We start from the raw sequence: 45,310 nt of genomic DNA, 5'->3' as shown, positions 1-45,310 counted from the left end.
CAACCAGTTACCGGAGACCTCGCCACATCACCAACTTCTCCACCCGGACAACGGGTTCCGCCCCACAACTCGGGCGCTTATGAAACAGGCTCTAGCTTGTGAATGGATCGTGAACCGGTGAGCGAGCTGAACAACGCACGAGTTCTGGTCTTCGGGGCCAGTGGTGGGCTCGGAGCGCCTATCACCACCAAACTCGCCCGCGCCGGCGCACGCCTGGCTGTCAGCGGCCGCAACACCGACGTCCTCGCAGCCACTGGCGCGCACATCATCGCCGCTGACCTGCGGCACGTCGATTCGGCGCGAACTGTGCTGGCCGAAGCAGCAGACAAACTCGGTGGGCTCGACGGGATCGTCATGGCCGCAGGGGTAGTAGCCTTCGGACCCGCCGCCGAACTCGACGATGATGTGGTCGACGACCTCTTGATCGTCAACTACCTTGCGCCACTGCGCATCATCCGTGAAGCATTGACCGTCCTCGAACCTGCGGGGTTCGTCCTCAACATCAGCGCCGTCGTCGCCGACCAGCCGGTTGCGGGCATGTCGCCTACTCGGCCAGCAAAGCCGCGATCAGCGCGTTCGTCACCAGCGTCCGCATCGAGGCACGCCGGTCGACAATACGTGTCATCGACGTTCGCCCGCCCCATACCGAAACCGGATTGGCCACACATGCGATCGCCGGGAACGCACCGAATCTGCCGACCGGCCTGACACCCGGTCAGGTCGCCGATCGGATCGTGGCGGCCATCGTGAACGACGAGACCGACGTTCCTTCGCCGGCGTTCGCTACGAGCTCGTAGTCGATGGGCTCCGAATGCCGAAATCCAACAGCCCAAACTGCAACGTGTTCTAGAAAACTGGCCGAGTAGCCTGCTGTCGAGCTCCGGCGCGATCAGGGAAGGGCGCAGCGGACGAGGCGGCTGCTGTGTCCCAGTGCGCGCGGGCGGCGGCGAACAGGTCCGCGCAGACCGTGACCAGGTCGGTAGGATCATCGCGGCATTCGTCCATCAACCAGTCGACCAGCAGGTGATTGACACCGCCGACCAGCGCGGTCGCGGTCAACCGCTGCTGCCTTCCCGGCGGTCGGGAGCCCTCGGCGCCCCAGACTGCGAGCACGGTATCGGCGAAATCGCGTAGCACGCGGTGTCGGCGTTGTTCCATGGCCGCTGAGACTCCGACGACTTCGATCAGCACCACCCGTGCGCGCCGTGGGTCGCTGCTCAGGTGCCCGATGAACGCGGCGAGCCCGGCGGCGGTGACGGTGTCGAGGTTCGGGGGTGCGGAGTCGATCGCGGTCAGGGTCGCTGTACGCATCGCCGCGGCCAGGTCGTCGTAGAGCGCGGCCAGGCAGTCTTCGCGCCCTGTGAACGATTCGTAGAAGTAGCGCTCGGTCAGGCTCGCGCCCTGGCAGATCTGTTTGATCGACACCGACGCGTATCCGTAGGTGCCGAATTGCTCGAGTGCGGAGGCGAGCAGGCTCGCGCGCCGGTGACGAGCCCGTTCCTCCGGTGCTATGCCCGAGTACTTGCGGCCGGACGGTTTCGGTCCCGGACTGCTCATGGGCCTTGTCCTTCCTCTCGAGCAGGTGTAATACTAACGCTGGACCAATTCTGACACTTCATCGTGTCAGAAATGATCGGGACCCAAATCCGACAGACAGGCAGCCCGCCAATGACCAGAACACTGACCGGCCGCATCGTGGCGGTCACCGGTGGTGCCCAAGGTATCGGCCGCGAGATCGCGGCCCAGCTCGCCGCAGCCGGGGCCTGGGTCGCCATCGGCGATCGTGATGTGGCCGCCGCCCGTGCGACGTCGCACGCCTTGCGTGGCCGAGTGGAGGCGTTTTCTCTCGATGTCACCGACACCGCCTCGTTCCAGCAGTTCCTCGCCGAGGTCACCGACGTGTTGGGGCCGCTGGATGTGCTGGTCAACAATGCCGGGGTGATGTGGGTCGGTGCCTTCGACACCGAACCCGAGGCCGCGACCGAGCGGATGCTTGCAGTGAACCTGCACGGGGTGATCCGCGGCGTCCGGCTGGTCGCGCCGGGCATGCGCGCCCGCGGCAGTGGCCATATCGTCACTGTGGCCTCGGCCGCCTCGAAGCTCTCACCGCCGGGCGAATCCACCTACGCCGCGACCAAGCACGGTGTGCTGGGTTACCTGACCGGGGTGCGCGAGGAGCTGCGTGGAGCCGGTGTGCACTTGTCGGTGATCATGCCCGGGGTGGTCGATACCGATCTGGCGGCCGGCACCGCCACCGGCGCCGCGGCCCAGCTGCAACCGGGTGACGTCGCCGCCGCCGTGGTGAAAGTGCTGCACCGGCCGCGGTTCGAGGTCACCGTCCCCGGCTATCTCGACCCACTGATCAGGCTCGTCGCATTGTTGCCCCGCCCGCTGCGTGATCGCATCCTGCGGGCCATGGTGCCCGATCAGGTGGAGGCCGTGCGTGGCTCGACTACCCGCGACCGCTACCAGGCCCGCGCGCTCACCTCCACCATCGATTTCACCGACCGAAAGGACACCGACCGATGACCGCGACCGAATCCACCACGTTGCGCCCCATTCCGGAGTTCGAGGGCGTGCACGATATCTGGCCTCGCGGCAAACGCCTCGAAGCGATCCGCGAGGCAGCCCTGAGCTATCGGGAGCGATTCCTGGCCCAAGGCCAGGTTCGGGCGGTCAAGAGCTTCGATATCGCCGCCGCCCCTTATCCGGCGCAGTACGCCTTCCAGAACTACTCGCTCAACATCAATCCGTTCATCTCGATCATCAACCGGATGTTCGTGATCCAGTTCGAAGGATTCGACGGGAACCTGAAGACCCTGGTGTGGGAACCCACCGTCGCGGCGGGTTCGGCGGAGTCGCCGTTTTACCACAAACTACAGCGCTTCTCCCAGCGCCTGGGCCTGGAATCAGTGTTCGTCAAGTACTACAACGACCCCGACCAGGTGCTGCCCCGGCTCGGTTTGACCAACGCCGACGTGGACTACATCAGCTTCGACCACCTCCACGTCCAGGACCCGCGCATGATCATGGGCAGCAGCGAGCCGATCCAGGGCGAGAGCGCGCCGCGCAAGCCGTTGTTTCCCCACGCGAAACTGCTCGTGCACCGCAAAGAGCTGGGCACCTTCGAGTCCATGCATCCGATGCAGTGGGCCTGGTATGTCGAGGGCGGCATGAACGGCGTCCCCGAGGACCGGCTCGAAACCTTCGACGGCGACGTCGAGCTCGGTGTCGGGGTCAGCCTGTTGTGGACTCCCGGCCACACCGACGGCAACCATTCCCTGGTGGTGAACACTCCCGACGGGGTGTGGGTGTCCTCGGAGAACGGCATGGCCGCCGACAGTTGGCAGCCCGAACATTCGAAGATTCCCGGTGTGCGCCGCACCGCGCGGTTCTACGGACGCGAGGTCGTGCTCAACGCCAACACCCTCGAAGACTCCCTCGACCAGTACGACTCCATGGTCAAGGAGAAGACCCTGGCCAGCCCGTCGCCGCGCGATCCGCGGTGGCGCCAGATCATTCCGTCCTCGGAATGCGCGAACTGGAAACGCCAATGGCCGGTCGTGCCCACCTACAGCCACGGCGGACTCGCCTACGGCACCATTACCACTGCCACCCGGTGACCCGATCGACATGAACGCACACACCGACGGTCGAGACACGACCGAAGAGCACATGGTCACTGTGCGGCGCTCATGGGCCGCGTGGGCGACGATATGGGCGTCGCGGGTCTTCGTGCGACCCACACTGTGGCTGCTGCCGCTGAATTCGTTGATCGGTGTTCTCGGCTATCGCCTCACTCAGGTCGTGGCCTGCCGGATGTGGTTCGCGCCGATGCTCCCGCACACGTTGGTCGATGCCGCCGGGCCCAGAGGCCGGACCGTCGGAGAGTGGGTAGGAGGGTGCGCCGAACCCGGTGAGCGCCTGATCTACTACATCCACGGCAGCGGATACATCAGTTGCAGCCCGGCAACCCACCGTGGCCTGGTGTCGGAACTGTCGCGCCGGCTGGCTCGCCCCGCATTCGCCGTGCGCTACCGGCGCGCGCCGCAACACCGATTCCCGGCCGCCCACGACGACATCCTCAACGGCTACCTGTGGCTGATCGAACAAGGACACCGTGGCGGCGACATCGTCGTGATGGGCGACTCGGCCGGCGGCCACCTCGCACTGGGGCTGTGCGTCGGACTCCGTGCACTCGGAGTCGACCAGCCCGCCGCGCTCGTCGGATTCTCCAGTGTCGTCGACCCGACATGGCACCTGGCACAGACCCACGACAAACTCGTCTGGGACCAATTCGTCTCCGCCCGGACCGGCCGGCGGATCACCCACACCTACCTGGTCGGGGCGGACTTCAGCGATCCACGCCTGGATGTACTCAACGGAGTCGGACCCGACCTGCCACCGATGCTGCTGCAAGTGGGCGGCAGCGAAATCCTCGCCTCGGACTCCGCCCACTACGCCGCGGCACTGCGCTCAGCAGGCGGACAGTGCGAGCTCGAGGTGTGGTCCGGCATGTTCCATGTGTTCCAGATGGGATACTCGCGGCTACCGGAGGCGCGAAGCGCCCTCGACAATGTCGAACGGTTCGTTAACGACACCGAAGCCAACAACGACGTGGCCGCCTGACGGTCCCGCCACCCCTACCTGACGGATCGGTCAGGACAGCATGCCGCTGACCCGCACGGCCGGTATCAGGTCGGGCCGAGCCGGGGGGAGTTCGGCGTTGGTGTCGACTTCGATCACGCCGGAGAGTCTGGCGAAGCAGCGTTTCGAGGCTGCGGTCCGGACGTGCCGCGAGATCTTCCAACACAGCGATATCCTCGTCGAATGCCGCACGAGTGGGGCTTTCACGGCTCTAAAAGTTCCGGTGTAGTACACAGACGCCGGCATCGACCGTAGTCGAGGTCAAACATCGGCGCCGCTGGTCCATGCCGGCTGAACACAAGCCGAGTCGCCGCCACGAGCGCGGCTCGTGCGGCCGCCGCAGCGGCTTCACCTGTTGACGCGCGGGGCTGTACTCGCGCGTGCTGGGTCCTAACGGAGGTGAGTACTCCCCGCGCACGTGCCGGTTGCATGATTCGACAAGTCCGTTGCGGAGGGACTTCGGGGCACACGAGGTAAGCCTTGAACTGGTTTTCGGCCGACCCTTCCTGCCGAGCACGCAGACTCGGCCTCGGACCGAGATCAGATCCTCGAACTTCGGACAGGTGCATTCAGGGTCAGAGTCGACGCGAAGTCGCTCTGCCTCGGTCCAGCGTTCACGCGGAGTGAGGGAGTCGGGTACGACAACACTGAAGAAAGCGCGGCGCTTCTCCTGTGCGATGAGATCGACCTTCTGCGCGGTGTGCAGCGAGTTCTCGTAGTCGTCGAAATCGTCGAACCAGTCGATAAACATCCACACCTCCTCGTCCGGGTTGTCGGGTGCGTCCATGAAGTAGAAACGGGTACTCGTGTAATGGAAGGTTTCCGGGTGTGCGTACTCGTAATCCAGGTAATCACGGGATACTTCGATCGCCCGGTCGTGATCGGCCTTCTTGACCCGGTACTTCATGATCGCGATTTCGGTGGCCATGGCCTATTTCCTGTCTTTGTTTCGGATTTCAGTGCGCATTCGTCGCGGCGGCGTTGCCGCGTTTGGCGGCGACGTCCATGGCGGCCATCTGGATGAAGTTGCGGAACTCGAGGGCGTAGTGCTGTGCGTGGTCGTCGCCGAAAATCTGCGGTGCGGCGGTGGGCCACCAGATGTCGAGGATCATCTCGAACCCGTCGTCGGTGTCGCGGAACTGTTGCAGTCCCCAGCCGAACCGGGTGCCGTCCTCGATCGCGGCGGTGCCGATGCGGCGCAGCGGGTAGGACTCATCGATATCGGCTTCGAGGAATGCGGGGATCTTTCGCGGGCGACGGTGCCGAATCGTTACGCGAGGACATCCTTACCCTCATGCGCCGGCTCAACGAGACCCCTTCGCGAGTGATGACGGCGATGAGCATCCTCATCGGCGATTACGACGACGCCACGGGTATCAGTCCCGAGGAGGTCCGGACCATGATCACGGCCGGGCGCTACGACAGCATCGATACCGTGATTCGGCGCGCAGCAGATCGAGGCGAGGTCGACCCTGTGAGGGTCAGCCGCCGCATCCGGTCGCTCCCGTTCACTCTCTTGCGGGACGAACTCATGATCGGGATGCGCGAGGTTGCCGATGACGTACTCGTGGAGATTGTTGACACGATCTTCCTGCCGCTCGTGCAACCGCCTCCGGTGACTGAACCTGGAACCGCATCGGTTAATTCGGGTTTGTCCCTGGCTCAGGCAGATGTCGAAGGACAATTGTCCCCCGGCGGGGAAGCAGGAGGGACCGACCACGGCGATCGGTCTATCGATCGTGAAGTACCGTGGGCAAGAGGATGACCACGGGCAAGCCATAGGCGTGGTGGCGACCTCTCGTCCATTCGTGGTGCCTGTGAACCGGTCCGGTCGCTGGCGTGCATGCTTCGAATCCGGATGACTCGGCACGGTGCCGGTCAAGTGTTCTCACTCCGACGCGACGGAGATCGGATCCGGCTTTCCAGATCGAACTGTGACATCACAAACGGTGTCGGGGTAGGCACCGCATTGACGTGGGTCAAACCCAATCGGTCAGCGACCGAGGTGTGACTCTCTGTCGAAAGAACATTCTTTGCTATGTGAACAGGAGTTTCTGTGTTCGGAAGCCGACGAACCTTTCCCTTCTTCGGTCGATCACGTTCGCGGGATCCGCTGCGGGCCGCGGTGATCGGAGTGACCACGGCGACAGTCGCGGCGGCCTCCCTGCCGCTGGCAGGGTCCACGACCGCCGCCCCCGCGGCCATTACCATTACCGTCGACGCGGACGCGACCGGTGGCCGGGTACTTCCCGAGCACTTCCTCGGATTGTCCTGGGAAGCAGACCAGCTCCACCAGTCGTGGATCGACGACGACACCGGTAGCCTCGCGGCGTTGATGCGCAACCTCGGCCCGGGCACCACCCGGTACTCCGCCAACGCCGTCGACAACACCGCCTGGCATCCGGACGCGCCCGAGGGCACCACCGCCCCTGTGATCACCGCCGCGGATTTGGCCCGAGCCGGTGACTTGGCTCACGCCACCGGATGGTCGGTCGATCTGGGAGTGAATCTGGGTGCCAATGATCCCGCCGCCGCAGCCGACGAGGTTCGCGCCGCGCAACAGGAATTCGGACCCATGCTCCGATCTGTACAGATCGGCAACCAACCCGATTTCTTCGCTCTCTCGCAGCTCGAACCCTACGACCACCAGACTTACTTGCAGCAGGTTCATGCCTACCGGACCGCCATCGATGCGGCTGCCGAGGGAATACGCTTCGCCGGGCCCGATTCGGCGATGACCGCGGGCGCCCTGCCCCTCGGACAGGCCTATGAACCCTACGCCCGCACCTGGCGCGCGGCCTACCTGAACGCCTTCGCCGGCCAAAGCGACTTCCTCAACCAGCACTACTACCCACTGGTGAAAACCCCCGGCGGGAATACCGCGGCGATAGTCGATCAACTCACCAGCCGCGCTATAGCTGACGCCGATCGCGCCTACATCGAGGACCTGGTCAACGAGGCCGCCGCTGCGGGCGTCGAACCGCACCTTTCGGAAACCAACAGCGTCGCCGGTGGCGGTCAGGCGGGGGTGTCCAACACTTTTGGGGCGGCACTGTGGACCGTGGACTACCTGCTCACCGCGGCCAGTTCCGGCATCGCCGGCGTGAACATGCACCAACAGCCGCATGATTGCGGCAGCTACACGTGGGTGTGTTTCCCCGACGGGTCGGCAACGTTGCATGCACAACCGGCCTACTACGCGGGTTTGCTGGTCTCGCAACTGCGTGGCGGAACTTTCCTGCCCACCGAGGTGTCGGACCCGAACGCGAACATCTCCGCCCACGCTCTGCGCATGCCCGACGGTCATATCAAGGTCGTTGTCGAGAACGCCGGCCCTGGCCCGCAGCCGGCCGTCGATGTCCGCGTCGAGGGCTCGACCACCACAACTGCCACCGCGCAGTGGCTCACCGCACCCTCACCGTATGCGACCTCCGATGTTCGCTTCGCCGACTCCCGAGTTGGCGCTGATGGTAGTTTCACCCCCGGACCCGCACGGCAACTATCCACCGAATCGGGCGCAGTCGCTATCGACTTCGTGGCCCCCTCGGCGGTCTTGCTTAACCTGACCGACTGACCGGCCTCACCTTCCGAGGATGTGGCATCTTGAAATGTGGACGCTATCGTAGGGCGCCGGTTCGGTCCGGTCGTGGCAGCACACTGCCGCGCGTTCCATCGTATATTCGGGTCTATCGGCATAGGCCGTGCACTGATCAGCCCAGCTGGATCGTCGGCAGCCCAGTGGCACTGATCGCGCTCACGGCGTCTCCGCAGGTCGTCCATCAGCACCGAAGGGAACCGATCATGAATCGTCTCGCGGACAAGAACGTGGTCATCACCGGTGCGGCCAGCGGTATCGGCCGCGCGGCGGCAGAGCTCATGGTCTCGGAGGGGGCGCGAGTCCTCATCGCAGATCTCGACGAGGATACTGCCGCGGAGGTGGCCGCGGAGATCAACCGTGGTGACGCACCGGGGCATGCAGTCGGTGCCGCGGCCGACGTCATGAGCGAAACTTCGATCGCCGCGATGATCGACCGCGCGGTCGAGGAATTCGGCGGGATCGATGTGTTGTGCAACCACGTCGGTGGCAGCAATCCGCGCAAGGATCTGGACCTGCTGCGGCTCGACCTCGAGGAATGGGATCGGGTGATGGCCCTCAATGCCCGCAGCACGGTCGCCGCCTCCCAGTTCGCGCTCCCGCACATGATCTCTGCCGGCGGCGGATCGATCATCAACACGGTGTCGGTGGGCGGCCTGGTCGGCGACACGCTGCAGTGTGCCTACGGTGCGTCCAAAGCTGCCGTCATACGGCTGACCCAGTACATCGCGACCCAGTACGGCCGCCAAGGAATACGATGCAACGGGGTCGCGCCGGGAGCGATCATGACCCCGGCATTGCGCGATAACCTCCCCGCCGAGGTCATCGCGGATATTCGCCATCACAACGCGCTCGACATGATCGGCGATCCGGAGGACATCGGGTGGGCGATGGTCTATCTGGCCTCCGACGAGTCCCGGTACATGAGCGGCCAGACCCTGGTACTCGACGGCGGTCTCACTGCCCAGAGTCCCATCGCCACAAGCCGCCGCGTCCTGCTGGACACCTGAGGTACCGGCACGCGCCAACCCCGCCCGAACTGCCGAAAAGCAGCCTGGATCGACGAGCAACCGCTCACGCTCGTGGCCAAGTCCGGTGACCTGCGCGAGCCGCCACACCCGCACCGTCTTCCGAAGGCACGCGCGCAAGGTTCGGGTGCGCGACGGGTAGCCCGACGCAGCGGCCCGTTCCTATGAAGAAACCGCCGCGGGTGGGCACATTGTTCGACGCGACGCGGGGCCGGGCATACGATGCCTACGACCTCGGACCCGCTTCCAGGAGGTGCTGTGATCGCTCGTCGCCTACCCAGGGCATATCGGTCGGCGGCCGTCCTCATGGTTGCCGCGGTGTTCGTGGGCGGATGCTCGGAATCCTCGGACTCCGATGATCCGGCCACTACCTCGTCACCCCACGCCGGTGAGCTACTCACATCGCTGCCATTGGCATCGGATTCGACGGCAACGGTCCCCGGCGCAGCAAGCACCCGTGTGATCACCTACCGTTCCCAGAACGCGCAAGGGGAACCCATCGTGGTCTCGGGCAGCGTGGCGATACCGGCCACCGAACCCCCGCCTGAGGGGTGGCCCGTCGTGAGCTGGGCACATGGGACAACCGGCTACGCCGACACCTGCGCGCCGTCGGTCGATACCCGTGACGGACTCGAACACGACTATCTCGGCCCGATCACCCAGACCCTGGCATCGTGGATCTCCGCCGGATACGCGGTGGTGCAAACCGACTACGAAGGCCTCGGCACTCCCGGCGGGCATCCCTATATCAACGGCACCAGCGCGGCCAACACCGTCACCGACATCGTGCGAGCCGCTCGCGCTCTCGACCCTTCGATCGGCAAGAACTGGGTGGTGGCCGGACACAGCCAAGGCGGACACGCGGCCCTGTTCACGGCGCAGAACGCACCACAGCGAGCCCCGGAACTCAACCTCCGAGGCGCGATCGCCATCGCTCCGGGCGGTACCGGACTGAAGCAGATGGTCGAATTCGTGCGCACCGACCAGCCCGGCGCGGCGGCCGCGGAGGCGTTTCTGCCGGTGATCGTGCTCGGCGCGCAAGCCGTCGACCCGAGTATCGAACCCTCCCAGGTCTTCACCGCCCGGGCCCAGCCCTTGGTCACCGCGGCCCGCACCGGATGTCTGGCTCAGATCCGAGCGATACCGCCGATACCGCCGGGGCAGGTGTTCGCACCCGACGCGGACCTCGCCACGCTGAATACCTACCTCGACGCTCAAGACCCCATCCGACTCTCGCCACAGGTTCCCACGATGATCGCGCAGGGAAGCGCGGACACAGCCGTGGCCGAGCCGAGCACCGACACCCTTGTGAAAGCCCTCTGCGACAAGGAGACCAGACTCGACTACCGGGTCTACGACGACGCAGACCACCGTGCCAGCGTCCCCGCTTCTCTCGGCGACGCCCAAGAGTTCGCCGCAGCAGCACTCTCCGACCGAGTCACCACCGAAACCTGCAAGCGCTGAGGTTATTCCCAGACCCGGTCACTCGCCGCAGCCCTCCGGGTCGGTGCTGGATCTCCTATTCGAGGCGTCGATGAGACGCCCTGACGGTCATGACTGATACTCGCCCCCGGATCAGCCCGGAGAGGCTGCCCATAACGGCGTCGAGGCCACAGCGATCCGCGACTGACCGGCCTCGGCTTCATTTTTCTTTCGTCGTGACTTCCCGTGCTCTCACCGGCCCGGCTTCGGATGTCGATACCCTGTCTTCCGGAGCCATCTCGGCCTCGGGTTCCCATCGGCCGGCCGTGAGTACGCCGCGCACTTTCAGGTCCGCGTCCAAGACCACCAGGTCTGCTTTGTGCTCTGCCGCCAGGACGCCGATGTCGTGACGGCCGAGCAACGCGGCGGGGGTCGCGGTGGCGGCGGTGATCGCCTGCCGTAGGTCCAGCCCCACGGGTCCGACGCAGTACCGTACCGCTTCGCTGAGGGTGAGGGTGCTTCCCGCGATGGTGCATGAGCCTGCGACAAGCGGTCGCCCGCCCCGCAGTTCGACATCGAGCCCGCCCAGCGCGTAAGTGCCGTCGGGTTGCCCTGCAGCGGAGATCGCGTCGCTGACCAGTACCAGTCGCGCGGGGTTGTCAGCGAGTTGTCGCACCATCGCGGCGTGGACGTGGTGCCCGTCGGCGACGACTTCTGCGAACACTTCTGCCCGTTCCATCAGTGCTACCGCTGGGCCCGGCTCGCGGTGGTGGATGGGCCGCATCGCGTTGAACACGTGAGTTCCGATGCTCGCCCCGGCGGCCACCGCTGCCACCGTCTGTTCGTAGGTCGCGGCGGTGTGCCCCAGCGCCACACGCACACCCGCGTTCGCGATCCTGCGCACGGCGTCGAGTCCGCCGGGCAGTTCGGGCGCTAGAGTCACCGTGGTCAAGACACCGGACCCGGCATCGAGTAGCAGGTCCACATCGCCGGGCAGCGGCGGTGTCAGGGCTTGCGCCGCATGCGCCCCCCGGTGTTCGGGCGAGAGCCATGGGCCTTCCAGGTGGATTCCCCCGAGCTCGCCGCTACGTACCAGCTCGCCGAGGTCACGCAGTTGGGATTCCAGCGCGTCCAGCTGATCCGACACCAGGCTCGCGACCAGAGTTGTGGTCCCGTGCCGGCGGTGGTACGCCACGGCCGTGCGGGCGCTGTCGGGTCCCTCCTCGAAGGCCCCGCCACCGCCCCCGTGCACATGAGTGTCGATGAACCCCGGGACGACCGTAGCCCCGCGCGCGTCGACATCGGGGTCCGCCGGGGGAGCGCCCTGGCCGATCCGAGTGATCGCATCCCCACGCCACGCGACCCAGCCCGGCTCCAGCAGTAGGTGCGGCGTGATGATCCGGGCGCAGGACAGGATCTGTTCCCTCTCCGCTGCGCCGGCCTTCGGGTCGCGGCGGGAGGTGTCCGCGGTGCTCACCGTGTCTTGGTGATCTTGTTGAGGCCACGTGGGGCGTCGGGGTTCAGCCCGCGTGCCAGCGCAAGCTCACACGCCAGTCGCTGTAGCGGGATGATCTGTGTGATTGCCGCGAGGTCCTCCGGTAGTCCTTCCCCGGCTTGCACGAGCGGGCCGTCGAAGCCCGCCGGCCTGCCCGATGCGACCACTGTGAGGTGGGCGTCCGCGGCGCGGAGCTTGTCGAGCACCGGCAGCAGCGAGGTGCCCGCGGGGCCTTCGGGCACTATCGCGAGCACCGGATCGCCGGCATTCACCGCACCGATGGGTCCATGCAGCAGGTCGGCACCGGAGAATCCCTGGGCGGCGAGGTGGGCGGTCTCGACGAACTTGAGCGCGCCCTCGAGCGCGGTCGGGAACGAATACCCCCGGCCGACGAGCAGTAAGCGATTCGCGTCACTCAGTCGAGCGACCAGATCGCCCGGCACCGGCGCGGTCACCACCGTCTCGGCACGTTCGGGCAGCGCCGCGGCCGCCTCGCCGTCACGGCCCGCCATGGCCTCCACCAGCAGCCAGCACGCCAGCAGTTCGCTGGTGTAGGACTTAGTTGCGGGCACCGCCCGTTCCGGGCCTGCCTCGATGTCGAGTGCCAGGTGCACAGCCCCGGCCAGATCCGAGTCGGCCGCGTTCGTTATCGCGAGGGTGAATGCCCCCGCGTGGCGTGCGCTGCGGGTGGCCTCCACCAGATCGGGCGATCCACCCGACTGGCTGATCGCGATCCACAGTGCCCCTTCCACGCGGAGCGTGCGCTGATACACCGTGAAAACCGAGGGCGAGGCCAGCGCTACCACGATGCCCAACTTCACCTCGAGCAGGTGTTTGAGGTAGATGGCCGCGTGGTCACTGGTACCGCGCGCGGCTATTACCGCGAAAGGCCTGCGTTGCCCGTCGACCGCGGCGGCCGCACGGGCGAAGGTGCCGTCCTCGGCCTGCCGCAGTAGTTGCGCCAGCCGCTGCGGTTGTTCGGCGATCTCGGTGGCCATCGCTGTCGCCGGTGCGCTGTATGCCGGTGTGCTGCTTTTCGTCATAGTTCCGCCTTCGAATTCTCGTGTTGTTGTTTCGGCTCTCCTACTGCTCCTTCGGGCGCCGACGGCCCGCCTTCGCGCAGCATCCGCTCCGCCAAACGCATCGCTCCGTGGGCCGGGGATTGTTCGACCACCCGCACCGGCTCCAGTCCGGCTGCTGTGAGCTCTGCGGTAACCGCGTCCGCCAGCGCCCGGGCGTGACCCAGCACGCCACCCGCGAGCAGCACGGGCCCGCGCATTCCCGACGTCTCCGACGTGCGTTGGGCAATTCGCACCAACCCTCGCACCGCCGTGTCCACGATCGCTCGCGCGCCGGTGTCCCCGGAATCGGCAAGGGCCAGCACCGGCTCGGCGAGTCTCGCCCAGTACGCCCTGTCCGGCTCCAGATGGACAAGCCGTGACAAGGATCGCGGATCACGGACCCCCGTATGCTCCAGGACAACCGCCGCCAAGGCCGTCTGTGGGACGGCTCGATCGGTCTCGTCGAGCACGGCCCGGACCGCGTCCAGGGCGATCACGTATCCGCTGCCCTCGTCGCCGAGTAGTGGCCCCCAACCACCTGCCCGGAAAACGCACCCCTGGGCGTCGCGAGCCCAGGCCACCGAACCGGTGCCGGATATGAGCACGATCCCGGACTCCTCGCCGGCCGCCGCGAGCACCAAATCGGCATCGTGGAGCACTCGCACCGGGACGCTGGGAAAGCAGCGTTGGACCACTGCGTGCAACTGGGTGCGCGACGCTTCGTCATCCACGCCGGCAGACCCCGCACACACCGCCGCGACGCATTCCGATTCCACCCGCGCCGCCAAATCCTCGAACACCTCGCGGGCACCGTCTACCCCCACCGCATTGAGCCCGGCCGAAGGCAGGCGGACCGAATCGATGACCCGTCCACCGGCCGCGACCAGCATCCGCGTGGTGGAACCGCCGATATCGATACCGAGCACCACAGTAGGCCTCACAGATCACTCCTCATTGCTACGGTCGATACCGCGTGTGGGATCACGATTCATTGCACGACGACACCACTGAGCGCAGAATTTCCGGCACCCATCAGCCGCCCGGCGGATCCGGCTCGCTCCGCCGGGGCAAGGTCTCCAGCAGATACCGAACGGCGAGCCACTCGTCACCGCTTTCGGTCATATTCGTATCGGCTTCGCCGGCCGTGACCGACCTCAGGTGGCGCAGCCGAATGCCGTCGAGTAGTAATCCCATCAGGCGCAGCACATGGTCCGCGTTCACGAACTCACGTTCGATCCGCGGGCGCATCCGTTCGAGGGTGCGCTCATTGCGCCGCACGAAGTAATCGTGTGCGGGGTGGCCCGGGTCCAGCGCCTCGGCTTCGAGCGCATCGAAGCTCTCCGCTTCGCCGGCCCGGGCGGCGTAGTAGCCCCGGGCCGTACTGAACAGCTCGAGTAGCGGCAAGTTGCCGGCGTCGTCGAAGATCACGGCGAGATCGGTTTCGTCGCGGCGGTCGAGCACCGCCGCGAGCAGCGAGCCCATATCGGGGAAGTAGTGCATCAGACCGGGCGCGGACATCCCGCATCGCCGGGCTACCTCACGCAGGCTCAGCGCTCGGTAGCCGTCACTGGCGATCGCCTCCTGCGTGGTCGCGATGATCTCGGCGCGCCGCGCTTCGGGACTGAGTCGTCGGGCCACGGCGCCGGTCCCCTTTCTCGCACTTTCGTCGCGGTACTCGTAGAGTGTGCTTATCTTACGACTGTAATATATAGGCGAGAGGTCGTTCGTTGGCGAATCAACAACCCGAAACCGTGTTGGCGACGGGGCCGACCCCCAGCGCCCGGGTACCGCTATCACCCCAGCTGAAGCGGCTGTTCGGGTTCATCGTTCCGGTGAACCTCGCGATCTACATCGTGGTCGGCGCCATCCCCGGGGTGCTGCTTCCTCTGCAGGTGCAAGCGATCGATGAGGCCGACAAGGCTGCCAACCTGGCGCTGATCACCGGGGTCGGCGCCGCGGCCGCCATGATCACCGGCCCCGTGGTCGGCCTGCTGTCCGACCGCACCCGCACCCGATTCGGCCGCCGCACGCCCTGGCTGCTCGGTGGGGCGCTGACCACCGGCCTCGCACTGCTCGGCATGGGCTTCGCCAACGGAATCATCCAACTCGTCGTCGCGTGGACCATCACCCAGATCGCACTGAATTCCGTGATCAGCCCGCTGACAGCCCTGCTACCCGACCGGGTGCCCTCGGCCGTTCGGGGCCTGTTCTCGACGTGCTCGGGCATCGGAATGATGGTGGGCATCCTCGGCGGGCAGGTGGCCGGTGCGAAGTTGTCCGAACATTTGCAGGCCGCCTACTTGATCCTGCCCGGCATCATGCTGGTGGTCATCGTGCTGTTCACCATTGTGTGCCCGGATACCTCCTCGCGCGAGCGCGTCAACGAACCGTTTTCTCTCGTCGTGTTCATGAAAACGTTCTGGGTGAACCCCGTACGCCACCCCGACTTCTTCTGGGGGTTCGCCAGCAGGATCACGCTGTTCATCGGGTACTACGTGGTCTCGGGATACCAGCTCTACCTCCTCCAGGACTACATCGGCCTGGGCGAGGACGCGGTCGATGCGATCCCCCTGCTCGGTGCGGTCAACCTGATCGTGATGATCGTCGCGATCGGCGTTTCGGGACCACTGTCGGACCGCATGGGGCGCCGCAAACCGGTCGTGGCCTGCGCGGCGCTCATCATGGCAGCGTCGATGACGGTCCCACTGCTGATGCCGACACTGACCGGAATGCTCGTTCACACCGCGATCTGCAGTATCGGGTTCGGCACCTATATGGCCGTCGACGCCGCGCTCATGAGCGAGGTCCTGCCCTCCGAAGGGACATTCGCGAAAGATCTGGGCGTGTTGAACATCGCGGCCACGCTGCCTCAGACCGTCGGTCCCTTCGTAGCCGGCGCGATCGTGATCGCTCTCGGCTACTCCGCACTCTTCCCCGTCGCCATCGTGCTCGCGATCGTCGGCGCCGTCTGCGTCCTGCCCATCAAATCCGTTCGATAGGAAGGCCCGCCATGTCACTACCGCTCATCCCCGCACCCGCTCACCACGCACCGCAAGAGGGAACTTTCCAGGTCCGCACCGGTACGCCGGTCGTCGCCGAGCCGACCGAGATAGTGGCTGTCGCACGACAGTTCATCGAGGACGCGCGCGCCGACACCGGTATCGAACTCGAGGCGACACCACCATCGCCCGCACCGGCGATCGTCGTCGAGTTCGGCGACACGACTCTCGACTCCGTGGCACCGGCCACCGGAGCCCGCGCCGACCGCCTGTCGGCCGGTGATCTCGTCGACGAACGTTACGGGATCACCATCACCCCGCACGGGGTACGCATCTGGGCGACGACCACGGAGGGGGTGCACCGCGGTCTCACCTCGCTGCGCCAGCTCATCGCCACGCACGCACGTGACGGTCTGGCGAGTCTGCCTGCGCTCACGATCCTCGACGGACCCCGATTCGCCTGGCGCGGACTCTCTGTCGATGTCGTTCGTACCTTTCACGGGCCCGACACCGTGCGCCGGGTGATCGATATGTGCTCGTTGCACAAAGTGAATGTCCTGCACCTGCACCTCACCGACGACCAAGGCTGGCGGGTGGAGGTCCCGTCGCGGCCCGAGCTCACCGGGATCGGCGCCGCCGGCGCCGTCGACGATCGCCCAGGCGGCTTTTACACGCGTGCCGAACTGTCGGAACTCGTGGCATACGCGGCCGCCCGGTTCGTCACAATCGTGCCCGAAATCGATATGCCCGGCCACACCGGCGCGATCTTCCGGTCGTACCCGGAACTGGCACCGGCGCACCCGGTCACGAGCGAGCACAGCGGTGGCCTGGCCATCGGCACACTCGACCACGAACGCCCCGAGACATGGCGCTTCGTCGAGGACGTTCTCGACGCGGTCATCCCGCAATTCCCACAGAGCGCCTACCTTCACATCGGCGGTGACGAGGCATTCGGGATGGCCGACGAGGCACACGCGGCCTTCGTCGAACGCGTCACCGAACTCGTGCGCGCCCGCGGACGCCGGGTACTGGGCTGGCAAGAAATCGCCCGTGCCGCGCTGAGCAGCGACGAGACCGTGCAGTACTGGATGGACACCCGCGATATCGACTCCATGGCAAACAACGACACCTTGAAGTCGATGGTTCCGCCCGAGTACATGCCGCTGATCACCGAAGCGCTCGCCCATGCCGAGCACGACGTGCCCCGGGCGCTCGCCATGGGCGCCACGCTGCTGATCTCGCCGACCAGCCGCCTGTATTTCGACCGCCCGCACGCCCACGCCTCCCTCGCCGGCGAACAGGAAGACATGCGCGCACGCGTGGGACTTCGGGTCTACCCAGCGCTATCGCTGCGCGACGGAGTCGAATGGGATCCGATCACCGACACCCCCGGTATCTCCGAGGAGAGCTCGGTCGCCGGCGTCGAGGCCGCGATCTGGTGCGAAACCATCACCAACCGCGACGAACTCGAGTTCATGCTCCTGCCACGGCTCAGCGGTCTCGCCGAGAAGGCGTGGGCAACGGCCGGTCCCACCGAGTGGGCGCCCTACGCCGAACGTCTCGCCGCGCAGTCCGCGATATGGGATGCCCGTGGCTGGAACTGGTTCGCCTCGGACGAGGTCCCGTGGCAGCGCACACCGACGCCGAACCCGACTACCGAGAAAGCGCAGTGATCATGACCGACCAAACCGCTCAGTTCCCTTTTCAGGACTCGTCACTTCCCGTCGGCAACCGGGTCGAGGACCTGCTGTCTCGCATGGACGACGCCGACAAAGCCGGCCTGCTGTTTCACACGATGGTGGCCGTGGCCGACCTCGACGAACCGAATGCGATGTTCGGCCTGCCCTCGGTGGCGAGCCTGATCCACGACAATCGGATGAACCATTTCAACCTGCTCGGCTCCGCTCCCAGCGGACGCGAGTTCGCGGCCTGGCACAACGAGGCGCAGCGCCTCGCGCGCCGCCTGCCGCTGGGCATCCCGATCACCTTCTCCACCGACCCACGGCATTCGTTCACCGACAATCCCGGCGCCTCCATGCTGGCCGGACCTTTCTCGCAATGGCCGGAATCGCTGGGGCTGGCCGCCATCGGTTCGGCCGAACGGGTCCAGCGCTTCGCCGATATCGCCAGGCGCGAGTACCTCGCGGTCGGTCTGCGGGTGGCTCTGCACCCACAGATCGACTTGACGACCGAACCGAGATGGTCACGGATCAACGCGACCTTCGGCGAGGACGCCGAACTGACCGCACGCCTGGTCGCCGGATACATTCGCGGTTTCCAGGGCGAAAAGCTCGGAACAAAGTCGGTGTCGACAATGGCCAAGCATTTCCCCGGCGGCGGACCGCAGAAAGACGGGGAGGACCCGCATTTCGCCTACGGCCGCGAGCAGGTGTATCCCGGAGGCAACTTCGAGTACCACCTGAAGCCGTTCGCCGCCGCGATCGAGGCGGGTGTCGCGCAGATGATGCCGTACTACGGCATGCCGGTGGGTACCGAGTACGAGGAGGTAGGCTTCGGCTTCAATCGCTCGGTCATCCAGGGATTGCTTCGCGACCGCTTCGGGTTCGACGGCATCGTATGCACCGACTGGGGTCTGATCACCGGGTCGGATGCCATGCCCGCCCATGCCTGGGGCGTCGAACATCTCACTCGTGCGCAACGGATGCTGATGATCCTCGACGCCGGTGTCGATCAATTCGGCGGCGAAGTGTGCACCGACGTTCTGCTGGACCTGCTCGCGGCGGGCACCCTCACGCGCGAACGACTCGACACCTCCGTGCGGCGCCTGCTGCGCGAGAAGTTCACCCTCGGCCTGTTCGAGGATCCTTTCGTCGACGAGGACCGCGCCCACGCCGTGGTCGGCGACGCGGAATTCGTCGCGGCGGGGTTGGACGCGCAAAGCGATTCACTGACTCTGCTCACAAATCGGGACCAGATACTGCCACTCGGTCGCGGCCTGCGCGTCTACACCGAAGGCATGGATGCGCAGGTGCTGCGCGACTACGCGGAGGTTGCCGCGACTCCAGCCGAAGCAGATGTGGCGATCGTGCGCGTCAAAGCTCCCTACGAGCCCCGCCCCAACGGCTTCGAGGCATACTTCCACACCGGCTCACTCGAATTCCCCGCCACCGAACTGGAACGACTCGACACCATCGCCGCGACCGTGCCGACCGTGATCGACATCTACCTGGAGCGCCCCGCGGTACTCGGCGGCCTGGAAGACAGCGCAGTGGCCGTGATCGGTAACTACGGAGCGTCGGACACCGCGCTGTTGCGGGTCCTGTTCGGCGAACGTGGCCCGCAGGGATCGCTCCCATTCGACCTGCCCCGGTCGATGGACGCGGTGGTGGCCGGCCGTTCGGACGTGCCGTTCGACACCGACGAACCCACCTTCCGGTTCGGACATGGTTTGCGCTACCGAGGCGAGGGCAACCTCCCCGCACAGCTGTTGGAAGGATGATCTCATGGCCGACCGCGACGTACCGCGCACAACCGCCGCAGAGCATCTGCGGCTCATCTGGCCACAGTGGCAGGGCGGGGGCACCGCCAGCATCGAGTCGTTCGCCCCGGAGTTCCCGCTCGACATCGCACGCCGTGGATACGCCGTGGGCACGGCCGTCCTGGAAACTGTGCTGCCATCGCACGACGGCCCGACCGCCACCGTGCCGGTGACCATGTCCGACGACGGGCGGGAAATGCAGGACGGCGTCGAAGCCAAGGCGATCGTCCTCGAACAGCTCGTGAGCGCCCTGCGGATCATCCGCCGCCATGATCCCGCGCGGATCACGACCCTCGGCGGTGAGTGTTCGGTGAGTGTGGCCGCCTTCTCCGAACTCGCCCACCGTTACGGCACCGATCTCGCCGTCGTCTGGATCGACTCCCACCCCGACATCGGCACTCCCCGAAGTGAGTATCCCGGCTATCACGCGATGGCCGTCGCGACCATCACCGGCCACGGCGACCCGGACATACACAACCTCCTGTCGGCGACCGTGCCACCGAATCGCCTCGCCCTGGCCGGGCTGCACTCGTGGACCGACGACGACATCCCCAATGTGGCCGAATGGGGAATCCACTCCTTCGGCCCGGATGATCTGCGCACGTCCACCCAGCCCCTGCTCGACTGGATCGCGGATACCGGCTGCTCGCGAGTGGCTATCCACTTCGACGTCGACGCCGTCGACAGCAACGAGATCGTGCTCGGTCTGGGGCCCGAGCCGGACGGTCTCACCAGCAACGAGGTGCGTCGAATAGTCGCCGACGTCAGCGGCGCGGCCGACGTCGTCGCACTGACGATCGCCGAGTTCATCCCCAGGCAGGTCATGCGTTTGCAACAGATCCTGAGCGACTTTCCACTGTTGTCCGACACCTCAGCTGCATCGGCCGACTGACCGGCAGTTCCGCCGGTGCGCAATCGCAGCACCTACCGATCACTTGTTCATCAGTGCTCCTCGCCTCCGGCCCGACAGTGCTTTGCGCTGATCATCCGGCCCAGAACTCGGCGTTTATCGCTGTCGACGCGCGGCTGAACCTGCAGGTCGTGCTACTTGCATCGTGGCGACTCGGTGCTGTCCATGACGAACAACACGACGAACGACCGCCGCCCATGCCGCATCACGCCGGCCCGCGCGAGGCGCACAGTGGTTCACCACTCGGCCCGGCACCCTGCAGTCGCTCGTCCGTCCCGAGCCGTGTTCGCCGGTTTGGTGGTGTGACTGGGTGGTTCGATACGGTGCACGCACCCATTTCTAGAACGCGTTATAGTTTTCGATATTGCCTATCGTCATTCGGAAAGGTGGTCACGGTGGCGCGAACCTGGGACTCTTCGGCCGATGTGGTGGTCGTCGGATACGGCGGAGCGGGCGTCGTGGCGGCGCTGGCTGCACGGGAATCCGGGGCCGAGGTGCTTGCGCTGGACCGGTATGTCGGTGGCGGTGCGACCGCGTTGTCGGGCGGCATTATCTACGCGGGAGCGGGTACCTGGGTGCAGCGCGCAGCCGGTGTCGAGGACGACGTGGAGAATATGCTCGCGTACCTGCGGGCCGAGATCGGTGACACGGTGAGCGAGGCGACGCTGCGGCGGTTCTGCGAGGAGTCGCCGGCGATGATCGACTGGCTGACTCGGCACGGTGTCCCCTTCCAGGCTTCGCTGTGCCCGTTCAAGACCTCCTATCCCACCGACGACTACTACCTGTACTACTCGGGTAGTGAGAACTCCGGCGGCTTCCGGAGCGCCGCGATACCGCGCCAGCGTGGGCACCGCGCGCACGGTCGCGGGGTATCGGGCAAGAAGGTGTTCGCACCGCTCGCCGACGCGGCCGCCGCGCGTGGCGTCCGGGTCCGGACCGGTACCAGGGTGACCCGGCTGATCACCGAAGACGGCCGGGTGACCGGTGTGGAAGCGACCACGATCAGCGGCGCGCCCCTCGCGGTGCGGCGCCGGTTCGCCGCACTGGCGAAGCTGTCCGCGAAGCCCGGTGTCTATCATCCGGGTCTGCGCAAGGCGGTGCAGGCGTTGCTGGACCGCATCGAGCGACGATACGGCGTTGCGCAGCGGATTCAGGCACGGTCAGGGGTCATCCTGACTACCGGTGGCTTCATCGCCAACGGTGAGATGGTCCGCCGGTATGCCCCGGACTATCCGTGGGCCGAGGGCCTGCCGCTGGGTACTGCCGCCGACGACGGCAGCGGCATCATCATGGCCCAGGCACTCGGCGCGGCCACCAGCGGGATGGAGGAGATGTCGACGTGGCGGTTCATCGCCCCGTCGAGCGCCTTCTACGGTGCGATCGCGGTGAACGTCGACGGGCAGCGGCTGATCGACGAATCCCGCTATGGCGCAGCGCTGGGCCAGACCATCGCCGCGGCTCCTGGCCACCGGGCCTGGCTGCTTGTGGACGACAGTCTGCTCGCCGAGGCACGCCGCCAGATCGGCGAGCAGTCGGTGTGGTTCCAGCGGATGCAGGCCGAGTGGTTGCTGCGTTTCGAGCGGGTGCGAGGCCACAGCGTGGGCGAGGTCGCCGCCCGCGCCGGGGTCGACCCGGCGGGTCTGCGCGCGACGGTCGACGCACACAACGATGCGATCGAGAACAACGTGCCCGATCCACTGGGTAAACCCGACGCCTTCCGTCGTCCGGTGGGCTCGGGTCCCTACACGCTGCTGGACATTTCGTTCAAGTCTCGGCTCAGCTACCCGATGCCGATGCTCACTTTGGGCGGCCTGCGGGTCGACGAGGACACCGGTGCCGTGCGGACCGAGTCCGGTACGACGATCCCCGGTCTGTATGCCGCGGGCCGCGCCGCTGTCGGTCTCTGCACGAGCTCATATGTCAGCGGCCTGTCGCTGGCCGACTGCGTCTACTCGGGCAGACGCGCGGGCGCACAAGTGGTGCAGGGGGGCGCCACCCACTGACCGTGTCGTAGGTGGCGACCGGCCGCTGGTCGGATCTCGAACAGGCTGCACCGGGGCCATTGAAATCGAGGTCGAAGGTGTCCTCGGAACGGGATACCCGCTCCGGCAGCCGGTTCGCGACCGATTACGGGGCGAAGTATCCGAAAGCTGTCGCCAAGATCGTCGACGACGCCGATGTGCTGCTGGAGTTATCCATGTATCCGGCCGAACACTGGATCCACCTGCTTACGACGAATTCGATCGAATCCACCTTCGCGACAGTGAGATTGAGGATCAAGGTCATGAAGGGGCCGGGGTCGCGGGCGGCAGGCATCGCGATGGCCTACAAGCTGATCGAAGCTGCCCAGGCCCGCTGGCGGAAGGTGAACGCGCCGGACATGGTCGCGCCTGTCCGTGCTGGGGCCGTGTTCCACAAGGGCAAGCTCCTCGAACGACCCCGCGAGATCACCCCGGCATCGTCAGCGGACCCAGCCGAAACCACCCGGAAGGAGGTCGCTGAAACTCGCCGATCCACAGGATTTGACAATATCTCTGACGAAGGACATACGCGAGACCGGCATAAGGTGGCCCGGGGCGTCTGAAATCGACACACTCATCGCTCGCATCAAGATCACCGGCCCCGACACCATCGGCCCCGTATTCCGAATCCCCCAATCCGCCACCGACCCCGACACACCGCCAACGCCCACACAAACACCTTCGGGCGCTGACCAGCGGCAAACCGTCGGTCAGCGCCCCGGAGGCCTGGTTCGGACAACTCTTAATTTGTGGGCCTAACGCTAACTAGTCCGAAACATCCGACGGCCGACGGCCCCGAACTAAATATCAAACCGATCGGTTCGACACGTCATCTCAACGACATTCAGGTTCAGAACCTGATCGCGGGCTACGAAGCCGGGGCAACCGTATACGAGCTGGGAGAACGGTTCGGGATCGAGCGGAAAGCGGTCAGCCGGATCCTGCATCACCATCAAGTGCCGATGCGCCGCCGTGGCCTGACAACCGAGCAAGTGGACGAGGCAATCCACCTCTACGGCATGGGCTGGTCCCTCGCCCGAGTCGGCAAGCACCTCGGCGTCGACGGGACAACGGTCCTGAACAAGCTCCGCGAACGTGGGATACTGAACCGTCACGGGTTGGGGACCGGCTTCGGTTTCAGACCAGCGCCGGTCGGCGTGGCAGGTTTTGAGCGTAGTACGCGGCTTCGTACTCGGCCGGGGTCAGGTAGTCCAGCCGGGAATGTAGGCGCGCGTTGTTGTACCAGTCGCACCACTCCATGAGCGCGAACTCGACCTCGGTCACGGTCTTGAACGGGCCGTGCCGGTTGACGACCTCGGTTTTGAACAGGCCGATGATCGACTCGGCCAAGGCGTTGTCGTAGGCGTCGCCAACCGTTCCGATCGACGCCGAAAGACCCTGAACAGCAAGTGATTCGGTGAACTTGACCGACGTGTATTGCTCAGGTTCAACCGGTGGACGCAACACCCGAGGTCATGGAGGGTGTTGTGGGAAGGCCGTCGGATTGGATGCGGGAGGTCACCGGGCGAGCGCCGATGCGGTCGCCGGGGGCTCCCGGGCTTCCGCGGTCGGTGGAGCGCCTGTTCTGGGACAAGATCGCCGAGGGCCTGCTACCAGCGGAAGCTGGTGTCGCAGTTGGGGTATCGCCTGTCAAGGGAAGTCGGTGGTTCCGCGATGCTGGCGGGATGTCACCGTATTCCTGGAGTCGGCCCGGCGGCCGTTTCTTGTCGTCCGTTACTCGCGCGGGAGCAGTCTGGAGTTCGGCAGCGGTGGCGCCGGTAGGGGCGACGGATTGCCGGGCGGGAATTCGCCGAACAGCGCAGGCTTGCCGACGTCCCGCGGGTCGGCCGGTTCGAAACCGAGCTCGGCCTGGTAGCGGCGCCGGTATTCGACGATCTCGTCGTGATCGCGGCCGATGAAGTTCCACCACATCACGATCTGCTCCCGCAACGGGACACCGCCCAGCAGGATCACGCGGGCTTCGGTATCGCCCGCGGTGATGACCAGAGTCTCGGATCCGGGAGGTATGTAGGCGAGTGAGCGGTGGCCGGCGACGGTCGAATTCACCGTGACCTCGGCGCTCTCGGCGAGGATGGCGTGTTCGAAATCCGCCCGCACGGGTAGCCGTGCCGAGGCGCCGGGCTCGAGGATCAGTTCGGCGCCCAGCAGGCCCGGTGTGCGGGTGTCTACTGGGGAGACCGAACCGAGAAGCGCGCCGAGGAACACGCGTGCCGTGACTCCGGGCAGTGTCACCGGTTCCGGCGTGTAATGCGCGAAGGTGTTCTCGCTGAACCGCGTCTGGTCCGGCAGCGCGTACCAGAGTTGCACGCCGTGCAGGGTGCTCGTCTCGGGGTTGCTGATTTCCTGATGGGTGATGCCGCGGCCCGCGATCATCAGATTGAGCTCGCCCGGCACGACCGAGGCCGCGTTGCCGCCGGAGTCAAGGTGCTCGACTCGTCCGGTGAACAGCCAGGACACCGTCGCTAGCCCGGTGTGTGGATGTCGCGGCATCTGCATGCCACCGGTTCGCGAGACGTCATCGGGACCGTAGTGGTCCAGAAAGCACCACGCCCCCACGAGCGACCGCTGCCGCTGCGGGAGGGTCCGGTACACGGTCATCTCCCGTACACCGCCGAGGGGCACGAGGCGCGGTTCGAGGACCTCTACGGCCGTGCACGGCTGCCCGTGATCGAGGACTTCCAGATCGGGGCTCGCCTCGAAGTTGCTCATCGGATGATCTTCCCTTCGGTATCGCGGGGACGCACGACATGACGGCTGAGTATCGAGATTCGGTTGAACGCGTTGATCGTGGCCGCCACCCATTCGGCTGCGACGAATACCTCGTCGCCGAGAACCGAGCGGGCACCGGCAAGATCGGCATCCGACTCGTCGGTGGTGGGGAGCGCGGTGGCGGCTTCGGCCACCGCGAGTACGGCCCGCTGCCGCTCATCGAACAGTGCGGTTTCCCGCCAGGCGGGCAGCAGGTCGAGTTGCTGCTGCGCTATCCCGGCCCGTCGCGCCTCGCGCGCATGCAGATCCACGCAGAACGCGCACGCGTTGAGCTGCGAGGCACGTAATTTGATGAACTCGGACTCCTGCGCTGAGAGTCCGCGCTGTAACGCTGCTTCGCGAATCGCCGACGAGAACGCTCCCGCCGCCTGCCATGCTTCGGGCATGACCTTGTCCAGAGCCGGACGCATCAGGTCTCCATTTCCTCGGGTGAGGGCACATACCCGTGTTCCGCTTTCCAGTACATTCATCGGGGCGCTACCAGCGTCGGATCCGTGTCGTGCGCGGCGACGCGCAGTTCCGTCCGATCGACGATACGGGCGGCCGATTCTGCGGCGACCACTGGTTCTGTGGCCGCTTCGCCCTCGGCGATGCTGCTTGCCACGAGGCTCCCCGCCATCGGATACGCGATGGGGTTCGAGAATGCCACGGGGGCCCTTCACCGCGTTCCAGGCGAAGCGTGCCGCGAGCGATCGCTCGGGTGTGGCGGTCGCCGCGAAGTATCGCTCCCAGATCGCTTTCGGGGCCGCGCCGAGCCCGAAGGTCTCGTCATTGCGTGCTATCCAGTTCATCGACGAGCAGCGACGGCGGAGGACAACCATGTGACTACCCTCCGCCCATCGGCGTTCTACTTTGCGAGGAACGAGTGCAGGGCGGTATCGACCTCATCGGCGTGCGTCCAGAGCAGACCGTGAGGGGCACCGTCGACTTCCACATACTCGGCTTCGGGGAACGCGGCGTGGAAGCGGCGCCCGGTGGCGTCGATGGGAAGGATGTTGTCCTTGGTGCCGTGCAGGATCAGCGAGGGCTTGCCGCTGGCTCGCACCGCCTCGACATCACCGCGGAAATCCTCGATCCAGCACGGGACCACCGCGTACGCGGCGACCGGCGCGCTGCCGATCGCCACATTCCAACTAGCGGTGACGGCCTCCTGGCTGATCCGCGAGCCGAGGTTCTCATCCAGATTGTAGAAGTCCTGGTAGAACTGCGTGAACCAGGCGTACCGGTCACCCTTCGCCGCCGCGGCGATGCCGTCGAAGGTCTCCTGCGGCATCCCGTCCGGGTTGTCGTCACGGGCGACGAGGAATGGCTCGAGCGAGGCGAGGAACGCGAGTTTCGCCACGCGCTCGTGCCCGTATCGGGCCACGTAGCGGGCCAGTTCGCCGGTGCCCATCGAGAAACCGACCAGCACGACATCGCGCAGGTCCAAGGTCTCCAGCACCGTGTTCAGGTCCGCGGCGAAGGTGTCGTAGTCGTAGCCGGCGTTCACCTTGGTGGACTGCCCGAACCCACGACGGTCATAGGTGATGACCCGGTACCCGGACGCGAGCAGTTCGCGGGTTTGCCGCTCCCAGCTGTGCCCGTTCAGCGGGTAGCCGTGGATGAGGACGACCGGCTGCCCCGCGCCCTGGTCCTCGTAATATAGCTCGACCGGCGTGCTGTTCTCGTTCCCTACGGTGATGTACCCCACAGTCTTCCCTTTCGCTACGGGTCAGCTCGACACTGACAACTCGAGTTGTTCAACGTTTCCTACGACGGTGACTCGGCCGCCATCGCCCGGATCGGGATCGGGGATGATCGATTCCGGGTCGACGAGGTAGACCTCGTGGCCGTCCAGCGTGAGCCGGCGCGCGACCTCCAGCAGCATGCGCCGGGCCACGTCGTCGATCGAATAGACCATCGTGAGGTCCAACGCCACCCTGGCTTCGGTGGGCGCAGTGTCCATGACTTCCCGAACGACTCGCTCGGCGGCGGCGAAGCCGATTCCACCTTGCAGTTGGATCACCCGAATGGCGTTCTTTGCGCGGCCGACGACATGGTCGAATCGCACGACCGCACGCGCGGCGGGCGGGACCTCCATCACGTGCAGACCCATATCGGCGGAGAATCGTTCGAACAATGACACGCCGCGCACGCTGTTTCCGTGACGGTCCAGCCGTGGTGAGAACGTGGCGATACCGATCTGTCCGGGGAGTGCACCGATCAGGCCCCCGGCCACCCCGCTCTTCGCCGGAATGCCGACCTGTGTCGCCCAGTCACCGGCCGCGTCATACATTCCGCAGGTGGACATGACGCTCAGTACCTGACGCACGACCGGTTCGGGTATCACTTGCTCACCCGAGAGCGGATTGATCCCGCGGTTGGCCAGCGTCGCGGCCATGACGGCCAGGTCTCGCGTGGTGACCAGCACGGAGCACTGACGGGTATAGCCGTCGACGATTGTCCTCGGGTCCTCGGTGAGGATGTTGTGGCTGCGAAGCATATGCGCGATGGCGAGGTTGCGGTGCGCGTACTTCAACTCCGAAGCGCACACCACCTCGTCCATCGTCAGTCGGCGGCCGGCGAACGCCGAAAGGCCGCCGACCACCCGCTCCACACGTTCTGCTGGAGTCAGTTCCGCCGAGCCGGCGAGCGAGTGCGCGGTGATCGCCCCGGCGTTGATCATGGGATTGCGGGGGCGGCCGGTATCGCCCTCGAGGGAGATCTCGTTGAACGCCTCGCCCGATGGCTCGACACCGACCTTGGCCAGCACCGTGTCGAAACCGCGATCTGCCAGTGCCAGCGCGTAAGTGAACGGTTTGGAGATCGATTGGATCGTGAACTCGGTATCGATATCGCCGGCACCGTAGACCTCGCCGTCGACGGTGGCGAAGACCGCGCCGAGGCGCTCGGGATCCGCCGCGGCGAGTTCGGGAATGTATCCTGCCGGCTCGCCGGAGATGTCCGGTGCTACTTCTGCGAGTGCCTCGGTGACGTAGTCGGGAATGATTGACCGCATTCGTCCTCTCCTGCCGCTGTGCCGCTGCTGGGCTGTGCCGTCGACGCCGAGGTCGGCGTGGTGGACCTTCCTGAGGTTTGCTGCCGCCGCACCGGATCACCACGTCGATACGTGCGGATCTGATCTCATGCCCCGCTCCGGGTAACACGTGTGACCAGTGCGATATCGGTAGGTATCGGCCGCCGGAACGCACCGCCGTCCGCCACGAATTCATCACCGTGCTTCCGCAGATGGCGAGCGAACAGCGGGCACACCGGCACGACTGTGCGGTGGTTGCGAATGCAGTCGGCGAGCGCCGCGCGCACCAGCAACCCGGCCAGACCTCGGCCGCCGAACTGCTGGTCGACCTCGGTGTGAAAAAAGATCCGCTCAGCGTCTGTGCCGGGGTCGACGAATTCGGCTCTGCCGACGGACGATTCGTCGGTGAGGTGCACGGCGTAGGCGCCGACCGGGCCGGAGGCATCGAGCCGGACCGTAACGGAAGCACCGGTAGCGTCGGTCGATTTCTCGATCATCGTGTCGCTCCCGTCGTGACAGTGGGCCGTTCGGCCAGCAGTTCACGGACCCGGGGGATGACCTCGGCGCCGTACAGCTCGACCGAACGCAGCCGGGCGGTGGCGGAAACGGTGCCGGCGGCGGAGTAGATCATGTCGAACCGGCCCACATCCAGCACCCGGATCGTTCTGGCGATCTTGTTCGCGACCGTCTCGGCCGACCCCACATACAGCGACCCGTGTTCCACCTCGGCATCGAATTCTTCCCGGCGCAGCGGTGGCCAGCCACGCAACGCACCGATGCGGTCGCGGATTTCTCGGTACCCGGGGTAGAACAGCTCTTTGGCTTCTTCGTCGGTGGCGGCGACGAAGCCGGGCGAATGTATCCCGACCGGCTGCGCGGTTGTGCCGAGCTTCAGGTGCGCCCGCTGGTACAGCTCCAGGAAGGGGGCGAAACGGTCCGGGGCGCCGCCGATGATGGCGAGCATGAGCCGGAACCCGTAGTGGACGGTGCGCAGCACCGACTCCGGTGACCCGCCCACCCCTACCCAGGTGTTGAGACGTCCCGATTCGGTCTTTGGGTACACGTCCGCATCGTGCAGTGCGGGCCTGGTGGTGCCCTCCCAGGTGACCGGCTTCTCGTCCAGGAGCCGGTGGAACAGTTCGATCTTCTCCTCGAACAGCACCTCGTAATCCTTCAGGCCGTAGCCGAACAGCGGGAACGACTCGGTGAACGAACCCCGGCCGAGGATCACCTCGGCGCGGCCACCGGAGAGCGCGTCGAGGGTGGCGAAACGTTGGAACACCCGCACCGGGTCGTCCGAAGACAGCACCGTCACCCCTGAGGCGAGCCGGATACGCTGCGTGGCGGTCGCGATACCGGCCAGCACCGTCTCCGGGCTGGAGATCGCGTACTCCGACCGGTGGTGCTCCCCCAACGCGATCACGTCGATACCGACCTGATCGGCCAGGACCGCTTCGCTCACTGCGGCGCGGATCGCCTGCGCGTGCGAGACGATCTCCCCCTGGTCGTTACGAGGCCGGTCACCGAAGCTGTCGATACCGAACTCGATCTGCGAAACATCCATCGTGTGCATTTCCCTTCGAGATTTCGCCCAGTACTGCCAGTGCTTGTCCCGCTCGCCGGTCCGCGCCGGCCGGTCCTCGCCTGCCGGCGTTCGATTCCATGGCACGTCACGCGCAGGCAGCAGGAGGCGAGCCCATACACCCCCGTTCGCTGGACCCGCCTCCTGCTCAGCGGCCGCCGGCGCTTTTCAGCGGCCACCGACAGTGGCCGGTGTGGCCAGTAGCTGCTGCTCCCAGGTGAGTGCGATCCCGGTGGCGCCGCCGTGCTCGCTGAGGACCGATCCCAGCATGGGGACGGTCGACTCACGGGCCCAATCGCGCTGCCATTCGCTGGCCACGACCATCGTGGTGACGGGGACGACCCCGGCCTGCACCATGCGACGCACCGCCATATCGTGCGATTCGGCACTGGCACCGCCGCAGGCATCCGTGACGACGAAGACGTCGTATCCTTCACTCAGCGCCTGGATAGCGGGCATGGCCACACAGACCTCCGTCCACAGCCCGGCGAGGATCAACTGCTTGCGCCCCGTCTTCTCCACGACATCGACGACGTTACGGTCTTGCCAGGTGTTGACGAGCGTGCGGTTGATCGGCTTCTGCTCCGGGAAGACGTCCTGCAGGCCCTTGATGAGGTATCCGCCGCGCTCTTCGATCACCGTTGTCAGCACGGTGGGGACGTCGAACACCTTCGCGTACTTGGCCAGGGCGACGACGTTGTTGACGATCATGGCTGGTTCGTGGCTGTGGAGATTGGCGAACTGGAAGGGCTGGTGGTCGATGAGCACCAGAACGCTCTCCTCGGGGGTGAGCAGTGCTTCGAGTCCGACCTTGGCGGTGCGCGTCACGCTGTTTCCTTCTGTGCGATGAACTGAACCGATACCGGCTCTGACCAGGACCTACGGGATAGGTTGCAACGCCTCCCGGGGCCCGGAAACGACAGTACGGCGGCCGTGGGGCGGGCGTCCAAGACTTGTTCGGGCACGCAACGGTAGGATTTATCTATCGATATCAGCCCCCGCGTTCTCCGCTACTTCATGGCCGTAGCCGAGGAACTCCATTTCGGCCGGGCAGCCTCGCGCCTCTACATCGCCCAGCCCTCCTTGAGCCATCAGATCCGCAAACTCGAGGAGACCCTCGGAACCCCGTTGTTCGTGCGCTCGAGCCGTCGGGTGCAGCTCACCGCCGCGGGCCGGACCCTGGTTCGCGAGGCACCGATAGCACTGGCCGCGCTGGAGCATGCGGTGCGGCAGACCCAGCTGGCCGGGACCGGAGTCGCGACGACGATTCGATTGGGCTATACGCCGGTCACCAGCCTCGACACGCTCACGACGCTGCTGGATGCGCTCCAGGAAGACCGCCCCGGCTTCACGGTCGATGCCCAGGAGTTCTTCAGCGCCGAGATCCCCGAACGGCTCGGGGCCGGTGACCTGGATATCGGCCTCGCCCTCGCACCGCAACTCGTAGACGGAGTAGCGGGCGAGATCCTGCGCGAGGAGCCCGTTTCCGCACTCCTGAGCACCCGCCATCGCCTCGCTGCCGCCCCCGCGATCCCGGTGACGGCCCTGCGCGACGAAACGTTGCAGTTGTTCCCCCGCCGCCTCGCCCCGGCGTACTACGACGGTATCGTTGCCGCATGCCGCGAAGCGGGCTTCGTACCCGAGATCCGCGCATACGAGGAACCACCGGCAAAAGCCATGCTCCGACTTTCCAGCGGACGCGTGGTCGGCTTGGCCCCGGCATCGTTCGCGGAGCACGCGGCGCAGGGCAGTACCAGCATCGTCGTTCGCGATATCATCGATCCACCGATCATGGCGGAACTCTCGATGCTGTGGTCCGCGCACGATCGGTCGCCATCCCTTGCGAGCGTTCTCGACACCGCCCGGCGCTGCGCCGAACGCAACGGCTGGCTACATGCCCACACCACGTAGTGCGCGCGGCCGAGGTCCGGGCTCCACAGTCTCGGGGTCGAGCTCCCGGCCGGTGCTCTGCGGCATCGCGGTACCGTCCGGCCCGTCGGAGAACAGTCGGCTGACATTGGTGTCGAGCGCTTCGGCGACTTCCAGAGCGACGCGATCGAGGGCGTGCTCAGCCCGCAGAGGGGAAGGCGGTCACGGCGACCCGCAAAGCAACACGACATCGCAACCGCCGCAGCCAAGAGACGTACGAGGTCTGGGACTACAGCTCGATGTTGCTGTCCGGGTTGATGAACCAAGGCCCGGCTCGGGCGCGCACGCCGACGAAGGTCTCGACGGCGATCATTGGCGGCGGGGTCGTCATAGAGTTCCTTCCGATCGGTGGGTGCGAATCTCGCTGCTGTGCCGTCGGCAACGTCGTTCGTACGTCGCGACGAGGGCGACCATGCCGATGTTGACAGCGAAGAGGGCCAGCAGGGACGCGTCGCCGGTGTCGGTGGCGCGGTCGAGGGTGGTGGTTCCCCCGCCGGACAGGACGTTGCCGATCATGCCGAAGAGGACGTTGTTGACGACGTGGAAGGCGAGCGGCGCCTCCATGCCGCCGCTGATGATCGCCGTCAGCCCAGTGCTGACCGCGACGACGACGAAATAGCCGCCCAACCAGGGGTCGGTCGAGCCGTGGACCACTGCGAAGCCCAGGGCGGACACCACCAGCCCGACGGCCAGGGCCGGCCGGACCGGGCGCACCCAGCTCGCGGCCGCGGGCAGCAGGACGCTGCGGTAGACCAGTTCCTCGCCGGCGGACTGGAGGGGCGTGGTGAGGACGGTAACCGCCAGGAAGGCAATCGTCGTGCCGCTGACCGCGAAGCTCGTCCAGCCGGTGGACTGCGGTGCGGCAACGCCCACCACTGCCGCTCCGGCCCCCACCAGCAGCGCCGCGCCGATCGAGTAGTGGGCCAGACGGCGCCGGTCGAACGCGCGCCGCCAGCTGAACAGGGCGCGCCACGGTACCTGGGTCATCCACACCAGCAACAGGACCGCGACTAGCCCGGTCACGGCGGTGGCCAGGTTGACGGCGAGGGACTTCAACGGCGTGAGCTCCGGGGACAGCGGGTCGTCGCTGCCCTCGACGACGCCGACGAGCCGGTAGGCCAGCACCTGGAGGACCAGGAGGACGACCGGCGTCACCAGCACGAGGACGAGCGGCTTCCACCAGCGCATCCGCAGGTGGGCGCCGAACGGGCGTGAGGTATCGACCGCAGACGGGCGGGGCCGCACCGCAGGACTCACGGTTGCTGGGTGGCTGGGATGAAGGTGGCTGGGATCAGGTGAACGCATGGAACGGCCCCTTCCGGGTGTGCCCACGGCACCCCCAAGGATCTATGACGGGGCGCACATCATCGGTGGGACGTATCACGCGCTCTCCCAGGTGTGTTCACGGGTGGCTGCAGAACCAGGACAACGACGACGAGCATGAGGACCACGGCGGTCAGCGTGACGGGAAACGCGATGAGCGGGTCGCACAGGACCAGAACTGTGGCCAGAGGGACGACTGTGTTGACAAGCCGGTCGGCGTGGTCTCGGATTGCGATCCACCAGATGCCTGCCAGGAAGATCGCGACCGGGACGGTCACGGCGAAGGAGGCGGCCGGGTTGCTGAGCTCGCTGCGCTCGGTCAGGACGTCGATCTCAACCTCGACGCCCGCGGAGAACGCACCGGCGGCGGCGAACACGAAGTAGTGGACGTAGCCGTAGCGCAGCGACTCGCCGAAGCTGGTGATGGACCGGTGGTGGGGCGGCCAAAAGTAGATCCACCACAGGGCGGCGGTCGCGACGAAAGTGAGCGCGGCGATCGAGATCAGCGGTCCGAGGGCTTCGGAGTCGTGGACGGCCTCGATGATCGCGTTGGAGGAGGCGAGCAGGCTCTCGCCGAGCAGGATGAGCGTAAACAGGCCGTAGCGCTCGGTGATGTGGTGGGGGTGCCACGGGATGGTGCCGCGTCTTTGGGCGATGACCGGGATCGCGACTTCGACGCCGATGAGCAGAACCAGCGAGATCAGGCCTGGTACTTCGGGCAGTGTCAGCTGCAGGAGCCAGAGCGCCTGGACCGCCGCGATTCCCCCGGCGTAGATCTGGGCGGTGTGGCGGATGGACGCGTGAGAGCGCGCAGCGCGCAGCCACTGGGCGACCATGGCCAGGCGCATGACCACAAAGCCGAGGACCGGCAGGGTGTAGTCCGCGTCGGTGAAGGTCGGCTCGATCCCGGTGGCGAGCACGAGCACGCCGGCCATCTGGACAATGGTGAGCGCGCGGTAGAGCCAGTCGTCGGTGTCGAAGGATGTGGCGAACCAGGTGAAGTTCATCCAGGCCCACCAGATCCCGAAGAACACTAGACCGTAGGCGGCCAGGCCGTTGAGCACGTGCCCCTGGGTCAGGGAATGGTGAAGTTGGACCGAGGCGATGCTTACCGCAACGACGAAGACGAGGTCGAAGAACAGCTCGAGCATGCTGGCCGACCGGCCCTGCTCGTTCGGGTCGCGGGGTGCCATCGGGATGAGGCGGAACCTGCTCACCGAGGACGGAGGCGTGGTCATCGTCGCGGTGTCCTTCCCGTCTCAGCGGATGTTGCGTCGCACGGCGTCCGGGATCGGGTGTTCCCGGTGTTGAGCTCGGGGATCTGGCGGCCGATCCGCGGCTCGTGGATCAGGGCGGCCAGTGTCTCGGCGACATCCGCGCCGGGGGACCTGGCCGTGGAGTTCCGCTGGACCGAGCGAGACGACATCGGTCCGGGTCGCCTCGGCAGCGCCGCCGTTCGATCCCGCCGCGAAAACGACGACCTCGGCATCCGTCAGTGCGGACGCGAGACCCACCGAGCTCATGAGGGCGAGGTCACCGACGACCGCGTCGATCCCTCAGCGGCGAGAACATCCTGCTGCTCCTCCCGGCCCACGAGTCGTCGTACCGCCCAGCTCACACGTTCGATGAGGCAGGCCGGAACGTCTCCGCAGCCCGGAAACGACCGTACGGCCGCCGCCGAGTGGGCGTCCAAGACTTGTTCGGACGCCTATCGGTAGGATTTGTCTATCAATATCAGCCCCCGCCTGCTCCGCTATTTCATGGCCGTAGGCAGGTGTGCGGCAGTGGCTTCGGGCTACGCGCTCGAGCGCCGGATCTTTCGCTGAGTTGTTTGTCGATGCCGTTGTGTGGGTTGTGTTTGCGCAGTTCGGGTGAGCCGGTAGCTTTGGTTCGTTGGTCGAGAGTGTGGGTCGCAGCATTCGCACTACGTGACGGGGTTGCGTAGCCACTTGTTGTGTTCAGCGCATCGTCGGGCGGTGACGAGGACGTCTGCGATGGCGGGCGAGGGGTCGTTCGCGGGCCACAGCATGGAGAGTTCTGCCAGGATCGGCGGATCGACGATGTCGCGAAGAATGATGCCGGCGGCGGTCGTCGCGGCGTGCTCGGCGAATGATGCGGGGGCCAAGCCGACCTCGCGTCCGCCGGCGAGCCGGGCGAGCATGGCGTATCCCGGCGGTTCGTCGAATGCGCAGATCTCGGGTGAGAAGCCCGCTGCATGGAATGCGGCGACGATGCCGTCGTAGTAGGCCGGGGCGAGGTGGCGAGGGAACAGGAGCAGCGTTTCGTCACGGAGGGCCGTGACCGGGATCCTCGGTGTCAGCGAGGCGGTGGCGAGTGCTGAGGAGTGCGGAAACGGGCTCTTTGCGGAGGATTTCGCCACCTACCCCGTTGAGGGGCTGCGGTGAGAGGGCGAGACCGATGTCCAGGTCGCCGGCACGGAGGCGTTCGGGTATCTCGGCGCTGAAACTCTCGAGGGTCGACCATGAATTCGGGGTGGTCTTCGCGGAGCGCATCCAGAAGAGTTGTGAGCGTGTCGAAGCCGGTGACCGGAGTATAGCCCAACCGGATCGTCGTCGCGATCCCTGCCCAGGCCAGCCGAGTGAGCTGCACAGCTTGTTTCAGCGCGGCCAGCGCTACCGGCGCCTCGCGAGCCACTGTCCGGCCTGCGGCGGTGAGCTGCACCCGGCGGCTCGAACGCACGGAAAGCGGGGTTCCGAGAGTCTCCTCGAGTTTGCGGATCCGATGGCTCATGGACGGCTGGGCGATGTAGAGACGGGTGGCCGCGCGACCCTCGGCTACGGCCATGTAGTAGCGGAGCAGGCGGGGCTGATATTGATAGACACATCCTACCGATAGGCGTCCGAACAAGTCTTGGACGCCCACTCGGCGGCGGCCGTACGGTCGGTTTCAGGCTACGGGAGACGTTGCGGCCTGCCCCGGCGAAGCTGGTCGGAGTCGGTCTCGGTTCGACATGACCGGTCTCCATCGCATATCAGCCCGGCAAGGAGGCAAGCACGAACATCACCGTGATCGGCCGAGGCAACATCGGCGAGCTGGCCGACCTGTGGGAACGGGCCGGGCACCAGGTGGCGCGGCTGCGGAGTGGCGACGTCGGCGCCTCGGAAGTGGTGCTGCTCGCCGTCCCGGGCACCGCTGTGGAGGCGGCTCTGTCATCCGTCACCGGGCAAGGTGGTGCCTGTCGCCACGAAACTCTGTGGCGGGGCCCGGCCTCCGGCCGGTTCTCCTCCAAACCGAGTACACCAAGTCGGTGACAGGCGGGCCGACGGCGGAGGCGTTCAACACCAACTTCGCCTCTGATCGATCGCGTGCTGCCCGCCGACGAACTGACGTGCACGCTATGAGCCCTCACCTCGACTCGCGGTAGCGGTGCGATCCGCGCCGCCTACGGACGTCGTGCTCTTGCCCTCGCATCTGCCGTGACGTACCTCGAACCGACAAGGAGATCGGAACTTGCCTCAGGGGGAATCAAGCTTGTACAGCGCTGAGCGTGGCCGTCGACGGAGGCCGCTGATTGCGGGTGTCGCGGTTGCGGCAGTTACCGCCATTGCCTTGGCAACGGGTTCGATCGTCACGTGGACCGGTCGCCATGACACGGCGGCAATGGAAAACCGCGATCCGGTGACACCCGATGTCGCGGCGCTGGCGGGCCCGCTCGCCGATCAAGAACTGGTCTGGGAGGCCTGCGATTTCAACGACGACGGCCCACCCCTTCCGGGAGCGGACGTGTCCAATGTCGAATGCGCGACGATGAAAGTGCCGCGGGACTGGCTGGATCCCGATCCGGAAGTCACCTGGGATGTTCGCATCTCACAGGCGCGCAACCTCGATCCCGCGGACCCCGAGTATCACACCACGATCATCACGCATCCAGGTGGACCATACGCATCCGGGCTTTCCTACAGCACCGCTGTCCAGATGTACACCCCGCAGCTGCGTCCGACAACGAACTACGTCAGCTTCGACCAGCGTGGCCTCGGCCGATCCAGCCACGCGGACTGCGAATACGAATACGATCCGTCCGACGGTCCGACGGCCGCGGCGCAGGCCATCGGCGAGGCCTGCTCGCAGGATCCCGAGGTGGCGACGATGACGACCGAACAGGCCGCCTACGACATCGACTTCATCCGTCATCTCCTCGGACTCGAGACGGTGACCTACATGGGCTACTCGTACGGCACCTGGCTGGGGACATGGTATGGCAGCCTGTTCTCCGACAACATCGAACGGATGGTCCTCGACTCCGCGACGGATTCGACCCAGGAATCGATTCAGGTCCTGTACAACGCGGCCCACGAAGGCCGCGATCGCCAGTTCCGCCTTCACATGCTGAACTGGATCGCGCGCAATGACGCGACCTTCGGGCTCGGGACGGATCCAGAAGCGATCTGGCGACGCTACTTCGCGGCGACAAGCACGCCCGAACGCACGCTCGCGGCACGCTATGCCTGGAACGCTGTGAACGGCCCCGTGGCATTCTCGAACCCCATCGGGTATCCGGCGGCGGGGAGCCTCGTAGTGAGCATTATCGCCGAAGCCGAAGCAGCGGCGGAGTCGGTCGTTCCGGTGGAATCGGCCGCCCGCATCATCGATCAGGTGGACCTGCCCGACCACCTGATCGTCGCCGCGCACAACAGGCTCGCCGGTCTGGCGGCGGCCAGTCACGAAGAGCCCGGGAAACCGATCCGGGGCACGTTCGACTATGTCATCGAGTTCACCGCCTGCACGGACGGGCAGTGGACGCAGGGTCTCGACTACTGGGAGAAGTTCCATGAGCGCACGGCGCCCCTCGCGCCGCTGTCGGAGCAGTTCGGGCTGCTGGTCACCCCGACGTGCGCGTTCTGGCCGACCGATTCGAAGATGCCGACCCCGGACGACAGCTTCCCACAGACCATCGTCCTGCAGAGCGAACTCGACTCGATGACGCCGTTCGAACAGGGCCGGGCGGCCGGCACCGGGCTGCCGAACACCAGCCTGATCGCAGTCGACAACGAGAGCATCCACGGCGTCTTCCCCTACGGCACAGTGGAAGTCGACCGCCCGGTGATCGACTTCCTCCTCGGTGGCAACCGACCCGCACAGACGATCGTCGCCGCAGGCAAACCCTTACCTCTGGAGCAAGTCACCTACGAGTCCTGGGCGCCGCTCGACGCGAACGCCGAGCACGCCGCCGAACCCCCTTTGTTCACAGATCCGACGCGAGTAGCGCCACCACGATAGGGCAGGTACTCGCGGTCACCGAAGTATCGAGAGAGATGGAGACACCCACATGGGACAGCTGGAAGGCAAGACGTCGGTAGTCACCGGAGGAAGCAGCGGGATCGGTCTGGCAACCGCGGTACGGCTCGCGGACGAGGGCGCGTACGTGTTCGTCACCGGCCGGCGCCAGGCCGAACTGGAGGCCGCCGTCAAAACTATCGGAGCAGACCGAGCCACCGCGGTCGTCGGCGACATCTCGAAGCCGGAGGACCTGGACCGGCTCTACGAGGCGGTCCAGGCGCGAGGCAAGGGTTTGGATGTGCTTGTCGCGAACGCGGCGGTCGGTGCATTCGTGACACTGGAGCAGACCACCGAGGAGCACTTCGACCAGACCTTCGCGGTCAACGTCCGAGGCACACTGTTCACCGTGCAGAAAGCATTGCCGCTGCTCAACGACGGAGCCTCGATCGTCCTGCTTGGTTCGACTGCCAGCGATCGTGGTGTGGAGGCTTTCGGCGCGTACGCGGCGTCTAAGGCGGCCGTCCGGTCCTTCGCGCGGACGTGGTCCAACGAGCTCAAGGGCCGTGGTATCCGGGTCAACGTGGTCTCGCCGGCATGGATCGAGACTCCCGGGGGTACCGCCGCTTTCGGCGACGAGGAGACCGCTCGGGCGGTCAAGGAGAATGTCGCCGCAACCGTGGCCAGGGGCCGCATGGGACAGCCTGAGGAAGCCGCGGCAGTCGTGGCCTTTCTGGCCTCGGAACAGAGCAGCTATGTCGTCGGCGCGAACGTCTATGTCGACGGAGGCGCGAACCAGGTCTGAGCAGGGACCACACGGTGGGCGGCGACTCCAGGCTCGGTTCGCCGGCGTTTCCCACGCTTCGCGAAGGTGAGGATAATCGGGCCGGTCCGATGAGTGCTGGCGTGTTCAGTGGATATGGCTCACAAGACCTGAAGTCGCGGCACCGTGCCGGGCAACGCTGCGATTGACGGCGGTCGTCGTTCCGGAGCAGCAGCGCCGCCGCTCGCCAGCTGGCGGTCCGGAACCGGCCGCCGACGGGCAGGCTGAGCGGCTGGGCAACATCGCGTTCCAACGACGTCTGTGTCCGACCAGAGTCGTGCACAACACCTGTCGCAGTCTGTCAACGTAGCCGCGGAAGCTGATGAGCTGCACAAACTCTCCGAAGTCGGTGCACTGCCATTCGGCTGCCCCACGAGAATCACCGGTATCGGCGATGGGGACATCGGTGCTGCCGAGCTGTGCTGACCGCCTAATCGGCGACGTGCCATCGGACGGCAAGACAGGGGGTGCGCGGTAGTGGCGCCGACCGCGTAGATGGAGGGCGTTGTGTGGCATCCTGCCATCGCAGGACGTTGAGGAGAACTTCAGTCTGCTGCTGTCCAGCAACGAGCCTGTCGGCGTGATCGGTGGGCAGGCGGAGATGGCGGCCCGGCTGCTGGATCGGCTGGCCGAGCAGCTGGGTGGGAAGGCGTCGGTGCGGCGGGCTTTCGGGGTGCCTATCTCCGCGGAGGGCCTGCCGATTGTGCCGATGGCGCGGACCGGGTTCGGGTTCGGCGGTGGCACGGGTGGTGAGTCCGGGACGGAGAAGGTCGGCGCTGGTGACGGCCGCGGCCACGCCGACGAGTCCGGCGCCGAATCGGTCGACGAGCGCGCCGGACAGCAGCGATGGCAGGTACATGCCCGCGACGTGGACGGCGATGACGAATCCGGCGGCGCCGACGCTGTGGCCGTGGTGCTGCATATGGATCGGGGTCATGGTCATGATCGCGACCATCACCAGCTGCGTCAGCACCATCACGGTTGCGCCCAGCACCACAGGCCCCGTCCATGTCCGGGACGCCGCTGTCGCGGTGACAACGTCGGCGCTCTCCTCAACCGCCTCGGAGCAGGCCCGAGCCAGGCGTAGCGGGTCGGGCCGCAGCAGCACCCACAGCACCAGCCCCGCCAAGGCGCATGCGAGACGGAGAGCGCGAACGGCCCCGACAGCGGCGGAATCTCCCAGTTTTCAGCCAGATTCGACATCGAGGTCACCAGGTTCGGTCCCACGCCGGCGCCGACCGTGGTGGCGACCAGGACGGTGCTGATCGCCCGGGATCTCATCACCAGCGGCATGGCGCTACAAACCGCCGCACTCGCGCTCATCGCCTACTCCAACGGGTTCGGCGGATGGGCGGCCGGGACCATGCTGCTCTGGCTCGGCACGGCCATGGTGTACCCGACCCTGCTCGCCGTCATCGGCGACGTCGCCCACCCCACTTGGCGGGGCGGGGCCGTCGGTGTCTACCGGGGGTGGCGCGACCTCGGCTACGCCGTGGGCGCGGTCCTCGGCGGAATCGCCGCCGACCCCATGGGACTCCACGCCGCCATCTGGGTAGTTGCCGCCGTCAGCGCCGCCGCAGCCATTGGGGTCGGGATACGGATGTATGAAACCCATCCCCGCCCTGCCCGTACTTCCTGAACAACCCACCGCTACAACGGCTCGGGCCACCACGGCACGCAGGTCAGTCGAGCTCATGCAATGCCGAGTGCAGGCGGAATTTCACGGAACCAGAGCGCATCGCTGCGGCGCAGCTCTCCCTGCACTTCTGAGGTGGTAGGTAGGCCGCTTCGAAGCCGGTCGACCTGAATTCCGGTGAATTGCAGGCCCAGTTGCCCTTGTTTTGTGTTTCCTCGAGGGGCGAACCGAGGCAACCGTTTGACCTGCACATATTCGGTTCTGTTGACGATTCTCAGGTCGTTCGCGGATCGCTAAGTCCGGTTGACCTGCGGAAACGCTGTCGCAGGTTGTGCCCTCGGCAGGACACACAAAACATGGGCAACTGGAAAACACCTGGTCATCATGGGTGAATATCAGATCTAGGGGTCGCGGCGTGCCTGTATTGGCCGTCGTAGTTCCCATCTGTTGGGAATTGACACTGGTCGGCTATAACTGTCGGAGATGCAATCGTTCCGAATCGGTGGATGCAGTGTGTCTGGGTCGGCTGTGTGGGGGTCAGGGGTTCGAGTCCCCTTAGCTCCACCTGAAACTCCAGGTCAGGCCCGGTCTAGTGCCGGGCCTGACCTGTCTTATTTTGACCACCCCCCGTTTACCCCCCGGTTTGGTCCCGAAATGGTGTTGATGATGGTTCTGCCGTCGTCCTGCCGGTGAAGCAGTGTGACCCGATCCGGGTGTATGCCCGGGACCGGGAGTCATTGTGGCAGGTCGGGTAGGTCGGCCAGTGTTTGTAGTGCGCCTTCGTACCATGCGCGGGTACTGATGGTGCAACAAGACGTTCCAGACCGGATGCGGTCAAGGACGGGCTTCTTGTCGGTATCGAGAGGATCACGCTCTACGTCGAGTAAGCGATTCTGTCGGTGCGGCGGGAGTCGGTCGGGTTGGATCGAACCGGCTCATGTGGCGCTGTGGCAATTCACTGCTGGTTTCCTCTGGACCGAGCGGGGTGCTCGAGACTGTGAACGTTTCGAATACGCAAGACCACGGACCCGACCGGGACCCGGCCGAGCGGGACTCGGACGTCTGCGACGAAACCTCTCGCTTCGGTTCCCCTGCGCGCTTGTGGGAGGCGGTGCAGCGCCACCGTCCTCCGGGGCTTCCCGGGCCACGGACCTGGCGAAGCCCGTTACGAGGACCGTGGCTGACCGCGGTTTTCGGGGCGGTGCTCTTGTTGGCTCTGCCGATCGTCATCGTTACCGGGCTGCTCGACTACATCGCCTACGGCCCACAGTTCGGTCAGGCGTTGCCCACCGATGTGGGGTGGCTGCACTTACCGTATTTCGACTGGCCGACGCGGCCTTCCTGGCTGTTCCGGCTCACCCAGGGCCTGCACGTGGGTATCGGTCTGATCATCATCCCGGTGGTGCTGGCGAAGCTGTGGTCGGTGATGCCCCGGCTCTTCACGTGGCCGCCCGCGCGCTCGGCCGCGCAGGTCATCGAACGACTTTCGCTGCTGCTCTTGGTCGGCGGTATCGTGTTCGAGATAGCCACCGGGGTACTGAACATCCAGTACGACTACCTTTTCGGGTTCAGCTTCTACACCGCCCATTACTACGGGGCGTGGGTGTTCATCGCCGGATTCCTGATGCACGTCGCCGTCAAACTGCCCCGCATGGTCGCCGGCCTGCGTTCCCGGTCGCTACGCCGGGAACTGCGCACCTCCCGATCCGACACCCGGCCCGAACCGCTCGACCCGGATGGTCTGGTCGCCGAAGACCCCGCACCCGCCACGATCAGCCGCCGAGGCGCGCTCGCACTGGTTGGCGGGGGGTCGCTACTGGTGTTGGTCTTGACGGCCGGCCAGACGGTCGGTGGAGTCACCCGCCGAGCCGCGTTGCTGGTGCCCCGTGGTCGCGAAGTCGGACCCGGCCCCAACGGGTTTCCGGTAAATCGCACCGCGGCAACCGCGGCGATCGACCCTACGGCTACCGGTGCGGCCTGGCAGCTGACCCTGACCGGCGGGCCGCGAATTGTCACCGTTGATCGCGTCACGCTGGCCGATATGGATCAACACACCGCGTCGCTTCCGATCGCGTGTGTCGAGGGGTGGTCCACGACTGAAACGTGGACCGGCGTGCGGCTGCGTGATCTGGCCGCACGTGCCGGCGTGCGCAACCCGGACTCGGCGCATGTGGTCTCCCTCGAAAGCAACGGACCGTTCCGTGCGGCCACGCTGCAGGGCAATCAGGTCCTGCACCCGGACTCGCTACTCGCATTACGGGTCAACGGGGCGGACCTGTCGCTCGATCACGGCTATCCCGCGCGGGTCATCGTCCCGGCGCTGCCCGGGGTGCACAACACCAAATGGGTCCACTCGATCGAGTTCCGGAGCTGATATGGGCACGATCGTGACCGGTATGAAGCGCTTCTACGGGGCGCATCCGCTGCACCTGCTCGCTTCGCTGGCCTGCTTCGCGCTCGTCGGCTACGTCATCGCGTTGATCGGGCCGAAGGCCCTGTGGAATCCCGACGTGTGGTGGCAGTCGATCCTCGTGTGGTTCCTCGGCGCGATCATCGCCCACGACCTGCTGCTGTTCCCGCTCTACGCCCTCGCCGACAGATCGCTGAGCGCCGGATTACGCGCAGTGGGTGGCCGTAGGTCCACGAGGCGGCCTGAAGTCCCAGCCCTCAACTACATTCGCGTTCCATTCCTAGGAAGCGGTCTGCTGTTGCTGCTGTTCTTTCCCGGAATCATCCAACAGGGCCAGGCGACCTACCTAGCGGCAACCGGTCAGACCCAGCAACCGTATTTCGGCCGGTGGCTGCTGCTGACCGCGGTGCTGTTCGGCCTCAGCGCGGTCGTCTACGCCACTCGGCTCGGCATCTCCGCGAAGCGATCACCAGGAAAAACTAGGAAAACAACCGAAGCAGGTCCGAGAGCAGACAGGGAGCGATCCGCGTGAGATACGCCACCTCTGGTGACCCCCATCCAGAATCGCCCATCGATGCAGAACCAGGGCGCAGCAGGATCGGCGATGGGTCCGGCACGAAGCGCGAGGTCGCCAACGACGTGCTCTACCGGCAGATGTTGTCAGGGCAGCGGTGCTGGGCCGTCGATTCGTTCGGTCACCGTCTGCTACTGCCCACCGGCCGATGGCTCGGTGGGCAGGCATCCACACCGGCCGACCGGTTCGCCGACGAGAAACTGCTCGAGGGCTGCACCGCGCCGACACTGGATCTCGGATGCGGCCCAGGAAGACTCACCGCAGCACTGGCTGCGCGCGGGGTTCCCGCTCTCGGCGTCGACATTTCCGCCCCAGCGGTCGAGATGACCATTCGCCGCGGAGGGACCGCGCTCCGCAGTGACGTATTCGCGCCGCTGCCAGGACGTGCATGGGGACGGGTGCTCCTGGCCGATGGAAACATAGGCATCGGCGGTGAACCGGTGCGCATACTGCGCCGCGCTCGCGAACTTCTCGCTCCGGGCGGGATCGTCATCGCGGAGCTCGATTCTCCACAGACCGAGATCCGAACCGAGTGCCTCCGGTGGGAGAGCGACCTCATCGCCAGCGAGTGGTACCTCTGGGCTCGAGTCGGCTGGAACATGGCCGCCGAGATCGCCGCGGCCGCCGGGCTCCGCTTGATCGAATCGACCGTGGTGAGCGGTCGGTTCATCGTCTCAATGTGCAACGCCTGAGGCGCGATGCGGATTTACGCCAGGGTCGTCATCGGCCTGCTCCGTTGCCCGCGGCGCAGAGTTCGTCGCCGTAATGGCGCAGCATGAGCTCCTGTTCCGCGGTGTTGAACGTGAAGCACGTGACAAAACTGCTGGGAGGCCGCCGCCACGTCTACGAAGCCGAGATGAAGAAGGCACGCCGCACTCACGGCCGTCCCGGCCAGGAAGCAGGCCCGCAGTGAGGCCCGCACCGTGCGGGTCGCGCGTATCTGCCATCCACCCATAACTCGTGTCATTTGGTACTGAACCGGTCTCACCCCTCATTGGGGAACAGGCCGCCACGACAACGTCCTGTTTCGACGGTGGGCGTGCCTTGCGTCTGGTCGTTCGGATTGCCGCGGCCGGTGCGTACGGTCGGGGGATGAGCATCGAGTGTTCGACCGTAGTCGCGGTTCCTCGATCCGAGGTGTTCGCGTGGTTCGCTCGTCCGGGTGCATTCGCGCGGCTTGCACCGCCGTGGCAGCCGGTGTCGTTGCTCGAAGAAGCCGATTTGAGGGGCCGGAAGAATTTCGGACAGCGGATTCTTGTCTTTCCTACGCTGCCTGATTCCGCTGAAACCACTCGGACTCTACTTCGTTCGGTGT

Annotated in this window: 42 protein-coding genes and 4 pseudogenes; 23 read left to right on the top strand and 23 right to left on the bottom strand. The window is 66.0% G+C overall.

All coding sequences use genetic code 11. The features are described 5' to 3' along the window. Window positions 1-102 precede the first annotated feature (102 nt). Window positions 103-797, top strand: a pseudogene (locus ACFWPH_RS33555) (SDR family NAD(P)-dependent oxidoreductase). Between the two features lie 49 nt (window positions 798-846). On the opposite strand, the gene ACFWPH_RS33550 reads toward ACFWPH_RS33555, so the two are convergent. Further along, entirely contained in the window at window positions 847-1,557 is a 711-nt protein-coding gene (locus ACFWPH_RS33550; protein WP_378756319.1) for a TetR/AcrR family transcriptional regulator, read from the bottom strand. A gap of 111 nt (window positions 1,558-1,668) precedes the next feature. Between ACFWPH_RS33550 and ACFWPH_RS33545 the strand changes: the two genes are divergently transcribed. Genes ACFWPH_RS33545 through ACFWPH_RS33535 form a run of 3 tightly spaced genes read left to right on the top strand, consistent with a single transcriptional unit; the run spans window position 1,669 to window position 4,629 of the window. Beyond that, complete coding sequence (locus ACFWPH_RS33545) at window positions 1,669-2,529, top strand: SDR family oxidoreductase (protein WP_378756318.1); 861 nt, start codon at window positions 1,669-1,671, stop codon at window positions 2,527-2,529. Next, the gene (locus ACFWPH_RS33540; RefSeq protein WP_378756317.1) at window positions 2,526-3,623 is read left to right on the top strand and encodes a hypothetical protein; all 1,098 of its coding nucleotides are present in this window, start codon (window positions 2,526-2,528) and stop codon (window positions 3,621-3,623) included. Before ACFWPH_RS33545 ends, ACFWPH_RS33540 begins: the two co-directional genes overlap by 4 nt. Before the next feature lie 10 nt (window positions 3,624-3,633). Beyond that, window positions 3,634-4,629: an alpha/beta hydrolase gene (locus ACFWPH_RS33535; RefSeq protein ID WP_378756323.1), complete on the top strand. Its 996-nt coding sequence runs from the start codon at window positions 3,634-3,636 to the stop codon at window positions 4,627-4,629. 30 nt (window positions 4,630-4,659) lie between these two features. Here the strand turns inward: ACFWPH_RS33535 and ACFWPH_RS33530 are convergent, their stop codons facing one another. From ACFWPH_RS33530 to ACFWPH_RS33520, 3 genes are read right to left on the bottom strand one after another with little or no spacing between them, the layout of a single operon-like run. Then, window positions 4,660-4,854: a hypothetical protein gene (locus ACFWPH_RS33530; protein ID WP_378756316.1), complete on the bottom strand. Its 195-nt coding sequence runs from the start codon at window positions 4,852-4,854 to the stop codon at window positions 4,660-4,662. A 4-nt stretch (window positions 4,855-4,858) separates the two neighbouring features. Next, a complete protein-coding gene (locus tag ACFWPH_RS33525) occupies window positions 4,859-5,575 on the bottom strand; it encodes a hypothetical protein (protein WP_378756315.1) in 717 nt (238 codons plus the stop codon). 28 nt (window positions 5,576-5,603) lie between these two features. Next, on the bottom strand, window positions 5,604-5,759 hold the full coding sequence (locus ACFWPH_RS33520; protein WP_378756313.1) for a hypothetical protein: 156 nt from the start codon (window positions 5,757-5,759) through the stop codon (window positions 5,604-5,606). Between the two features lie 122 nt (window positions 5,760-5,881). Between ACFWPH_RS33520 and ACFWPH_RS33515 the strand changes: the two genes are divergently transcribed. From ACFWPH_RS33515 to ACFWPH_RS33500, 4 genes are all read left to right on the top strand, one after another. Continuing rightward, window positions 5,882-6,412 (top strand): TetR-like C-terminal domain-containing protein, encoded by a 531-nt coding sequence (locus ACFWPH_RS33515; RefSeq protein ID WP_378756311.1) that lies wholly within the window; start codon window positions 5,882-5,884, stop codon window positions 6,410-6,412. A gap of 369 nt (window positions 6,413-6,781) precedes the next feature. Continuing rightward, the gene (locus ACFWPH_RS33510; RefSeq protein WP_378756309.1) at window positions 6,782-8,221 is read left to right on the top strand and encodes a hypothetical protein; all 1,440 of its coding nucleotides are present in this window, start codon (window positions 6,782-6,784) and stop codon (window positions 8,219-8,221) included. A 227-nt stretch (window positions 8,222-8,448) separates the two neighbouring features. After that, window positions 8,449-9,252 carry an SDR family NAD(P)-dependent oxidoreductase gene (locus ACFWPH_RS33505; protein ID WP_378756308.1) on the top strand — a complete coding sequence of 268 codons (804 nt, stop codon included), beginning with the start codon at window positions 8,449-8,451 and terminating at the stop codon, window positions 9,250-9,252. Window positions 9,253-9,576: 324 nt separating this feature from the next. After that, window positions 9,577-10,734 (top strand): alpha/beta hydrolase family protein, encoded by a 1,158-nt coding sequence (locus ACFWPH_RS33500; protein ID WP_378756322.1) that lies wholly within the window; start codon window positions 9,577-9,579, stop codon window positions 10,732-10,734. Window positions 10,735-10,912: 178 nt separating this feature from the next. Here the strand turns inward: ACFWPH_RS33500 and nagA are convergent, their stop codons facing one another. From nagA to ACFWPH_RS33480, 4 genes are all read right to left on the bottom strand, one after another. Further along, window positions 10,913-12,169 carry an N-acetylglucosamine-6-phosphate deacetylase gene (gene nagA, locus ACFWPH_RS33495; protein WP_378756307.1) on the bottom strand — a complete coding sequence of 419 codons (1,257 nt, stop codon included), beginning with the start codon at window positions 12,167-12,169 and terminating at the stop codon, window positions 10,913-10,915. After that, window positions 12,166-13,230, bottom strand: coding sequence for an SIS domain-containing protein (locus ACFWPH_RS33490; protein WP_378756306.1), 1,065 nt, complete (start codon window positions 13,228-13,230; stop codon window positions 12,166-12,168). Before ACFWPH_RS33490 ends, nagA begins: the two co-directional genes overlap by 4 nt. Next, window positions 13,227-14,189, bottom strand: coding sequence for an N-acetylglucosamine kinase (locus tag ACFWPH_RS33485; protein ID WP_378756305.1), 963 nt, complete (start codon window positions 14,187-14,189; stop codon window positions 13,227-13,229). The genes ACFWPH_RS33490 and ACFWPH_RS33485 overlap by 4 nt, the downstream gene beginning before the upstream one ends. 91 nt (window positions 14,190-14,280) lie before the next feature. Continuing rightward, the gene (locus ACFWPH_RS33480) at window positions 14,281-14,886 is read right to left on the bottom strand and encodes a TetR/AcrR family transcriptional regulator (protein ID WP_378756304.1); all 606 of its coding nucleotides are present in this window, start codon (window positions 14,884-14,886) and stop codon (window positions 14,281-14,283) included. Between the two features lie 89 nt (window positions 14,887-14,975). On the opposite strand from ACFWPH_RS33480, the gene ACFWPH_RS33475 reads away from it, so the two are divergent. The 6 genes and pseudogenes from ACFWPH_RS33475 to ACFWPH_RS33450 all read left to right on the top strand — a co-directional run. After that, window positions 14,976-16,247 carry an MFS transporter gene (locus ACFWPH_RS33475; protein ID WP_378756303.1) on the top strand — a complete coding sequence of 424 codons (1,272 nt, stop codon included), beginning with the start codon at window positions 14,976-14,978 and terminating at the stop codon, window positions 16,245-16,247. An 11-nt stretch (window positions 16,248-16,258) separates the two neighbouring features. Then, a complete protein-coding gene (locus ACFWPH_RS33470; RefSeq protein ID WP_378756301.1) occupies window positions 16,259-17,920 on the top strand; it encodes a beta-N-acetylhexosaminidase in 1,662 nt (553 codons plus the stop codon). Then, complete coding sequence (locus ACFWPH_RS33465; protein WP_378756299.1) at window positions 17,872-19,707, top strand: glycoside hydrolase family 3 protein; 1,836 nt, start codon at window positions 17,872-17,874, stop codon at window positions 19,705-19,707. Before ACFWPH_RS33470 ends, ACFWPH_RS33465 begins: the two co-directional genes overlap by 49 nt. A gap of 4 nt (window positions 19,708-19,711) precedes the next feature. Continuing rightward, window positions 19,712-20,638, top strand: a complete 927-nt coding sequence (locus tag ACFWPH_RS33460) for an arginase family protein (protein ID WP_378756297.1) — start codon at window positions 19,712-19,714, stop codon at window positions 20,636-20,638. Window positions 20,639-21,051: 413 nt separating this feature from the next. Further along, window positions 21,052-22,659 carry an FAD-binding protein gene (locus ACFWPH_RS33455; protein WP_378756296.1) on the top strand — a complete coding sequence of 536 codons (1,608 nt, stop codon included), beginning with the start codon at window positions 21,052-21,054 and terminating at the stop codon, window positions 22,657-22,659. 38 nt (window positions 22,660-22,697) lie between these two features. Beyond that, window positions 22,698-23,138, top strand: a pseudogene (locus tag ACFWPH_RS33450) (transposase); the annotation flags it as partial. Window positions 23,139-23,477: 339 nt separating this feature from the next. Here ACFWPH_RS33450 and ACFWPH_RS33445 read toward each other — a convergent pair. The 5 genes from ACFWPH_RS33445 to ACFWPH_RS33425 form a co-directional block, all read right to left on the bottom strand. Further along, a complete protein-coding gene (locus tag ACFWPH_RS33445) occupies window positions 23,478-23,792 on the bottom strand; it encodes a hypothetical protein (RefSeq protein ID WP_378756295.1) in 315 nt (104 codons plus the stop codon). Between the two features lie 22 nt (window positions 23,793-23,814). Then, a complete protein-coding gene (locus ACFWPH_RS33440; RefSeq protein WP_378756294.1) occupies window positions 23,815-24,144 on the bottom strand; it encodes an integrase core domain-containing protein in 330 nt (109 codons plus the stop codon). A 267-nt stretch (window positions 24,145-24,411) separates the two neighbouring features. Further along, window positions 24,412-25,407, bottom strand: a complete 996-nt coding sequence (locus tag ACFWPH_RS33435) for a pirin family protein (RefSeq protein WP_378756293.1) — start codon at window positions 25,405-25,407, stop codon at window positions 24,412-24,414. After that, a complete protein-coding gene (locus tag ACFWPH_RS33430) occupies window positions 25,404-25,877 on the bottom strand; it encodes a carboxymuconolactone decarboxylase family protein (RefSeq protein WP_378756292.1) in 474 nt (157 codons plus the stop codon). Before ACFWPH_RS33430 ends, ACFWPH_RS33435 begins: the two co-directional genes overlap by 4 nt. Window positions 25,878-25,933: 56 nt before the next feature. Continuing rightward, on the bottom strand, window positions 25,934-26,071 hold the full coding sequence (locus ACFWPH_RS33425; protein ID WP_378756290.1) for a hypothetical protein: 138 nt from the start codon (window positions 26,069-26,071) through the stop codon (window positions 25,934-25,936). A 38-nt stretch (window positions 26,072-26,109) separates the two neighbouring features. On the opposite strand from ACFWPH_RS33425, the gene ACFWPH_RS33420 reads away from it, so the two are divergent. Next, window positions 26,110-26,292 carry a hypothetical protein gene (locus tag ACFWPH_RS33420; protein ID WP_378756289.1) on the top strand — a complete coding sequence of 61 codons (183 nt, stop codon included), beginning with the start codon at window positions 26,110-26,112 and terminating at the stop codon, window positions 26,290-26,292. A 22-nt stretch (window positions 26,293-26,314) separates the two neighbouring features. Here the strand turns inward: ACFWPH_RS33420 and ACFWPH_RS33415 are convergent, their stop codons facing one another. The 5 genes from ACFWPH_RS33415 to ACFWPH_RS33395 form a co-directional block, all read right to left on the bottom strand. Continuing rightward, window positions 26,315-27,157 (bottom strand): alpha/beta fold hydrolase, encoded by an 843-nt coding sequence (locus tag ACFWPH_RS33415; RefSeq protein ID WP_378756288.1) that lies wholly within the window; start codon window positions 27,155-27,157, stop codon window positions 26,315-26,317. 21 nt (window positions 27,158-27,178) lie between these two features. Continuing rightward, window positions 27,179-28,465 carry a glutaminase gene (locus ACFWPH_RS33410; protein ID WP_378756287.1) on the bottom strand — a complete coding sequence of 429 codons (1,287 nt, stop codon included), beginning with the start codon at window positions 28,463-28,465 and terminating at the stop codon, window positions 27,179-27,181. 125 nt (window positions 28,466-28,590) lie between these two features. After that, window positions 28,591-28,980: a GNAT family N-acetyltransferase gene (locus ACFWPH_RS33405; RefSeq protein ID WP_378756286.1), complete on the bottom strand. Its 390-nt coding sequence runs from the start codon at window positions 28,978-28,980 to the stop codon at window positions 28,591-28,593. After that, window positions 28,977-30,047: an LLM class flavin-dependent oxidoreductase gene (locus tag ACFWPH_RS33400; RefSeq protein WP_378756285.1), complete on the bottom strand. Its 1,071-nt coding sequence runs from the start codon at window positions 30,045-30,047 to the stop codon at window positions 28,977-28,979. The genes ACFWPH_RS33405 and ACFWPH_RS33400 overlap by 4 nt, the downstream gene beginning before the upstream one ends. Before the next feature lie 186 nt (window positions 30,048-30,233). Then, window positions 30,234-30,893 carry a hydrolase gene (locus ACFWPH_RS33395; RefSeq protein WP_378756284.1) on the bottom strand — a complete coding sequence of 220 codons (660 nt, stop codon included), beginning with the start codon at window positions 30,891-30,893 and terminating at the stop codon, window positions 30,234-30,236. A gap of 156 nt (window positions 30,894-31,049) precedes the next feature. On the opposite strand from ACFWPH_RS33395, the gene ACFWPH_RS33390 reads away from it, so the two are divergent. Then, window positions 31,050-31,976, top strand: coding sequence for a LysR substrate-binding domain-containing protein (locus ACFWPH_RS33390; protein ID WP_378756321.1), 927 nt, complete (start codon window positions 31,050-31,052; stop codon window positions 31,974-31,976). 345 nt (window positions 31,977-32,321) lie between these two features. On the opposite strand, the gene ACFWPH_RS33385 is transcribed toward ACFWPH_RS33390, so the two are convergent. The 4 genes from ACFWPH_RS33385 to ACFWPH_RS33370 form a co-directional block, all read right to left on the bottom strand. Beyond that, complete coding sequence (locus ACFWPH_RS33385) at window positions 32,322-33,251, bottom strand: CPBP family intramembrane glutamic endopeptidase (protein WP_378756283.1); 930 nt, start codon at window positions 33,249-33,251, stop codon at window positions 32,322-32,324. A 107-nt stretch (window positions 33,252-33,358) separates the two neighbouring features. Beyond that, window positions 33,359-34,555 (bottom strand): low temperature requirement protein A, encoded by a 1,197-nt coding sequence (locus ACFWPH_RS33380; RefSeq protein ID WP_378756282.1) that lies wholly within the window; start codon window positions 34,553-34,555, stop codon window positions 33,359-33,361. Between the two features lie 686 nt (window positions 34,556-35,241). Continuing rightward, window positions 35,242-35,697: a LysR substrate-binding domain-containing protein gene (locus ACFWPH_RS33375; protein WP_378756281.1), complete on the bottom strand. Its 456-nt coding sequence runs from the start codon at window positions 35,695-35,697 to the stop codon at window positions 35,242-35,244. Continuing rightward, window positions 35,634-36,122 carry a LysR family transcriptional regulator gene (locus tag ACFWPH_RS33370; protein WP_378756280.1) on the bottom strand — a complete coding sequence of 163 codons (489 nt, stop codon included), beginning with the start codon at window positions 36,120-36,122 and terminating at the stop codon, window positions 35,634-35,636. Before ACFWPH_RS33370 ends, ACFWPH_RS33375 begins: the two co-directional genes overlap by 64 nt. Before the next feature lie 816 nt (window positions 36,123-36,938). Between ACFWPH_RS33370 and ACFWPH_RS33365 the strand changes: the two genes are divergently transcribed. Then, window positions 36,939-38,555, top strand: coding sequence for an alpha/beta fold hydrolase (locus tag ACFWPH_RS33365; RefSeq protein WP_378756279.1), 1,617 nt, complete (start codon window positions 36,939-36,941; stop codon window positions 38,553-38,555). A gap of 49 nt (window positions 38,556-38,604) precedes the next feature. Further along, window positions 38,605-39,357 carry an SDR family NAD(P)-dependent oxidoreductase gene (locus ACFWPH_RS33360; RefSeq protein ID WP_378756278.1) on the top strand — a complete coding sequence of 251 codons (753 nt, stop codon included), beginning with the start codon at window positions 38,605-38,607 and terminating at the stop codon, window positions 39,355-39,357. A gap of 448 nt (window positions 39,358-39,805) precedes the next feature. Here ACFWPH_RS33360 and ACFWPH_RS33355 read toward each other — a convergent pair whose 3' ends face one another. Next, window positions 39,806-40,483 carry a hypothetical protein gene (locus tag ACFWPH_RS33355; protein ID WP_378756277.1) on the bottom strand — a complete coding sequence of 226 codons (678 nt, stop codon included), beginning with the start codon at window positions 40,481-40,483 and terminating at the stop codon, window positions 39,806-39,808. Between the two features lie 162 nt (window positions 40,484-40,645). Between ACFWPH_RS33355 and ACFWPH_RS33350 the strand changes: the two are divergent. From ACFWPH_RS33350 to ACFWPH_RS33330, 5 genes and pseudogenes are all read left to right on the top strand, one after another. Beyond that, a pseudogene (locus tag ACFWPH_RS33350) lies at window positions 40,646-41,014 on the top strand (MFS transporter); the annotation flags it as partial. 1,096 nt (window positions 41,015-42,110) lie between these two features. Next, entirely contained in the window at window positions 42,111-43,385 is a 1,275-nt protein-coding gene (locus ACFWPH_RS33345; protein WP_378756320.1) for a molybdopterin-dependent oxidoreductase, read from the top strand. A 1-nt stretch (window position 43,386) separates the two neighbouring features. Continuing rightward, the gene (locus ACFWPH_RS33340; RefSeq protein ID WP_378756276.1) at window positions 43,387-43,953 is read left to right on the top strand and encodes a hypothetical protein; all 567 of its coding nucleotides are present in this window, start codon (window positions 43,387-43,389) and stop codon (window positions 43,951-43,953) included. Next, the gene (locus ACFWPH_RS33335) at window positions 43,950-44,687 is read left to right on the top strand and encodes a class I SAM-dependent DNA methyltransferase (protein ID WP_378756275.1); all 738 of its coding nucleotides are present in this window, start codon (window positions 43,950-43,952) and stop codon (window positions 44,685-44,687) included. Before ACFWPH_RS33340 ends, ACFWPH_RS33335 begins: the two co-directional genes overlap by 4 nt. Window positions 44,688-45,087: 400 nt before the next feature. Continuing rightward, a pseudogene (locus ACFWPH_RS33330) lies at window positions 45,088-45,310 on the top strand (hypothetical protein); the annotation flags it as partial.

It is taken from the genome of Nocardia sp. NPDC058499, from assembly GCF_042719915.1.
Lineage (GTDB): Bacteria > Actinomycetota > Actinomycetes > Mycobacteriales > Mycobacteriaceae > Nocardia.
Note: the sequence above shows the minus strand (reverse complement) of the source record. Positions and strands in the feature narration are given on the sequence as shown.

Bases quoted from the DNA above. Each gene is read 5' to 3' on its own strand.
- ACFWPH_RS33470 (WP_378756301.1), top strand. From the start codon at position 16,259: ATGTCACTACCGCTCATCCCCGCACCCGCTCACCACGCACCGCAAGAG.
- ACFWPH_RS33420 (WP_378756289.1), top strand. From the start codon at position 26,110: ATGCCACGGGGGCCCTTCACCGCGTTCCAGGCGAAGCGTGCCGCGAGC.
- ACFWPH_RS33365 (WP_378756279.1), top strand. From the start codon at position 36,939: ATGGAAAACCGCGATCCGGTGACACCCGATGTCGCGGCGCTGGCGGGC.
- ACFWPH_RS33525 (WP_378756315.1), bottom strand. From the start codon at position 5,575: ATGGCCACCGAAATCGCGATCATGAAGTACCGGGTCAAGAAGGCCGAT.
- ACFWPH_RS33410 (WP_378756287.1), bottom strand. From the start codon at position 28,465: ATGCGGTCAATCATTCCCGACTACGTCACCGAGGCACTCGCAGAAGTA.
- ACFWPH_RS33340 (WP_378756276.1), top strand. From the start codon at position 43,387: ATGGGCACGATCGTGACCGGTATGAAGCGCTTCTACGGGGCGCATCCG.
- ACFWPH_RS33500 (WP_378756322.1), top strand. From the start codon at position 9,577: ATGGTTGCCGCGGTGTTCGTGGGCGGATGCTCGGAATCCTCGGACTCC.
- ACFWPH_RS33405 (WP_378756286.1), bottom strand. From the start codon at position 28,980: ATGATCGAGAAATCGACCGACGCTACCGGTGCTTCCGTTACGGTCCGG.
- ACFWPH_RS33535 (WP_378756323.1), top strand. From the start codon at position 3,634: ATGAACGCACACACCGACGGTCGAGACACGACCGAAGAGCACATGGTC.
- ACFWPH_RS33360 (WP_378756278.1), top strand. From the start codon at position 38,605: ATGGGACAGCTGGAAGGCAAGACGTCGGTAGTCACCGGAGGAAGCAGC.
- ACFWPH_RS33490 (WP_378756306.1), bottom strand. From the start codon at position 13,230: ATGACGAAAAGCAGCACACCGGCATACAGCGCACCGGCGACAGCGATG.
- ACFWPH_RS33435 (WP_378756293.1), bottom strand. From the start codon at position 25,407: ATGAGCAACTTCGAGGCGAGCCCCGATCTGGAAGTCCTCGATCACGGG.
- ACFWPH_RS33515 (WP_378756311.1), top strand. From the start codon at position 5,882: ATGCGGGGATCTTTCGCGGGCGACGGTGCCGAATCGTTACGCGAGGAC.
- ACFWPH_RS33520 (WP_378756313.1), bottom strand. From the start codon at position 5,759: ATGATCCTCGACATCTGGTGGCCCACCGCCGCACCGCAGATTTTCGGC.
- ACFWPH_RS33430 (WP_378756292.1), bottom strand. From the start codon at position 25,877: ATGCGTCCGGCTCTGGACAAGGTCATGCCCGAAGCATGGCAGGCGGCG.
- ACFWPH_RS33505 (WP_378756308.1), top strand. From the start codon at position 8,449: ATGAATCGTCTCGCGGACAAGAACGTGGTCATCACCGGTGCGGCCAGC.
- ACFWPH_RS33545 (WP_378756318.1), top strand. From the start codon at position 1,669: ATGACCAGAACACTGACCGGCCGCATCGTGGCGGTCACCGGTGGTGCC.
- ACFWPH_RS33400 (WP_378756285.1), bottom strand. From the start codon at position 30,047: ATGGATGTTTCGCAGATCGAGTTCGGTATCGACAGCTTCGGTGACCGG.
- ACFWPH_RS33540 (WP_378756317.1), top strand. From the start codon at position 2,526: ATGACCGCGACCGAATCCACCACGTTGCGCCCCATTCCGGAGTTCGAG.
- ACFWPH_RS33550 (WP_378756319.1), bottom strand. From the start codon at position 1,557: ATGAGCAGTCCGGGACCGAAACCGTCCGGCCGCAAGTACTCGGGCATA.
- ACFWPH_RS33370 (WP_378756280.1), bottom strand. From the start codon at position 36,122: ATGGCCGTAGCCGAGGGTCGCGCGGCCACCCGTCTCTACATCGCCCAG.
- ACFWPH_RS33380 (WP_378756282.1), bottom strand. From the start codon at position 34,555: ATGACCACGCCTCCGTCCTCGGTGAGCAGGTTCCGCCTCATCCCGATG.
- ACFWPH_RS33460 (WP_378756297.1), top strand. From the start codon at position 19,712: ATGGCCGACCGCGACGTACCGCGCACAACCGCCGCAGAGCATCTGCGG.